The 57671-nt window shown below is 71.3% G+C and carries 51 protein-coding genes (1 of these 51 running past the window's edge); 21 read left to right on the plus strand and 30 right to left on the minus strand.

What is annotated here, in order from left to right; genetic code table 11:
- Positions 1-226: 226 nt before the first annotated feature.
- The 3 genes from ABT147_RS36625 to ABT147_RS36635 all read left to right on the plus strand — a co-directional run bounded on the left by ABT147_RS36625 (position 227) and on the right by ABT147_RS36635 (position 6041).
- Positions 227-3976, plus strand: a complete 3750-nt coding sequence (locus ABT147_RS36625) for an ABC transporter ATP-binding protein (RefSeq protein WP_351414468.1) — start codon at positions 227-229, stop codon at positions 3974-3976.
- Positions 3977-4097: 121 nt separating this feature from the next.
- Positions 4098-4448 carry a hypothetical protein gene (locus tag ABT147_RS36630; RefSeq protein WP_351414470.1) on the plus strand — a complete coding sequence of 117 codons (351 nt, stop codon included), beginning with the start codon at positions 4098-4100 and terminating at the stop codon, positions 4446-4448.
- 162 nt (positions 4449-4610) lie between these two features.
- Positions 4611-6041, plus strand: a complete 1431-nt coding sequence (locus ABT147_RS36635; protein ID WP_351414472.1) for a S28 family serine protease — start codon at positions 4611-4613, stop codon at positions 6039-6041.
- Between the two features lie 115 nt (positions 6042-6156).
- Here ABT147_RS36635 and ABT147_RS36640 read toward each other — a convergent pair whose 3' ends face one another.
- Together ABT147_RS36640 and ABT147_RS36645 are read right to left on the minus strand one after the other, a co-directional pair.
- Complete coding sequence (locus ABT147_RS36640) at positions 6157-6825, minus strand: hypothetical protein (protein WP_351414474.1); 669 nt, start codon at positions 6823-6825, stop codon at positions 6157-6159.
- Positions 6826-6983: 158 nt separating this feature from the next.
- Positions 6984-8801: a glycoside hydrolase family 3 protein gene (locus tag ABT147_RS36645; RefSeq protein WP_351414476.1), complete on the minus strand. Its 1818-nt coding sequence runs from the start codon at positions 8799-8801 to the stop codon at positions 6984-6986.
- Between the two features lie 729 nt (positions 8802-9530).
- On the opposite strand from ABT147_RS36645, the gene aroA reads away from it, so the two are divergent.
- Both aroA and ABT147_RS36655 read left to right on the plus strand, forming a co-directional pair.
- On the plus strand, positions 9531-10769 hold the full coding sequence (aroA, locus tag ABT147_RS36650; RefSeq protein WP_351414478.1) for a 3-phosphoshikimate 1-carboxyvinyltransferase: 1239 nt from the start codon (positions 9531-9533) through the stop codon (positions 10767-10769).
- Positions 10766-11506 carry a Type 1 glutamine amidotransferase-like domain-containing protein gene (locus ABT147_RS36655; RefSeq protein ID WP_351414480.1) on the plus strand — a complete coding sequence of 247 codons (741 nt, stop codon included), beginning with the start codon at positions 10766-10768 and terminating at the stop codon, positions 11504-11506. Before aroA ends, ABT147_RS36655 begins: the two co-directional genes overlap by 4 nt.
- 308 nt (positions 11507-11814) lie before the next feature.
- Here the strand turns inward: ABT147_RS36655 and ABT147_RS36660 are convergent, their stop codons facing one another.
- From ABT147_RS36660 to ABT147_RS36690, 7 genes are all read right to left on the minus strand, one after another.
- Positions 11815-12759, minus strand: coding sequence for an MHYT domain-containing protein (locus ABT147_RS36660; RefSeq protein ID WP_351414482.1), 945 nt, complete (start codon positions 12757-12759; stop codon positions 11815-11817).
- A 243-nt stretch (positions 12760-13002) separates the two neighbouring features.
- Positions 13003-13809, minus strand: coding sequence for a sugar phosphate isomerase/epimerase family protein (locus ABT147_RS36665; RefSeq protein WP_351414484.1), 807 nt, complete (start codon positions 13807-13809; stop codon positions 13003-13005).
- 241 nt (positions 13810-14050) lie between these two features.
- Positions 14051-15589, minus strand: a complete 1539-nt coding sequence (locus tag ABT147_RS36670; RefSeq protein ID WP_351414486.1) for an FAD-dependent oxidoreductase — start codon at positions 15587-15589, stop codon at positions 14051-14053.
- A gap of 15 nt (positions 15590-15604) precedes the next feature.
- Positions 15605-15838 (minus strand): CDGSH iron-sulfur domain-containing protein, encoded by a 234-nt coding sequence (locus ABT147_RS36675; protein ID WP_351414488.1) that lies wholly within the window; start codon positions 15836-15838, stop codon positions 15605-15607.
- Entirely contained in the window at positions 15819-16568 is a 750-nt protein-coding gene (locus ABT147_RS36680; RefSeq protein WP_351414490.1) for a methyltransferase, read from the minus strand. Before ABT147_RS36680 ends, ABT147_RS36675 begins: the two co-directional genes overlap by 20 nt.
- A gap of 117 nt (positions 16569-16685) precedes the next feature.
- Positions 16686-17687, minus strand: a complete 1002-nt coding sequence (locus ABT147_RS36685) for an iron-containing redox enzyme family protein (RefSeq protein ID WP_351414492.1) — start codon at positions 17685-17687, stop codon at positions 16686-16688.
- A 233-nt stretch (positions 17688-17920) separates the two neighbouring features.
- Entirely contained in the window at positions 17921-18118 is a 198-nt protein-coding gene (locus tag ABT147_RS36690) for a CsbD family protein (protein WP_351414494.1), read from the minus strand.
- A 183-nt stretch (positions 18119-18301) separates the two neighbouring features.
- Between ABT147_RS36690 and ABT147_RS36695 the strand changes: the two genes are divergently transcribed.
- Positions 18302-18784, plus strand: coding sequence for a hypothetical protein (locus ABT147_RS36695; protein WP_351414496.1), 483 nt, complete (start codon positions 18302-18304; stop codon positions 18782-18784).
- Positions 18785-18838: 54 nt separating this feature from the next.
- Here the strand turns inward: ABT147_RS36695 and ABT147_RS36700 are convergent, their stop codons facing one another.
- Complete coding sequence (locus ABT147_RS36700) at positions 18839-19882, minus strand: LacI family DNA-binding transcriptional regulator (protein WP_351414498.1); 1044 nt, start codon at positions 19880-19882, stop codon at positions 18839-18841.
- A gap of 246 nt (positions 19883-20128) precedes the next feature.
- On the opposite strand from ABT147_RS36700, the gene ABT147_RS36705 reads away from it, so the two are divergent.
- The 3 genes from ABT147_RS36705 to ABT147_RS36715 are packed head-to-tail and all read left to right on the plus strand — an operon-like array spanning position 20129 to position 23288.
- A complete protein-coding gene (locus tag ABT147_RS36705) occupies positions 20129-21286 on the plus strand; it encodes a Gfo/Idh/MocA family protein (RefSeq protein ID WP_351414500.1) in 1158 nt (385 codons plus the stop codon).
- Positions 21283-22452 carry a dihydrodipicolinate synthase family protein gene (locus tag ABT147_RS36710; RefSeq protein ID WP_351414502.1) on the plus strand — a complete coding sequence of 390 codons (1170 nt, stop codon included), beginning with the start codon at positions 21283-21285 and terminating at the stop codon, positions 22450-22452. The genes ABT147_RS36705 and ABT147_RS36710 overlap by 4 nt, the downstream gene beginning before the upstream one ends.
- Positions 22453-22490: 38 nt before the next feature.
- Positions 22491-23288 carry a sugar phosphate isomerase/epimerase family protein gene (locus tag ABT147_RS36715; protein ID WP_351414590.1) on the plus strand — a complete coding sequence of 266 codons (798 nt, stop codon included), beginning with the start codon at positions 22491-22493 and terminating at the stop codon, positions 23286-23288.
- 87 nt (positions 23289-23375) lie between these two features.
- Here the strand turns inward: ABT147_RS36715 and ABT147_RS36720 are convergent, their stop codons facing one another.
- The 5 genes from ABT147_RS36720 to ABT147_RS36740 form a co-directional block, all read right to left on the minus strand.
- Positions 23376-23771: a DNA-binding protein gene (locus ABT147_RS36720; protein WP_351414504.1), complete on the minus strand. Its 396-nt coding sequence runs from the start codon at positions 23769-23771 to the stop codon at positions 23376-23378.
- Positions 23768-24043, minus strand: coding sequence for a hypothetical protein (locus tag ABT147_RS36725; protein WP_351414506.1), 276 nt, complete (start codon positions 24041-24043; stop codon positions 23768-23770). The genes ABT147_RS36720 and ABT147_RS36725 overlap by 4 nt, the downstream gene beginning before the upstream one ends.
- Positions 24044-24105: 62 nt before the next feature.
- Positions 24106-24471 carry a hypothetical protein gene (locus tag ABT147_RS36730; protein ID WP_351414508.1) on the minus strand — a complete coding sequence of 122 codons (366 nt, stop codon included), beginning with the start codon at positions 24469-24471 and terminating at the stop codon, positions 24106-24108.
- 35 nt (positions 24472-24506) lie between these two features.
- Positions 24507-24887 (minus strand): hypothetical protein, encoded by a 381-nt coding sequence (locus tag ABT147_RS36735; protein WP_351414510.1) that lies wholly within the window; start codon positions 24885-24887, stop codon positions 24507-24509.
- 273 nt (positions 24888-25160) lie between these two features.
- Entirely contained in the window at positions 25161-25607 is a 447-nt protein-coding gene (locus tag ABT147_RS36740) for an RICIN domain-containing protein (protein ID WP_351414512.1), read from the minus strand.
- Positions 25608-26005: 398 nt separating this feature from the next.
- On the opposite strand from ABT147_RS36740, the gene ABT147_RS36745 reads away from it, so the two are divergent.
- The 4 genes from ABT147_RS36745 (at position 26006) to ABT147_RS36760 (ending at position 28540) form a co-directional block, all read left to right on the plus strand.
- Positions 26006-27130 (plus strand): S1 family peptidase, encoded by a 1125-nt coding sequence (locus ABT147_RS36745; RefSeq protein WP_351414514.1) that lies wholly within the window; start codon positions 26006-26008, stop codon positions 27128-27130.
- Between the two features lie 187 nt (positions 27131-27317).
- On the plus strand, positions 27318-27506 hold the full coding sequence (locus ABT147_RS36750) for a hypothetical protein (protein WP_351414516.1): 189 nt from the start codon (positions 27318-27320) through the stop codon (positions 27504-27506).
- The gene (locus tag ABT147_RS36755; RefSeq protein WP_351414518.1) at positions 27503-27895 is read left to right on the plus strand and encodes a PIN domain-containing protein; all 393 of its coding nucleotides are present in this window, start codon (positions 27503-27505) and stop codon (positions 27893-27895) included. Before ABT147_RS36750 ends, ABT147_RS36755 begins: the two co-directional genes overlap by 4 nt.
- A gap of 108 nt (positions 27896-28003) precedes the next feature.
- The gene (locus ABT147_RS36760; protein ID WP_351414520.1) at positions 28004-28540 is read left to right on the plus strand and encodes an RICIN domain-containing protein; all 537 of its coding nucleotides are present in this window, start codon (positions 28004-28006) and stop codon (positions 28538-28540) included.
- Between the two features lie 84 nt (positions 28541-28624).
- On the opposite strand, the gene ABT147_RS36765 is transcribed toward ABT147_RS36760, so the two are convergent.
- From ABT147_RS36765 to ABT147_RS36775, 3 genes are read right to left on the minus strand one after another with little or no spacing between them, the layout of a single operon-like run.
- Positions 28625-29638 (minus strand): helix-turn-helix domain-containing protein, encoded by a 1014-nt coding sequence (locus ABT147_RS36765; protein WP_351414522.1) that lies wholly within the window; start codon positions 29636-29638, stop codon positions 28625-28627.
- Between the two features lie 8 nt (positions 29639-29646).
- On the minus strand, positions 29647-29829 hold the full coding sequence (locus ABT147_RS36770; protein ID WP_351414524.1) for a DUF397 domain-containing protein: 183 nt from the start codon (positions 29827-29829) through the stop codon (positions 29647-29649).
- Positions 29826-30683: a helix-turn-helix domain-containing protein gene (locus ABT147_RS36775; RefSeq protein WP_351414526.1), complete on the minus strand. Its 858-nt coding sequence runs from the start codon at positions 30681-30683 to the stop codon at positions 29826-29828. Before ABT147_RS36775 ends, ABT147_RS36770 begins: the two co-directional genes overlap by 4 nt.
- Before the next feature lie 158 nt (positions 30684-30841).
- Here ABT147_RS36775 and ABT147_RS36780 point away from each other — a divergent pair, with 158 nt between their 5' ends.
- Positions 30842-31342, plus strand: a complete 501-nt coding sequence (locus ABT147_RS36780; RefSeq protein WP_351414528.1) for an ATP-binding protein — start codon at positions 30842-30844, stop codon at positions 31340-31342.
- Positions 31343-31357: 15 nt separating this feature from the next.
- Here ABT147_RS36780 and ABT147_RS36785 read toward each other — a convergent pair whose 3' ends face one another.
- Together ABT147_RS36785 and ABT147_RS36790 are read right to left on the minus strand one after the other, a co-directional pair.
- Positions 31358-31582: a hypothetical protein gene (locus tag ABT147_RS36785; RefSeq protein ID WP_351414530.1), complete on the minus strand. Its 225-nt coding sequence runs from the start codon at positions 31580-31582 to the stop codon at positions 31358-31360.
- Between the two features lie 78 nt (positions 31583-31660).
- Complete coding sequence (locus tag ABT147_RS36790; RefSeq protein ID WP_351414532.1) at positions 31661-34597, minus strand: ricin-type beta-trefoil lectin domain protein; 2937 nt, start codon at positions 34595-34597, stop codon at positions 31661-31663.
- A gap of 448 nt (positions 34598-35045) precedes the next feature.
- Here ABT147_RS36790 and ABT147_RS36795 point away from each other — a divergent pair, with 448 nt between their 5' ends.
- From ABT147_RS36795 to ABT147_RS36825, 7 genes are all read left to right on the plus strand, one after another.
- Positions 35046-35372: a sporulation delaying protein family toxin gene (locus ABT147_RS36795; protein WP_502983218.1), complete on the plus strand. Its 327-nt coding sequence runs from the start codon at positions 35046-35048 to the stop codon at positions 35370-35372.
- 451 nt (positions 35373-35823) lie between these two features.
- A complete protein-coding gene (locus ABT147_RS36800) occupies positions 35824-36315 on the plus strand; it encodes a hypothetical protein (RefSeq protein WP_351414536.1) in 492 nt (163 codons plus the stop codon).
- Positions 36316-36777: 462 nt separating this feature from the next.
- Complete coding sequence (locus tag ABT147_RS36805; protein ID WP_351414538.1) at positions 36778-37413, plus strand: sporulation delaying protein family toxin; 636 nt, start codon at positions 36778-36780, stop codon at positions 37411-37413.
- A gap of 109 nt (positions 37414-37522) precedes the next feature.
- Positions 37523-38014: an SdpA family antimicrobial peptide system protein gene (locus ABT147_RS36810; RefSeq protein ID WP_351414540.1), complete on the plus strand. Its 492-nt coding sequence runs from the start codon at positions 37523-37525 to the stop codon at positions 38012-38014.
- On the plus strand, positions 38008-39000 hold the full coding sequence (locus tag ABT147_RS36815; protein WP_351414542.1) for a sporulation-delaying protein SdpB family protein: 993 nt from the start codon (positions 38008-38010) through the stop codon (positions 38998-39000). Before ABT147_RS36810 ends, ABT147_RS36815 begins: the two co-directional genes overlap by 7 nt.
- Before the next feature lie 91 nt (positions 39001-39091).
- Entirely contained in the window at positions 39092-39733 is a 642-nt protein-coding gene (locus tag ABT147_RS36820) for a sporulation delaying protein family toxin (RefSeq protein WP_351414544.1), read from the plus strand.
- 266 nt (positions 39734-39999) lie between these two features.
- Positions 40000-43602: a BTAD domain-containing putative transcriptional regulator gene (locus tag ABT147_RS36825; protein ID WP_351414546.1), complete on the plus strand. Its 3603-nt coding sequence runs from the start codon at positions 40000-40002 to the stop codon at positions 43600-43602.
- Positions 43603-43636: 34 nt separating this feature from the next.
- Here the strand turns inward: ABT147_RS36825 and ABT147_RS36830 are convergent, their stop codons facing one another.
- The 10 genes from ABT147_RS36830 to ABT147_RS36875 all read right to left on the minus strand — a co-directional run.
- On the minus strand, positions 43637-44764 hold the full coding sequence (locus tag ABT147_RS36830; RefSeq protein WP_351414548.1) for an ABC transporter ATP-binding protein: 1128 nt from the start codon (positions 44762-44764) through the stop codon (positions 43637-43639).
- Positions 44757-46529 carry an ABC transporter permease gene (locus tag ABT147_RS36835; protein WP_351414550.1) on the minus strand — a complete coding sequence of 591 codons (1773 nt, stop codon included), beginning with the start codon at positions 46527-46529 and terminating at the stop codon, positions 44757-44759. The genes ABT147_RS36830 and ABT147_RS36835 overlap by 8 nt, the downstream gene beginning before the upstream one ends.
- A 54-nt stretch (positions 46530-46583) precedes the next feature.
- Positions 46584-47786: an ABC transporter substrate-binding protein gene (locus tag ABT147_RS36840; protein ID WP_351414552.1), complete on the minus strand. Its 1203-nt coding sequence runs from the start codon at positions 47784-47786 to the stop codon at positions 46584-46586.
- Between the two features lie 128 nt (positions 47787-47914).
- A complete protein-coding gene (locus ABT147_RS36845; protein WP_351414554.1) occupies positions 47915-49423 on the minus strand; it encodes a DUF6177 family protein in 1509 nt (502 codons plus the stop codon).
- Positions 49420-53448 (minus strand): type VII secretion protein EccCa, encoded by a 4029-nt coding sequence (eccCa, locus tag ABT147_RS36850; RefSeq protein WP_351414556.1) that lies wholly within the window; start codon positions 53446-53448, stop codon positions 49420-49422. The genes ABT147_RS36845 and eccCa overlap by 4 nt, the downstream gene beginning before the upstream one ends.
- 88 nt (positions 53449-53536) lie before the next feature.
- A complete protein-coding gene (locus tag ABT147_RS36855; RefSeq protein ID WP_351414558.1) occupies positions 53537-54442 on the minus strand; it encodes a CpaE/TadZ family protein in 906 nt (301 codons plus the stop codon).
- Between the two features lie 982 nt (positions 54443-55424).
- On the minus strand, positions 55425-56813 hold the full coding sequence (gene eccD / locus ABT147_RS36860; protein WP_351414560.1) for a type VII secretion integral membrane protein EccD: 1389 nt from the start codon (positions 56811-56813) through the stop codon (positions 55425-55427).
- A 16-nt stretch (positions 56814-56829) separates the two neighbouring features.
- Positions 56830-57171 (minus strand): hypothetical protein, encoded by a 342-nt coding sequence (locus ABT147_RS36865; protein ID WP_351414562.1) that lies wholly within the window; start codon positions 57169-57171, stop codon positions 56830-56832.
- 47 nt (positions 57172-57218) lie between these two features.
- Positions 57219-57530 (minus strand): pore-forming ESAT-6 family protein, encoded by a 312-nt coding sequence (locus tag ABT147_RS36870; RefSeq protein ID WP_005486398.1) that lies wholly within the window; start codon positions 57528-57530, stop codon positions 57219-57221.
- Positions 57531-57553: 23 nt separating this feature from the next.
- On the minus strand, positions 57554-57671 hold the final stretch of the coding sequence (locus ABT147_RS36875) for a hypothetical protein (RefSeq protein WP_351414564.1). The gene runs 215 nt beyond the window's last position; only the last 118 of its 333 coding nucleotides appear in the window; the start codon falls outside the window, past its right edge; its stop codon occupies positions 57554-57556.

Raw genomic sequence — 57671 nt, forward strand, 5'->3', positions numbered from 1 at the left:
TTTCCCTCCACCCCCCCCGCCCGTTCTGGTGGGGGCGGTGCCCCCGCGTTACCTCCTCACCCCCCGGGCCCGGGGGGAACTGCGCGAGAAGCCCCACGCACCCGCACCCGCCGACGAAACCCGCACCCCCGAGCCATCAGGCGCCCCCCGAATACTGCGGCGGGATGAAATCCCTCTGGCCCCGTGTTGGGTCTTGCGGAGACCAGGACGAACGGAGGGCACCGGCGTGGCAGCGCAACAGGGGGGCGACCGAGGGTGGGCGCGCAGGCTGGCCGGATACGCGTGGCGGTACCCCAAGGACGTGATCCTCGCCCTCGGCTCGTCCCTCGCCGGTATGGCGGTGATGGCGCTGGTCCCCCTGATCACCAAGGTGATCATCGATGACGTGATCGGGGACAACACCAGGGACATGACCCCCTGGGCGGCGGCCCTGATCGGCGCCGCCCTCCTCGTGTACGTCTTCACCTACATCCGCCGCTACTACGGCGGCCGCCTCGCCCTCGACGTCCAGCACGATCTGCGCACGGAGATGTACGGGACGATCACCCGCCTCGACGGCCGCCGCCAGGACGAGCTGTCCACCGGTCAGGTCGTCGGCCGCGCCACCAGCGACCTCCAGCTGATCCAGGGCCTGCTCTTCATGTTGCCGATGACCATCGGCAACATCCTGCTGTTCCTGATCTCCCTCGGGATCATGGCGTGGCTGTCCCTCCCGCTCACCCTGGTCGCGCTCGCCGTCGCCCCCGCCCTGGTGTGGATCGCCGCGCGCAGCCGCGCCAAGCTGCACCCCGCCACCTGGTATGCCCAGGCCCAGGCCGCCGCCGTCGCGGGCGTGGTCGACGGCGCCGTCAGCGGCGTACGCGTGGTGAAGGGGTTCGGGCAGGAGGAGCAGGAGACCGGGAAGCTGCGGGAGGTCGGGCGGCGGCTCTTCGCGGGGCGGCTGCGGACCATCCGGTTCAACTCCCGGTACACCCCCGCCCTCCAGGCCGTCCCCGCGCTCGGCCAGGTCGCGATGCTGGCGCTCGGCGGCTGGCTGGCCGTCCGGGGCCACATCACGCTCGGCACGTTCGTCGCGTTCTCCACCTACCTCGCCCAGCTGGTCGGCCCGGTCCGCATGCTCGCCCTGGTGCTCACCGTCGGCCAGCAGGCCCGCGCCGGCACCGAACGCGTCCTGGAGCTGATCGACACCGAGCCCACGCTCGACGACGGCACCAAGACCCTGCCCGCCGACGCGCCCGCGACCGTCGAGTTCGACGACGTGTCCTTCGGGTACGAGGAGGGGCGCCCGGTCCTCGACGGGCTCAGCTTCGAGATCCGCCCCGGCGAGACCCTCGCGGTCGTCGGCTCCTCCGGCTCCGGCAAGTCCACCGTCTCCCTCCTCCTGCCGCGCTTCTACGACGTGACCCGGGGTGCCGTCCTCATCGGCGGGCACGATGTGCGGGAACTGACCCTCGACTCGCTGCGGGCCGCGATCGGGCTCGTCCCCGAGGACTCCTTCCTCTTCTCCGACACCGTCCGCGCCAACATCGCCTACGGCCGCCCGGACGCCACCGACGAGCAGATCGAGACCGCCGCCCGCGCCGCCCAGGCGGACCGTTTCATCACCGCGCTGCCCGACGGCTACGCCACCAAGGTCGGCGAGCACGGCCTCACCCTCTCCGGCGGCCAGCGCCAGCGCGTCGCCCTCGCCCGCGCGATCCTCACCGACCCCCGCCTCCTCGTCCTCGACGACGCGACCTCGGCGGTGGACGCCCGCGTCGAACACGAGATCCACGAGGCCCTCCAGCACGTCATGGAGGGCCGCACCACCCTCCTCATCGCCCACCGCCGCTCCACCCTCGGCCTCGCCGACCGCATCGCCGTCGTCGACGAGGGCCGCCTCGCCGACATCGGCACCCACGAGGAACTGGAACGCCGCTCCGCCCTCTACCGCCGGCTGCTCACCGACCCCGACGAACTGGGCGGCGTCTCACCCGGCCACCTCCCCCAGGCGGCCCTGACCTCCCTGACCAAGGCCGACGACACCCCCGTACGCGACTCGATACGGGACGAGCTGGACGCCGAGTTCGACGCCGAGCGCGGCATCACGCCCCGGCTGTGGACCGGCGACCGGGAGCCCCGCGACACCGCGTTCGACGGCACCCCCGCCACCCCCGAACTCCTCGCCCAGGTCGAGGCGCTGCCCCCGGCCACCGACACCCCCGGCATCGACGAGGCCCGCGCGGTCGCGCCCGAGGAGTCGTACGGCCTGAAGCGGCTGCTGCGCGGCTTCGGGCTGCCCCTCGCCCTCAGCCTGGCCCTCGTCGCCGTCGACGCGGGCATGGGCCTGCTGCTGCCCGTGCTGATCCGGCACGGCATCGACGACGGCGTCTCGCAGGCGGCCCTCGGCGCGGTCTGGGCCGCGTCCCTGCTGGGCCTGCTCGCGGTGGGCGCGCAGTGGGCGGCCCAGATCGGCGAGATGCGGATGACCGGCCGTACCGGCGAACGCGTCCTCTACTCCCTCCGCCTGAAGATCTTCGCCCAGCTCCAGCGTCTCGGACTCGACTACTACGAGCGGGAGTTGACGGGCCGGATCATGACGAGGATGACGACGGACGTCGACGCCCTGTCGACCTTCCTCCAGACCGGTCTGGTCACCGCCTTCGTCTCCGTCGTCACCTTCTTCGGCATCATGGGCGCCCTGCTCGTGCTCGACGTCCAGCTCGCCCTCGTCGTCTTCGCCACGCTCCCGCCGCTGATCGTCGGCACGGTCTTCTTCCGCCGGGCCAGCGTGAAGGCGTACGAGCTGGCCCGTGAGCGGGTCTCCGTCGTCAACGCGGACCTCCAGGAGTCGGTCGCCGGGCTGCGGATCGTGCAGGCGTTCCGGGGGGAGCGCGACGGCGGCGAGCGGTTCGCGGCCGGCAGCGACAGCTACCGCCGGGCCCGTGTCCACGGGCAGTGGCTGATCTCGATCTACTTCCCGTTCGTGCAGTTCCTGTCCTCGGCCGCGGCGGCGGCCGTCCTGGTCGTCGGCGCCCACCGCGTCGACGCGGGCACCCTCACCACCGGCGCCCTGGTCGCCTACCTCCTCTACATCGACCTCTTCTTCGCCCCCGTCCAGCAGCTCTCCCAGGTCTTCGACGGCTACCAGCAGGCCACCGTCTCCCTGGGTCGCATCCAGGAACTCCTCCAGGAGCCGACATCGACGAAGGCGGCCTCCGAACCCCTGGAGGTGCTCTCCCTGCGCGGCGACATCACCTTCGAGGACGTGGACTTCGCGTACGGCTCCACCGACGACGGGGAGGAGGCCCTCAGCGATGTGCGGCTCTCCATCCCCGCCGGCCAGACCGTCGCCTTCGTCGGTGAGACCGGCGCCGGGAAGTCGACCCTCGTCAAGCTCGTCGCCCGCTTCTACGACCCCACCGGCGGCCGGGTCACGGTCGACGGCACCGATCTGCGGGACCTCGACATCACCTCGTACCGGCACCGCCTGGGCGTCGTCCCGCAGGAGGCGTACCTCTTCCAGGGCACGGTCCGGGACGCCATCGCCTACGGGCGCCCCGAGGCCACGGACGCCGAGGTGGAGGCCGCCGCCCGGGCCGTCGGCGCGCACGACATGATCGCCACACTCGACGGCGGCTACCTCCACGAGGTCGCCGAACGCGGCCGCAACCTCTCCGCCGGACAGCGCCAGCTGATCGCCCTGGCCCGCGCGGAGCTGGTGAACCCCGACATCCTGCTCCTCGACGAGGCGACGGCCGCCCTCGACCTGGCCACCGAGGCCCAGGTCAACCAGGCCACCGACCGTCTCGCCGGCCGCCGTACGACCCTCGTCGTCGCCCACCGCCTGACCACGGCGGCCCGCGCCGACCGTGTCGTCCTCATGGCCCACGGCCGCGTCGCCGAGGACGGCACCCACGACGAACTGCTGGCCCGCGACGGACGGTACGCGGAACTCTGGCGGACCTTCGTGGGCGAGCCGGCGCTGAAGCCGTAGGGGTCTTTCGGGGCGGATCGCGCCGCGCGTGCAACCGTTCGAGGGGGGTTGTGCGTCCGTACATCAGTACGGACGTGTGGCGGGAGGGGCAGCGGTGAGCAGGCGTGGGGCACGTCGGCCGATGGCGCTCGCACTGGCCGTGCTGGCGCTGGCCGGGCTGCTGACCCTGGCCGGGCCGGCCGGGAGCGCGGAGGCCGCCGCGTCGTGCGCCGGGCGCAAGGTGCGCACGCTGACCTTCGACACCGGGACCGTACGGGTGTACCGCAAGGGCGGCCGGTATGTGTGCGCCGTGCTGGTGCCCAGGAAGCAGGCCGGCAAGGGAAGCGTGCGCATCCGGGCCTGGGGCGGCCGGTGGGTGCGGAACACGAAGCGTCCCGCCGGGCCCGTGACCGTGCACGCGGGCCGGCGTGCCGTGTGGATCAAGGCGCGGGCCGGCGGCAAGACGTACGACTCGGGCTGGATCCTGCGCTGAACCGCGCCACCGCCCGCCGAGCTGACCGGTGCCCCGTACAGGGTTTTCCCTATCGCTCCCATCTGCGGCTGAAAGCAGTCCAGTTGGCCCCTTTCTTCCCTGGTGCCCCGGCGGTGGCTCCGATAGCTTCCGGCGCACAGCTGCTGCATAGGGGAGAAACGCATGCGCAAAGCACTCAGATGGGTGCTGTCGCTCGTGGTGCTCATAGGCACGTTGAGCACGGCGGGGGCGGCCACCGCCGCCGGATCGGACACCGGTGACATCAAGGACCGGCTGCTCGCGATACCGGGCGTGAGCCTGACCGAGGAGAAGCCGTACCCGGGTTACCGCTTCTTCGTCCTCGACTTCACCCAGCCGGTGGACCACAGGAACCCGAAGAAGGGCACGTTCCAGCAGCGGGTCACCCTGCTGCACAAGGACACCGCCCGTCCGACGGTCTTCTACACCGGCGGCTACAACGTCTCCACGAACCCCGGCCGCCGTGAGCCCACCCAGATCGTGGACGGCAACCAGGTCTCCATGGAGTACCGCTTCTTCACCCCGTCCCGCCCCGACCCGGCGGACTGGTCCAAGCTCGACATCTGGCAGGCGGCCAGCGACCAGCACCGGATCTTCAAGGCGCTGAAGAAGATCTACGGCAAGAAGTGGATCTCGACGGGCGGCTCGAAGGGCGGCATGACCGCCACCTACTACGAGCGCTTCTACCCCAAGGACATGGACGGTGTCGTCGCGTACGTCGCCCCCAACGACGTCGTCAACAAGGAGGACTCGGCGTACGACCGGTTCTTCGCGAACGTCGGCACCAAGGAGTGCCGCGACCGGCTGAACGCCGTGCAGCGCGAGGCGTTGGTGCGCCGTGAGCCGCTGAAGAAGAAGTACGCGGAGTACGCCGCCGCCGAGGGCTTCACCTTCAACACCGTCGGCAGCCTGGACCAGGCGTACGAGGCCGTCGTCCTCGACTACGTGTGGGGCTTCTGGCAGTACAGCCGGCTCGCCGACTGCGACAGCGACGTCATCCCGAAGGACGCCAAGAACGCCACGGACGACGAGATCTGGACGTCCATCGACACGATCGGCGGCTTCTCCTCGTACACCGACCAGGGCCTGACGCCGTACACGCCGTACTACTACCAGGCGGGTACCCAGCTGGGCGCGCCCGAGATCAAGTTCCCGCACATCGAGAAGAAGTACATCCGCTACGGCTACCAGCCGCCCCGGAACTTCGTCCCGCGCGACATCGAGATGCGGTTCCAGCCGTTCGCGATGCGGGACATCGACACCTGGGTCCGCAACAACGCCAAGCAGATGCTCTTCGTCTACGGGCAGAACGACCCGTGGGGCGCCGAGCCGTTCCACCTGGGCAAGAGGGCGCGCGACTCGTACGTCTTCACGGCCCCCGGCGCCAACCACGGTGCCAACGTCGCCGGTCTCGTCCCGGCGGAGAAGGACCTGGCCACGGCCCGGATCCTGCAGTGGGCGGGCGTCGCCCCGGCCACCGTCCAGGAGGACCCGAGCAAGGCGAAGCCGCTGGCGAAGTTCGACTCCAAGCTCGACAAGCGGGACGTCGAGCGGGAGATGACGCTGCGGCCGTAAAGGGCCCGCCGCACCAATGAGTCGAGCCCCGGTGCCGCCGTGATCGGCGGCACCGGGGCTCGACCGCTGCGAGATCCCTATGGACGATCCCTACGCGAGATCCCTCTGCGGATTCCTACATCGGCACCGCGCATCCCACCGGCCGGCTGCCGCCCAGCCGCACATACAGATCAGTCGTGGCGGGGCACTGTGCCTTCGTGTCGACGGCCGTCGTCACCTCGTACTCCGGATCGTGCTTGCCGTTGCCGTCGCAGGCCGTCTCGCGGACCTCGCCCTCCCCGGTGCCGTAGACACAGTCGCCGACGATGGTGCGCGGCCCGCCCCCGCCACCGGGATCGCCCGGGTGCGGCGGCTGCAGCTTGCGCATACAGGCGTAGCCCTGCGGTACGGACCCGTCGCCGTCCTCGTCCTCGCCGGACCCGCTCTCGTCCTGGCCGGGCCCGCCGGAATCACCGGAGGAGGTCCGGGACTCGCTGATGTGGAGGACGAAGTCGGTGGTCGGCGGGCAGAGCGGCCCCTGTCCGACCCGGCCGTCGTGCCGGGCCACGACCCGGGCGGCGGCGCGCTCGCCCGCGCAGGGCACCTCCGTGAAGCTGGTCGTCCCGAACGAACTGCACTCGTCGACCCCGAGGAACACGGTCCCGTACCCGGACCGCAGGGTCGGCACGGTCGTGGCCGTCCGCTCCTCGGGCTCCTCGCCCACCCCGCCCGACCAGGCCTGACACCCCGAGAGCACGGCGACGGCCAGGACGACGGCAGCCACGAGCCCCCCTGTACGCACCATTCGAACGCGACACACCCCTCGCATGGCCACCCCCCGATGCACCCCCGTCCAGCGTGACCCTGTGACGGGGGCCACGCCAGACATACCGTGCGCTTTGCGCAAGTTAGGGGTGGTGCGCGAGGAGTGCGACGTAGGTGCCGTACGTCAGGGTCCGTACGTCAGGGTCCGTACGTCAGGCCGTGCCCGATCGGGTACAGCACCTCCGTCGGTTCGTCGGCCCGCTGCACCGGCACCGGCAGCCTCCCGTGCGGCGCCACCCGCCCGGCCAGCACCCGTGCCGCCGCCCGCACCTCGACGTCCGTCCAGGAGTAGGACGCCAAGTAGCCCTTCACGCCCGGGAGTTGAGCCACGTCGTACGGGTTCCGGATCGCGACCGCCACCACCGGCACCCCGGTGGCGAGGAGGCGGGTGACGAGGGTCTTCTGCGTACTGGCGGCCGTCACGTTGTACGTCGCCACGACCACCGCGTCCTTGCCCCGCGCCGCCGCGACGGCCTGGTCGACGAGGGCCGGGGTGGGTGCCGTACCGGTCGACAGGCCGGCCGTGGTGAAGCCGAGGGAGGCGAGTTCGGCGGCGAGGACGGCCGTCGGCGGGCCCGTGGTGCCCGACGGGGACGCAGGGTCGGCGCCGACCACCAGCACGCTGCGGTGCGTACGAGGGGACAGCGGCAGCAGCGGGCCCTCGTTGACCAGGAGGGTCGTGGTCCGCTCGGCGATCCGGTCGGCGGCGTCGAGATGCCGTCGGATCCCCACCACCCGGTCGACACCGGCGTCACTCACATACGGCCGCTCGAACAGCCCGAGCTTCGCTTTGAGCCGCAGGATCCGGAGGATCGACTCGTCGAGGCGGGCCTCGGTCAGCTCGCCGGCCCGTACGGCGTTCAGCACCGCGTTCCACGCCACGTCGATCGACGGCGGGTTGAGGAGCTGGTCGACCCCGGCCTTCAGCGCCAGCACCGGCACCTGGTCGTCGCCGTACTTCTCCCGTACGCCCTGCATACCGAGCGAGTCGGTGACGACGACCCCGTCGTAGCCCAGCTCGCCGCGCAGGATGCCGGTGAGGATCGGGCGGGAGAGGGTGGCGGGGTCGCCCGAGGGGTCCAGGGCGGGGACCATGATGTGCGCCGTCATGATCGAGTCGATGCCGGCCCGGATCGCGGCGCGGAAGGGCGGGGCGTCGAGGGTCGTCCACTGCTCCCGGGTGTGCTCGATGACGGGGAAGCCGTAGTGGCTGTCGACGGCCGTGTCCCCGTGCCCCGGGAAGTGCTTGGCGGTGGCCGCGACCCCGGCCCCCTGATACCCCTTCACCTGCGCGGCGACCAGCCCCGAGACGGCCCCCGGGTCGGCGCCGAAGGAGCGTACGCCGATGACCGGGTTGGCCGGGTTGACGTTCACGTCGGCGACCGGCGCGTAGTCCTGGCGGACGCCGATCGCCCGCAGTTCGGCGCCGCCGATACGGCCGGCCTCGCGGGCGTCGGCGACCGAACCCCCCGCTCCCAGGGCCATCGCGCCCGGCATCAGCGTGGCGGGCTCGCCGACCCTCGCCACGGCGCCGTGTTCCTGGTCGGTGGAGATGAGCACGGGCAGGCCCCGGGGGAGGCCGAGGGAGGCGCGCTGGACGCCGTTGGAGAGGGCGGCGATCTGGTGCGGGTCGCGGGTGTTGTGCGCCCAGGAGAAGTAGATGATCCCGCCGACCCGGTACCTCTCCAGCAGCTCGGCGGCCGTGCGGACGCCGAGCTCCTGGAGGTTGGCGTCGATGTCGGCCTGGTCCGGTGCGGTCGCCGAGTGCCCGTAGACCCGCATCACGAAGAGCTGGCCGACCTTCTCCTCAAGGGTCATGCGCGAGATGAGGGCGCGGAGTCGTTTGTCGTGGCGGGTGGTGGGGGTGCTGTCGGTCGCCGCCTGTGCGTCGGTGCCGAGGGCCAGGGCCGCGGTGACGCCTGCGGTGGCGGCGAGAACGGTACGTCTGGAGGGCACGTGCGTCGCTCCTTCGGGGGGTGGGGGGAGAGAGGGAGCTGCTGAAACCGCTGAAACCACTGCTGCTGCAACCACTGTTGCTGAAACTGCTGAAGGAAACTTCCAAGAAGCCACGATTATCCGGGAAGTTTCTTCCGGTCAAGGGAACGCACGGGTGCCTGCGGCGGGGCCGTGGGGGTCTGCTCGGCTTCCTGAGGGGCCGTCACCGGCGCTGTCGGAGGGGGCGCGCCGGTGACGGCGTGCTGCCGGCCGCAGGCGGCGGAGAGGGTTGGTCAGCGATCGCAGCCAGCAGCGAGGCCGACACCGCACTGCGGAGACTCGTCCGACAGCATGGCGGTTGGACGGGGTGGGGTGCCTTCGGGTTCCTGGAAACGGGCGATTTCCGGAAGTTGGTGGGGGTGGGGGTGGTGAGGCGCGGGAGGGGGTGGGGGGCTGCGGTTCGTCGGCGGCTGTGGGCCCGGTGGGGCTTCTCGCGCAGTTCCCCGCGCCCCTAAAGATCCAGGCCCCTGCGGGCCTGAAAGACCAGGCTCCTGTGGGTCTGGAAGGTGGCGGGCTGCGGGCCTGAGAAGCACGGGGCGCAGCCCCTGCTTTTCAGGGGCGCGGGGAACTGCGCGAGAAGCCCCACTCAGCCGCACTCGCCGACGCACAGCCGGCCCCGAGCCATCAGGCGCCCGGTCCACAAGCCGGACGGTTCGGCGAGCGCCCCGCCCCCCGGTCCAGCATGACGCCATGCCCCTCGTCCACATCCCCGGTTCCAAGTCCCTCACCGCCCGCGCCCTCTTCCTCGCGGCGGCAGCCGACGGCGTCACCACCCTCGTCCGCCCCCTCAGGTCCGACGACACGGAGGGCTTCGCCGAGGGCCTGACCACCCTCGGCTACCGCGTGGGCCGCACCCCGGACACCTGGCAGGTCGACGGCCGCCCGCAGGGCCCCGCGGTCACGGACGCGGACGTGTACTGCAGGGACGGCGCCACCACCGCCCGCTTCCTGCCCACCCTCGCCGCCGCCGGCCACGGCACCTACCGCTTCGACGCCTCCCCCCAGATGCGCCGCCGCCCCCTCGCCCCGCTCACCCGCGCCCTGCGCGACCTGGGCGTCGACCTGCGGCACGAGGAGGCGGAGGGCCACCACCCGCTCACCGTCACGGCGAACGGCGTGGAGGGCGGCGAGGTGGTCCTGGACGCCGGCCAGTCCTCCCAGTACCTGACCGCCCTCCTCCTGCTCGGCCCCCTCACCCGCACCGGCCTGCGGGTCACCGTCACCGACCTGGTCTCGGTGCCGTACGTGGAGATCACGATCGCGATGATGCGGGCGTTCGGCGTGGAGGTCGGCCGGGAGGGCGACACCTACGTCGTCCCGCCGGGCGGCTACCGCGCCACCACCTACCCGATCGAACCCGACGCCTCCACCGCCAGTTACTTCTTCGCGGCGGCGGCACTCACCGGCGGCGAGGTCACCGTGCCGGGCCTCGGCGAGGGCGCGCTCCAGGGCGACCTGGGCTTCGTCGAGGTGCTGCGGCGGATGGGCGCGCGGGTGGACGTCGGCGCGGACCGTACGACGGTGAAGGGCACCGGCGAACTCCACGGCGTCACCGTCAACATGCGGGACATCTCCGACACCATGCCGACCCTCGCCGCGATCGCCCCCTTCGCCTCGGGCCCGGTCCGCATCGAGGACGTGGCGAACACCCGGGTGAAGGAGTGCGACCGGCTGGAGGCCTGCGCGGAGAACCTCCGCCGGCTGGGGGTACGGGTCACCACCGGCCCCGACTGGATCGAGATCGAGCCGGGCACACCGGCCGGGGGCGTGGACATCAAGACGTACGGCGACCACCGCATCGTCATGTCCTTCGCGGTGACAGGTCTGCGCACGCCCGGAATCACCTTCGACGACCCCGGCTGCGTACGGAAGACGTACCCGGGCTTCCACGAGGCGTTCGCGGAGCTTCGGCTACTCTCCCCGTCATGACCGCCTCCGAGCCCACCATCGTCGCGACCTCGGGCGGCCACCGACTCGGTGACCGCACCCGGGTGACCTTCCACTCGCTGGTGCATCACGCGGTGGAACTGTCGGGGGTGTCCGGGCGGAGCCCCAGGGTCATGTACGTCGGCACGGCGGTCGGCGACTCCGAGCACATGACCGCGCGTATGGGCGAGGCCGCGCGGGTGGCGGGCTTCGACCTGACGCCGCTCGCGCTCTTCCCGATGCCCAACATCGAGGACATCGAGGCGGCGGTCCTCGACCAGGACGTCGTCTGGGTCATGGGCGGCTCGGTCGCCAACCTGCTGGCCGTCTGGCGCGTCCACGGCCTCGACGCGATCCTCCGTCGCGCCTGGGAGGCCGGCGTGGTCCTCAGCGGTGTCAGCGCGGGCTCCATCTGCTGGTTCCGGGGCGGCACGACGGACTCGTTCGGCCCTCGACTCCGCCCGGTGACCGACGCGTTGGGCTACCTCCCGTACGGCAACGGCGTCCACTACGACAGCGACGCGGGCCGGCGGCCCCTGGTGCACCGCCTCGTCGCCGACGGCACGCTTCCGGAGACCCACTGCACGGACGACGGCGTCGGCCTCGTCTATCGCGGGACACGCCTGGTGGAGGCGGTCTCCGAACTCCCGGGCAAGGGGGCGTACGTTGTGCGCCGCGAGGGGGACACGGCCGTGGAGGAACGCCTGGAGCCCCGCCTGTTGCCGGAGCCCCGCGACTAGGGCCTGTTGCGAAAGTGGCGCCTGCCGCGCGACGCCCGGCACGCACTCTCGCCGCACCGCCCGAAAGCCCGAGTACACCCAGTACGAGGGCTTTCGGGCGGCACGCCGAGAGCACGCACCGGACGCCGCGCGGCCGCCCTTCGGGCGACGACGCCACTTCGCAACAGGCCCTAGGCGTCTGCCGGGCGGGGGTGGAAAGCAGGGGCTGCGCCCCATGCTTTTCAGGCCCGCAGGGGCCTGGTCTTTTAGGGGCGCGGGGAACTGCGCGAGAAGTCCCACCGGCCTGCACCCGACGAACTCGACCAAACTCACCACGGCTGAATGCGGCGCCCTGTGCCTTGGGGCTGAGGCTGGGGCTGGGCCTGGGCCCGCCGGGGCTGCGGGTCGAAGAGGGAGCCGGCGGAGCCGGGGGAGTCATGGTCGGGGTGCTGCAGCGGCACGTCGGGCCGGTCGGCCCGCCACGCCCGCTGCCGCTCCGACCGCTCGCGCCCCCGCACCGCGGCCCGGTCCCAGTCGCCCTCCCCCAGCACGAGCATCGGGTCGAACATCACGACCACCCCCGCGAGCAGCAGGAAGATGACCGGCCCGATGAGCATGGGCAGCAGGATCGACGTGGGCGACTCCCCGGTGAACGTACCGCCGGTCGTCCCGTGCAGATGCACCCCCACCGCGGCCATCCCCGTGTAGTGCATCCCGGACACGGCCACCCCCATCACCAGGCTGGCCCCGAGGCTGGTGAGGAACCCCCGGATCGACACGGCCGCCCACAGCGCGGCGGTCGCGGCGACGATGGCGATGCCGATGGAGAGGGCGACGACGGCGATGTCGTACTGGATGTAGCCGTTCAGCTGGATCGCGGCCATGCCCAGATAGTGCATGGCGGCCACCCCGAGCCCCGTGACGCACCCGGCCGAGCACAGGGTGGACCTGCTGACGCCGCGATAGCCCACGGCGAAGACCCCGATGCCGACGACCGTGACGGCCACGACCAGGCTGAGCACGGTCAGCCCGACGTCGTAGTGGATCCGGCTCTCCTTGACCCGGAAACCGATCATCGCGATGAAGTGCATCGTCCAGATGCCGCAGCCGATGCAGGCGGCCCCGAGCGCCAGCCAACCGGGCTTCCAGGACTGTTCGTTGTAGACCGACCTGACGACGCAGCGCAGTCCGAGCGCCGCGCCTAAGCAGGCCATGACATAGGCGGCCACGGGGGTGACCGCACCGTAGCTGAAACCGTCGACCGTGCCTTGCATATGCCAAATCCCCCCGATACATGACCAGTTGCCTGGCTGGTTGCGGGAGGTAAGTCTGCTGTAAGCGCGTACCGGAGCGCTCCGTTTTCCCGGAGTTACTGTCGGTACTTGTTCGGCGGGCGATCAGCTTTGGGTGAGTCGATACTGATTCGCGGTCAAAGTCCTTGCCAGGAAAGACCGAAAGAGGCCTGAGCTTGAACCATTCTTGATAGTTCAAGGATGGTTCAAGCTCAGGCCGCAGCATTACGCGGCGTCGTTGAGGAGCCGCCCCAGGTGCTCCCGGCCCGCCGCCAGCAGCTCCGGCAGCGGCGCGGCCCCCTCGTACCACCGCTTCTCGTACTCCCAGCAGAGCCAGCCGTCCCAGTCCTTGCGGGAGAGGAGTTCGACGCACTCGCCGAGCGGGAGGACGCCCGCGCCGAGCGCGAGCGGGGTGGTGTCGTCGGGGGAGGCGATGTCCTTGACCTGGACGTAGCCGAGGAAGGGGGAGAGGGCGGCGTAGGACTCGGCGGGCTGTTCGCCGCCGAGCCAGGTGTGCATCACGTCCCAGAGCGCGCCCACGCTGCCGTGACCGACGGGGCCGAGCACGCGGATCGCGTCGGCGCCGGTGCGGTGGGAGTCATGGGTCTCCAGCAGGATGCGTACGCCCCGGTCGGCCGCGTCCTTCGCCGCCGTACCGAGCCGCCGGGCGGCGACCGCGTCGGCCTCCTCCACGCTCTGGCCGCCGGCCGGGTCGGCGCCGGGGAAGACACGGACGAAGGGGGCGCCCAAGTCCCGTGCCAGGTCCAGCAGTCCACGGATCTCGTCGAGCACGGGGCCGTCCTCGCCCGGTGCGGCGACCCGCGCGTACCCGGCGAGTCCCAGGATCTCCACACCCCCCGCCTTGAACTCGGCGACCACCTCGGCCCGTGCCCCGGCCCCGATCCCCGGATGCACCGGCTCCTCGGGATGGGCGCGCAACTCGACGCCGTGATAGCCGTGCGCGACGGCGAGCCGTACGACGTCGGCGAGGGGGAGACCGGGGACACCGAGGGTGGAGAACGCGAGTTTCATGTCTTCGGACCGTACACGTCGGCGGCGGGTGAGTGGGCGTGTCCGGCTCGACGACAGAAGGGCAGGGGCGCAGCCCCGCCCTTCAGGGGCGCGGGGAACCGCGCGACCCGCCCGGACCCACCCGCATCCACCGTACGAACCGACCCCGACCCCCACCCCCGACACGACGCACCCGCCAACCGCACCGACACCCGCCCCCGACACGACGCCCCCACCAAACACCCCCGCACCCGCACCCGCATCAGATGTCCCGCCTCTCCAACCGTTTCGTAGCAGGCCCCTGCACGATCCGCCCCTCGACGTCGAAGCGGGACCCATGACAAGGGCACTCCCACGTCCGCTCGGCCCGGTTGAAGCCGACCAGGCAGCCCAGGTGGGTGCACCGGGCGGAGACGGCGTGCAGCGAGCCGTCCTCGTCCCGGTGGACCGCGCAGTGCTGACCGTGGAGCCGGACGACCGCGCCGTCCCCGGGGGCGATGGCCTCGACGGAGGCGTCCCCGGCGCCCGATCCGATCCGGTCGCCGACGAAGTGACGGGCGACCTGCGCCTGGTGCTTGAGGAAGCTCGGCGCCTCACGCACGGCGCTGAGCACCCGGCGCGGGTCGTACAGGTCGCTCCACGGCTCCTTGTGCCCGGTGATCTGCTCGGCCAGCAGCCGCCCGGCCATGATGCCGCCGCTCATGCCCCAGCCACCGAACCCGGTCGCCACCCAGGTGTGCCGGCTGCCCGCGTGGAAGGGGCCGACGAGCGGGACGGAGTCGGTGGAGTCGTTGTCCTGCGTCGCCCAGCGGTGGGTGAAGCCGAGCGGCCCGAAGCGCTCGACGGCCCAGTCGGCGAGGAGCCCGAACCGTTCCTCGACATCGGTGGAGCCCGGCGTGAAGTGCTCCCCGGTGACGATCAGCAGCCGCCGCCCGTCCCCGTACGGGGCGGTCCGCACCGAGCGCGTGCGCCGCTCCGGGGTGAGGTACATGCCGTGCGGGTCGGTGTCGGCCGGGGCCGGCGCCGCGAGCACGAGTTCGCGGCGCGGGGAGAGCCGGGTGAAGAGCAGCGCCCGGTCGAACACGGGGTGGTGCGTGGCGACCACGACGTCCTTGGCGGTCACCGTGAACCCCGCCTCGGTCGTCAGCCGGCACGGCGTCCCCTCCTTGAGCCGCACCACCCGCGTCCCCTCATGCACCGACGCGCCCTGCCGCACCAGATCCCCGACCAGCGCCAGCAGGTACTTACGGGGATGGAACTGGGCCTGTCCCTCGACCCGCACCGCCCCCGCGACCGGGAACGGCAGCCCCGTCTCCGTCACGAACGCGGCGGGCAGCCCGGCCTCCCGCGCCGCCTCCGCCTCGGCCCGCAGCTCCTCGACGCGCCCCTTGTCCTCGGCGTACGTGTAGGCCGTCGCGTCCTCCCAGTCGCACGCGATGCCCAGCTCGTCCACCAGCGCGGCGGCATGCCGGATCGCCTCGCTCTGCGACCGCGCGTACAGCGCGGCGGCCTCGGCGCCCCGGGTCCGCCGCAGCCGGTCGTAGATCAGCGTGTGCAGGGCCGTCACCTTGGCCGTCGTATGCCCCGTGACCCCCGCCGCGACCCGGTCGGCCTCCAGCAGCGCCACCCGCCGCCCCCGCCGGGCCAGCTCCCACGCGGTGCTGATCCCCGCGATCCCCGCCCCCACCACGGCCACGTCGACGATCAGATCCTCGTCGAGAGCCGGGTGCCCGCCCTCGGGCGGCGCGCTCTCCATCCAGTACGACCGCTGCGGCGGCTGCTCGTGCTTCCTGGGCTCCATGGTTTCGGGTTCCCTTCAGTCGGGCGGCGGCTGGGTGCGGCGGGGGTCCTCGGGAGCGGCCCGGCGCCGGTGGCTGGTGTCGCACCACGGGTAGATCCCGCTGCGGCGACAGGTGCACAGGGCCACGCAGAAGCGGTCCGACGACACGGTCGTCCCGTCCTCCAGCGTGACCTCGACCGGCCCCTCGACCAGCAGCGGGCCGGGACGTTGCAGGGTGACGCGGCGGCGTTCAGAGCGGTCGTTCGGCACGGATGACCACCAGCTCCTCCTTCTCGTCGCCGTCGAGGCGTCCGGGCGTGTCCCCCAGGAGTCCGCGACCGCGCAGCCACGCGCTCCGCGACCGCAGGACGGGCCCGAACGCGACCTGCCGCCGGTCGACGACCTCGGCCCGCAGCCCCGCCGCCCGCAGTTGCGCGAGCGACAGCTCCGCGTCGCTGAGTGCCGACTGGACCAGCAGCAGCACCCCGCCCGGCCGCAGCAGCGACGGCGAGTCCCGGCAGATGGGGTCCAGCACGAGCCGGCCGTCCCACCCGCCGTCCCAGGCCCGCGCGGCGCCCTGCGCGGTGCCGGAGCGGTCGGGCCTCGGGGCCGCGCCCGGGCCCGGCCCCGGCCCACGTCTCCGTGCCGGTTCCGGGCCCGGTACGTACGGCGGGTTGGACAGGATGAGGTCGAAGGACCGTCCGGACACCGGGGCCAGCAGATTGCCCCGGACGACCGTCATCGGCAGCCTCGCCAGGACGGCGTTGACCTTGGCGTTGAGCACGGCCCGCCAGGAGATGTCGACCGCCGTGACCCGCGCGCCCCGCCGCGCCGCGGCCAGGGCGACCGCTCCCGTCCCCGTACCGACGTCCAGCACCAGGGCCCGCGAGCCGAGGGGCTCCCGCGACAGGGCGTGGACCAGCAGCTCGGTGTCGTCCTGCGGGGCGTAGACACCGGGCAGGGACACGGGCAGCGTGAGCCGGAACGGCAGTGGGATCACGGGGAGGGGCCTCCAGGGAGGTGAGCCGGCGGACCGGTCGGGTATCCGAGCGTCTGTCTGTTGAGGTGTCCCGGCGCTTGTGCGTCGGACCGGCGTCGGACCGGCGTCAGGCCGACGTCATACCGGTGTGCGGAGGGACGACCGGCCCGTCCGCCACGCTCCGAGGAGGCGGTCGGCGAGGGCGTCCTCCAGATGGGTGGTGGCGTCGACGCCGAAGGCCACATCGGCGTCCAGCTGCGGTTCCTCCTCCAGCAGCCCGGCGACGACATCCCGCCGGACGATCTGTTCGTGTACGGCGTCGGCCTCGACGTGCTCGTCGTAGAAGTGCTCGGCGGCGGCACCGGCCCCGGTCCGCCGCATGGCGCGGGCGAGCCGCCGGGAGCCGGGGGAGGAGGTGATCTCGACCGTCGCGAAATGCCCGACCAGGGCGCCGCGCAGGGCCCGGTGCAGCCCGAAGAGGGACATCACGTTCACCAGGGCGAGCGCCTCGGCACCGGCGGCGTCCACATAGCGGCCGTACGCCGGGTCGAGCCCCAGGTCGGTCATGAGGTCGGCGAAGAGACGCGCGTGCACCCGCTCGGCCCGGCCCCCGCCGAACTCGTCGAACTCCACCGCGGCCATCCCCGCCTTCGCCCGCCCCCACAGCCGGGGCAGCACCCAGGCGTGCGGGTCGGCCTCCTTCAGGTGGTACAGCGACCGCTGCGCCGCGTACTCACGCACCTGCCACAGCTCGCCCTCGTCCTGGAGAAAGCCCCCGACGCCGCCTCCGCCCCCGTCACCACCCGCCGGTTCCACGAGCAGCTCGTCCAGCGCCTCCCGGGCGCTCACGTGCCGGGTCGCCCGGTCGCGCAGGCTTTCGAGGAACGGCCACTCCAGGGCCGCCCGGCAGCGCAGCAGCTCCGGGTCCCATTCGAGGGCGGCGTCGGCCTCGGCGAAACCCCGGTAGTGCAGTTCGTAGCAGAGGTAGAGGGCGAGCTGAAGATCCTCCCCGAAGGGGTCGGCCCCGGCGATCTCCCGGCTGCCGGGCGGTGCCCCCGTCCCCCGCAGACACTCCCTCACCGCAGCCGAAACCCGGCCCCTGCTCTCCGGCAGCGCCGGTCCTGCCACCCGGGTCTTCATGCGCGCCGGGTACCCGAACCGCGCGGGTACTCACCTGCGCCGACCCGCCCGCGGCGCCGACGGGACTGAGACGGGCGGTGCTGACAGGGCCGGCGGGGCTCACAGCGCTAGCGGCACTCACGGCGCTAGCGGCGCTCATGACGCTCGCAGCGCACACGGCGCACACGGCGCACACGGCACTCATGGCGAAGGGGGCTCCCCGCGCACGGGAGCCCCCTTCCGCGGACGCGACCTCACATACCGTCGCGCCGCGGGGAACGCTGCGGGTCCTGGATGTGCTCCTGCGCCTTGCCCTTCATCTTCTTGGCCTCGCCGCGCGCCTGCTGCATCTTGCCCTCGGCCTGCTGCGTACGGTCGCCGGTGACCTTGCCGGTCATCTCCTTGGCCTTGCCCTTGATCTTGTCCATGCTGCCCTTGTCCTTGGCGGCCATGGTTACTCCTTGGTGAGGGGTGAAGTGCCTTGCCCGCCCAACGTACGGCGGACCGGTGACCCGCGCGCGCCGAACGATCACGCTCGGTGAGGGAGTCGGGGGCGGGGGCCGGTACTGACCCGACCGTCCACGCGGATCTCCTCGCGCGGGAACCGCCGTCCCCTCGACGAAGTCCGCTCAAGCATGGCGTCCTTCATCGTCTTCGCCCTGGTCCTCGCCCCGTTCCTGGCGCCGTTGGTCTTCGCGGCCGTCACCGTGAACCGCACCGTGCGCGCACACGACCGGCGGACGGGCGGCGAGCGCCGGCACCTGCCGGACACCGGTACGTGCGCCCTGGTGGCGGTCATCGGCGGCGTGACGGCGCTGGGCGCGTACGCGGGCGGCGTGCTGTCCGGCTTCTACCTCCTGGACCCGGAGCAGTTGTGCACGGCCTCCGGCGCCCCCGGGAGGTACGTGGTGACCCAACTGACCCTGCCGCTCAGCGTGCGGTGCGTCACGGAGGAGGGCACGGGAACCGAGCTGGTCCCCGGCTGGGTGAACCCGGTCGTCTTCACCGGCGCGACACTCTGCGCACTCGCCCTGGGGACGGCGATCACCCGAGCGTTGCGCGCCTCACGGGCTCGCCCGGAAACCTCCCGGCACCCCTCGGACACATCCCCGGCCTGATCCAGCACCCCCGGCCCCGCCCAGCCGCCTCCCTCCCCCTTCAAGAGGCAGCCCTCACTCCTCCCGAGGCCCCCCACTGGACCCCCGCACCATCAACTCCCCCCGCACCGTGGCGATCCCGCCCGGCGGCGGCTCCTCGCGGCCCATGGCGATCCGCCCGGCCCGGGCCCCCGCCTCCGACAGCGGCAGCCGTACGGTCGTCAGCGCGGGTACCGCGTCGATGCTGAACGGCAGGTCGTCGAACCCGGCGACGGAGACGTCGTCCGGAATCCGCAGCCCGGAGTCGCGGAGCGCCGCGCACGCCCCCAGCGCCACCGTGTCGTTGGCGGCGACCACGGCCGTCAGCGACGGATCCCGCCGCAGCAGCTCCAGCGTCGCCTCGTATCCGGAGAGCCGGTCATAGCGCCCGTACACCGTCCAGCGGGGGTCGTCCTCGATCCCGGCCTCCGCGAGCGCCGCGCGGTGGCCCTCCAGCCGGTGCCGCGTTGTCGTCCGCTCCTGGGGCCCGGCGATGTAGCCGAGCCGCCGGTGCCCGAGCCCGATCAGATGCTCGGTGAGCCGCTGCCCGCCGCCCCGGTTGTCGAAGGTGATCGCGATGGCCTCCGGCGTGGGCGGCCGTCCGCACAGCACCACCCGCGTCCCGGCCTCCGCGAGCTTCCGCAACTTGTTGCCGACGGCGGCCAGGTGCGCCGGGTCCTCGATGGCCCCACCGGTCAGCACGACGGCGGCGGCCCGCTGCCGCTGCAGCAGCGTGAGATACGTCAGCTCGCGCTCCGGGGAGCCGCCCGTGTTGCACACCACACCCAGCCGCTCCCCGCCAGCACGCCCGCCCGGCCCGCCGATCTCGGACTGGATGGCGGCGGCCATGATCCCGAAGAAGGGGTCGGCGATGTCGTTCACCAGGATGCCGACCAGGTCGGAGGTGGCGGCGGCGAGCGCGCTGGCGGGGCCGTTGAGGACGTAGTCCAGCTCGTCCACGGCCTTCAGCACCCGCTCGCGCGTGGACGCGGCCACCGGGTAGTTGCCGTTGAGCACCCGGGAGACGGTCGCGGGCGACACCTGCGCACGGGCCGCCACGTCCGCCAGGGTCACAGTCATCGTTGCTCGTCCTCCGGTGCGCGTGATGTTCGGGCTGTCGGGGAACCTTACGGCCGCGATCGCCGTTCGCCCCCTCGAACAACTCGACCCCCTCGCGGTCTTGTCCAGACCGCTGCTCAGAGGCTAGCTTCTCATCAGATAGAAAGCGCTTGCTGGGACGCTCACCTTTCGTCGGGCGTACGCGGCGCCGGACGCGTACGCAAAAACGAACGCACCCCGAACGCATACCAACGAAAGGAAACGGCCGTGATGCGCAAAACCGTACGGATCGCCATGAACGGCGTGACCGGGCGCATGGGCTACCGCCAGCACCTGGTCCGCTCGATCCTCGCCCTCCGCGAGCAGGGCGGTCTCGACCTCGGCGACGGCACCGTGCTGTGGCCGGAGCCGATCCTCGTCGGCCGCCGCGAGCACGCGCTGAAGGCGCTCGCCGAGCAGCACGGCCTGGACCCGGCGAACGTCTCCACGGATGTGGACGCCGTCCTCGCCGACCCGACCGTCGAGATCTACTTCGACGCGCAGGTCACCTCGGCCCGCGAGGAGGCGATCAAGAAGGCGATCGCGGCCGGCAAGCACATCTACACGGAGAAGCCGACGGCGACGGGCCTCGACGGCGCCCTGGAGCTGGCCCGGCTGGCGAACGCCGCCGGCATCAAGCACGGCGTCGTCCAGGACAAACTGTTCCTCCCCGGTCTCCTCAAGCTGAAGCGCCTCATCGACGGCGGCTTCTTCGGCCGCATCCTCTCCATCCGGGGCGAGTTCGGCTACTGGGTCTTCGAGGGCGACTGGCAGGAGGCCCAGCGCCCCTCATGGAACTACCGCGCGGAGGACGGCGGCGGCATCGTCGTCGACATGTTCCCGCACTGGGAGTACGTCCTGCACGAGCTGTTCGGCCGCGTGAAGTCCGTCCAGGCCCTCACCGCCACGCACATCCCGCAGCGCTGGGACGAGCAGGACAAGCCCTACGACGCCACGGCCGACGACGCCGCGTACGGCATCTTCGAGCTGGACGGCGGCGCGATCGCCCAGATCAACTCGTCCTGGGCCGTCCGCGTCAACCGCGACGAGCTGGTCGAGTTCCAGGTCGACGGCACCGAGGGCTCGGCGGTGGCGGGCCTGCGCAACTGCCGTGTCCAGCACCGCTCCGCCACCCCGAAGCCGGTCTGGAACCCCGACATCCCCGCCACCTACTCCTTCCGCGACCAGTGGCAGGAGGTGCCGGACAACGCCGAGTTCGACAACGGCTTCAAGGCACAGTGGGAGCTGTTCTTCAAGCACGTCTACGCCGACGCGCCCTACCACTGGGACCTGCTGGCCGGCGCCCGTGGCGTCCAGCTGGCCGAGCTGGGCCTGAAGTCCTCGGCCGAGGGTGTCCGTCTCGACGTACCGGAGATCTCGCTGTGACGAACGGGATCATCCAACTCCCTGGTGCCGACGGGCAGTTGCGGGCCTACACCCCGCGCACCGCGCCCCTGGCGGTGTCCCCGGGCACCGCCCTCACCTCCCGTACGGTCTTCTCGGCGGCGCACGTCGTCGCGGACCCCTTCGCGGACGTCTCCCCTGACTCGCCCGCCGCCGTTGACTGGGACGCCACCCTCGCCTTCCGCCGCCACCTGTGGTCGCACGGCCTGGGTGTCGCCGAGGCGATGGACACCGCGCAGCGCGGTATGGGCCTCGACTGGGCGGGCGCGGCGGAGCTGATCCGCCGCAGCGCGGCCGAGGCGAAGTCGGTCGGCGGCCTGATCGCCTGCGGCGTCGGCACCGACCAGCTCACCGACCCGGCCACGGCCTCCCTGGCGGAGATCCGTAAGGCGTACGAGGAGCAGCTGGCGCTCGTCGAGGAGTCGGGCGCCCAGGCGATCCTGATGGCCTCGCGCGCGCTGGCCGCCGCCGCGACCGGCCCCGAGGACTACCTGGAGATCTACGGCCACCTGCTCCGCCAGGCCGCCGAACCGGTCGTCCTGCACTGGCTCGGCCCCATGTTCGACCCGGCGCTGGACGGCTACTGGGGCTCCTCGGACCTCGACGCGGCCACGGAGACCTTCCTCGCCGTGATCGCCGCCCACCCGGACAAGGTCGACGGCATCAAGGTCTCCCTGCTGGACGCCCAGCGCGAGATCGACATCCGCCGCCGCCTCCCGCAGGGCGTCCGCTGCTACACGGGCGACGACTTCAACTACCCCGAGCTGATCGCGGGCGACGAGAAGGGCTTCAGCCACGCGCTGCTCGGCATCTTCGACCCGCTGGGGCCCCTGGCGGCGGAGGCGGTCCGCGTCCTGGACACGGGCGATGTGAAGGGCTTCCGGGACCTCCTCGACCCCACCGTCGAACTCTCCCGCCACCTCTTCCAGACCCCCACCCGCTTCTACAAGACGGGTGTCGTCTTCCTGGCGTGGCTGGCCGGCCACCAGTCGCACTTCACGATGGTCGGCGGCCTCCAGTCGGCCCGCTCCCTCCCGCACTTCGCCCGCGCCTACGAACTGGCCGACGGCCTGGGCCTGTTCCCGGACCCGGCGCTTGCGGAGACCCGGATGAAGAACCTGCTCTCCCTGTACGGAGTGGCCCAGTGAGCGCCATCGGAGATCTGTCCCGCTTCTCCATCAACCAGATGACGGTCAAGCAGCTGTCGATGACCGAACTGGTCGCCGGTTGCGTGGAGTTGGGCATCACGGGCGTCGGCCTGTGGCGCGAGCCGGTGGCGGCGCACGGCCTGGACGCCACCGCCAAGCTGGTCCGCGACGCGGGCCTCGCGGTCACGACCCTCTGCCGGGGCGGCTTCTTCACGGCGATCGACCCGACCGAGCGGGCGGCGGCCCTGGCCGACAACCGCAAGGCGATCGACGAGGCGGCGACCCTGGGCACGGACACGCTGGTCCTGGTCTCGGGCGGCCTCCCGGCGGGCTCGAAGGACCTGCACGGCGCGCGGGAGCGCATCGCGGACGCGCTGGCCGAACTGGGCCCCTACGCGGCGGCGAACGGCGTCCGTCTGGCCATCGAACCCCTCCACCCCATGTTCGCGTCGGACCGCTGCGTGGTGTCGACGCTCTCCCAGGCGCTGGACATCGCGGAACGCTTCCCGGCGGACCAGGTGGGCGTGACGGTCGACACGTACCACATCTGGTGGGACGACACGGCCCCGGCGGCGATCGCCCGCGCGGGCGCCACCGGCCGTATCCACACCTTCCAACTCGCCGACTGGATCACCCCGTTGCCCCAGGGAGTCCTGACCGGCCGTGGCCAGATCGGCGACGGCTCGATCGACATGCGCGAGTGGAAGTCCTACGTCGAGGTGGCGGGCTACACCGGCCCCATCGAGGTCGAGCTGTTCAACGACGACCTGTGGGCGGGTGACGGACGGGAGTTGCTGGAGCAGACGGCCCGGCGGTTCGTGGAGCACGCGGCGTGACATGGTCGCCGTCCGGTTCCCGGGGGCCTGCTGGTGTCCCGGGGACCGGCGGCGTCGCACGGGCAGGGAGGGGACCCGACGCCGGGGTCAGACCTGCCGCACCTCGACCTGCTTGCCGCAGAGCGGCTTGAGGTCGTCGAGGTCGGAGGTGAGGACGGTCACCGGGGGCTGTGCCGCCCGGGCGGTGGCGGCGACGATCGCGTCCAAGGCGTACTTGTGCCCTCCGGTCCTGCCGCTGTCCTTCATCCGCGCGAGAGCCTCTTTGGCGGTGTCCTTGGTGACCGGTTCCACCACGAGCCGGGAGAGGGCCCAGGCGAGGCGGGCGGTGTGTGCGCCTTGTGGGTCGGCTTCGACGATGGTCGCCGCGCTCGTGACCACCCGGACGTCCCGCTTACGGGCGACGGCGAGCCGAGCGGTCATCGTCCGGTCGCCGCGCAAATACAGGGACAGGGCTTCGCTGTCGAGAACCCAGGTGCCGCTCACGCCACCACCCGGTCGCCCTGGCCTCCGCCGAACATCTCGCGCTCGGCCGCGTCGATCTCCTCCTGGGTGAGCGGGCCGTGCATCTCCTCGTTCGCGGCGATGAGCTCGTCGAGCTGATCCCGCTCGATCTGCCGCTGGATCGCGGCCTCCACGTAGGCGGAGATGCCGCGCTTGCCGACGCGGGAACGGAGGGCCGCGATGGTGCCCTCGTGGACGGAGACCGAGACGGACTTGGTGGGACCCTCACCGGGCCCGTAGGCGTGCTCACTCACACACCCAATCTAGCAAAACTTCTATTAGAACGTTCTGTCGCAGACGCGGGAGAGCGCGGCCGTCACCGCAGGGGGATCACGACGGCCATGCTCACCACGAAGCCGAGGATTATGACCGCGTAGTGCCTGGCCTTCAGCTTCTCCACGGGGCGGCCCAGGCGGACCAGCTCCTCCTGGCGCTTGGACCAGCCGACGAAGGCGGCGTGGTTGATCGCGAAGTTGATCGCGACGGCGATGAACACCAGCAGGGCCATGCGGGGCTCCCCGTCCTCGTCCTCGGGCAGCCCCCGCAGGGCCGCGTAGGCCGCCACGGCCAGGACGAGCAGGACCGCCTCCCACTTGCCCCTGCGCGTACTGGGGAACAGGGACGCGAACACCATCGCCATGGCGACGCCGGCCACGGCGGCGGCGATCCACAGAGCGCCCAAGGTGTGCATCTCCTATCGATCTCTGACCCGATCTCTCACAGAAAGCGGGCCATGAGTGCCACGACCGCGGTGAAGGTGAGGAAGAAGACCACTTTCTGCCTGGTGGTCAGTCTCTCCCACGGTTGGCCCGAACGCGCCCGCTCCTGCTGGCGCTTGATGTGACCGGCGAAGGCGACCCGCATGAGCGCCAGGCCCAGCGCGGTGGCGGTGAACAGCGGCAGGGCTATGGGGTCCCCGTCGGCCTCCTCGGACGGAGCGCTCAGCCCCACGAAGACGGCCGCCCCCAGGACGGGCAGGACGGCCTTCCACCAGTCCTTCCTCGCGGGGACCAGCGACGCGATCGCCACGGCCAGGGCGACCCCGGCCACGGCGGCGGCGATCCACCACTCGGTACGGGAGAAATGAGAGGTGAGCATGGGCTCCTCGCCGATGACGATCAAGGCCGTCGCAGGCCGGGACGGACGTTGCGGGGCCAAGGTACCGCCGCCGGTCCGGCTGGATCACGGCCGTTCCGCCGCCGTCATCAGCCACGCGTCCACGGGTGCGTTGCCGACGCGTCTACCTCTCCCTGCCCACCGGCTCCCTCCGCATCGAGATCACCGACACGCGAGCCGAACCCCTGCCGCCGCGCCCTGGCACCGCGCCGGCTGTCGCTGGTCAAACGGCTCTCGACGCGGGAGCGCGGCTGATCAGAGCCAACGCTGGTCGTGGTTCAAGCTGCAGGGCCACATGATCACCTCGACTCCGTTGGCGGTGCTGGAGTTGGGGACGGCGAGGCAGTTGTCCTCGGCGTTGGCGTAGCTGCGCAGCCGGTTGATGCTGTCGCGCTTCCAGAGGTGCCACGGGGATTCGGTACAGGTGTACTGAGTGGGCTGGGTGCCGGCGGCAGTGCCGATGAGGCACTCATCGGTGGCCCGGTTGGCGAGCTGGTACCACTCGTCCCGCACGTGACGCAGCTCCCACTGCTGTTCGGTGTCGCCACTGCAGGTCCATTGGATCGGATGGGCGGTGCTGCTGCCACTGCCGTGGGGAATCGCCAGACACTTCCGGGAATGGTCGTTCTTCAGCTCCTCCCACCCCGCGGCCTGAGCCGGAGACGGGGACAGGAGCAGGACGGAACCGAGTGCGAGAACCACCGCGGCGATTCTTCGCGCTGCCTTCGGAGCACGGGACATGAGCATCTCCTGGGTCACTGGATCAAGGGGCGGGCGGAGAAAGGACGAGTCCGCTCGGGGTACGAGAATGACCAGAATGCGGGGCGAGGGCCGAAGTTGTCGTTATCGCTGAGTCCTGCGGCTGCTTGTCACTGCGTCCACTCCGGTACCGGCACGGTCTGTTGAGCGGCACGCGGCCTCCCCTGCCCGCGAGGTGTCCGATCAGGGCACGGCTCATGTGAGCGGGAGTGGACGTAGAGGCAAGACGTCTGTGGACCCTCCACCAACGACATCGCCGTCGCTCACGGCGCATGCTGCTTCCGTGCGCGGTGATCCACCCAACCGTGCTCCCTGTCCACGGAACTCATGGAGACGCGCCCATGCGAAGACTGCCGACGACCCCCCGAACGTCGATGACGGTGGCGATCTGCAGCCTGTTCGCGGTGCTGGCCGCGCCGACCGCGCACGCGGCTCCGTCCCCGGACCCCGCCACGACGGCCGGACCGGCCCGGGCGAGAGCGCTGGTCGCGTCGATAGGTGGCGACCGTACCGGCGGCACCTTCTACGACGGCGACGGGCGGCTCGTCGTCGCCGTCACGGACGAGGCCGCTGCGCGGACCGTCCGTGCCCAGGGCGGTACCGCCGAGGTCGTCGAGCACAGTACCGACGAGCTGAACTCCGTCCGCACCGCCCTCGACCGGCGGATCGCCGACACCGATCCGATCCCCAACACGGCCTGGGGCGTCGACCCGAGCACGAACCAGGTGACCGTGTCGGTCTTCGACGGTGTCTCCGCCGCCGACCGGAAGCGCCTCACCGACCTCGTCGCGGACTACGGCGACAAGGTGCGTGTCGAGGAGCTGCCCGGAGGGATCAAGGAGACCGCCTACGAGTCGCTCGGTGGCATCGGCATCGTGGCGCCGTACGGCCCCACTTACTGCATCCTCGGGTTCAACGTCCGTGACTCCTCCGGCAAGAAGTACTTCGTCACCGCCGGGCACTGCGCGAGCAGAGACGAGGAGGAGTTCTGGCACCGGGAGGCCGGCGGCATCTACTTCGGTGAGCGCACGGAATGGTGGGACTTCGGCGAGGTCGAGAAGGACTACGCCGTCATCGAGTACGTCAACGACGACGTCGCCGCCTACGGGGCGGTCCGGGCGGCCGGCGCCACGTACGAGATCACCGACTCCCGCTACCCCGATGACGGTGAGTCCGTCAAGCGCGCCGGCGCCGTCAGCAGCGACCTGGTGGGCCAGGTGATCAACCCGAGTGTGACCTTCACTTTCCCCAGCGGCAAGGTCATGAAGAACATGATCGAGACCTCGCACTGCGCCAAACCCGGAGACAGCGGCGGTCCCCTGTGGGCGGGAACCGACGCGCTCGGCATAGCCTCCGCGACCAACACTCCGAAGGACGCGTCCTGCAACAGCGCGCAGAGCCAGTACCGGACGTTCTTCCAGCCGGTGCACTGGGTGCTGGCCCGCTACGGGCTGAGCGCGTTCTAGCAGGAGTTGACGGAGAGGGCACGAGGGGTGGCACTTCGGCGACCAGGGGTGTATATGTCACGCATACTCTCCGTATGCCCGATGTCATGATCCGCGTGCCCGCCGAAGTCCGTGACCAGCTTGCCGCCGTGGCCGAGGCCCGGGGGGGACGAGCCTTCGTGCCCTCATGTAGGACATAGCGGCTCAGATGCTGACACCCGAGCAGATCAGGGAACGCGCCGATCGCACGCGCGCCCTGCTCGCCGACCGCTTCGGCCACCACGTGTCGGACGAGGAGTCCGCCGAGATGCGCCGCAAGATGCGGGAGGCCACGGCCGCTCACCGAGCCGCCCTCGCGGAGTCGGGGCCGGGGGCAGGGTCGGAGGCGTCCGGATGAGCCAGATCGAGCACTACGTCCTCGACGCTCCGACTCTCCTGGTCATGGGGGGCAACAAACAGGTGTCCGGCCTCATCCATGCCGTCGCGGCGAGCGACGACGTGCGCCTGTGGGCGCCCGTCTTCTGCCTTCTGGAGGCCGAGCACCACAGCGCGGGCATCGTCGACCACGTGGGTCTGCTGGTCGACGTCCTCCATCTCGTCGAAGACGACTCCGCGATGGCCGTGACCATCGCGGAGTTGGGCCGCGGGGGCGTCCCCCACAGCGTTTCGGCCGCCGTGCACGCGGCGAGGCCGAGCCACAAGGCCCCCGTGGGCGCGCTGGTCGCCACGGTGGAGCCCGCGCACTATGCGGGGCTCGGGGTCGGGGTCATGGACCTGAACCGCTGACGGAGGGGTGGACTCAGTGCCAAACGCCTTGTGGATGCATTGCTGACGACAGCCTGGTGAGTTACCCCGCATTCTGATCGGACAGGCGATCGTGATGGAGGGGAAACAATGCGCAAGCGCAGCATGGCGTTTGTCGGGGTATTGGCGGCGGTGGCTATTCCGCTTTCTGCTACGTCGGCCAACGCGGCAGGGTACGAGGGCAGTTGGGCCATCAAGAACGAGAACAGTCAGAAATGTCTCGCGATTCCGGGTGGTGCAGATGCGCCCTCCGGGGAATCGGCGATCCAGTACACCTGCGACAAGAGAGGTCCCAACGACTACGACCTCGATCAGTGGTGGTACTGGGAGCTGGTTCCGGGAGCGACGTCGACGTACACCCTGCAGAACTACGCCAGCGGGGAGTGTCTGGCCATCTCCGGAGGGAGTAGCAGCTCCCAGGGTGACGAGGCGATCCAGTGGTGGTGCGACAGCGGCGACACCGACCAGCAGTGGATCTACGACAGCACCTACCGGCTGCGCAACAAGGCGAGCGGGTTCTGCCTCGCGATCCCCGATGGCCAAACGGCGAACTCTGTCGCCGCCATTCAGTGGGAGTGCCGCAACGTGGCCACCAATCCGGAACAGCAGTGGCGCCAGGCCTCCTGATAACCACCGACCAGCGCGTGAGGTTCACGCGTAAGGTATAGGGATAGGAGGATGCGGGCGGTGAAATCGCTACCCGCATCCTCCTTATTTGGTTGGCTGTGGCTCTTTCGGCTCGCCCGCGGGCAATGCCTGTGCGCGGTAGTCCGTCGGCGACACCCCGTACGCCCCCCGGAACGCCCGCGTGAAGTCGGAGGCGCGGACCATGCCCCAGCGGGCGGCGATGGTGTGGATGGGCGTGGCGGCGAGGGCCGGGTCCGCCAGGTCGCGGCGGGCGCCGGCCAGCCGCTGGCTCCGGATCCACGCCGAGACCGTCTCCCCGGGGCTGTCCTCCTGGAACAGCCGGTGCAGATAGCTCAGCGAGATGTGAAGGGCCGCCGCGATCACCGGCGGCGTCAGCTCCGGGTCGTGCAGGTTCTGCCGGATGAACGCCCGTACACGCGTCGTAAGCGCCCGCTGCCGTGTCTCCGGCGGCAACGCGTCCTCCGCCTCCAGCACCTGGGCGAACCAGGCGGACAACAGGTCCACCAGGACGGTGCCCAGACGCGGCGCGTCGGACGGCTGGAGGGCGTCGGCCTGCTGCTCCAGACCGCTGAGGAACCCGGTCAGCAGCGCGCCCACCCCTTCCCTCGCCGCCAGTCGTCGCCCCAGTAACTGCTGGATGCGGGCCGGCGGCAGGGGCAGCAGCGCCTTGGGGAAGTCCAGGCCCACCCCCCAGATCACCTGACGGCCCAGCCCGGCCGGCGCGTGCACCTCGTACGGCCGTGACGTGTCACTCAGCCACAGATCGCTCGGGCCGTACGCCTCGGTCCGCCCCACATGCTCGAACCCCAGCCCACCGCCGAGCACCAGCGACAGGTGGTACATCTCCGGGTCGGACTGCCGCACCAGTTTCTCGGTACGGCGGAACCCGGTCACCAGATGGGCCGTCGGCCACACCATCACCGGCCCCAGCTCCATCAGCCGCTGCCGCGCCCAGAAGTCGTCGGCGAACTCGCTGCTCATCTCGCTGGGCGCGATCGCCTGATGCATCAACTCCCGCCAGAAGTCGAACCGGTGCTCCACGGGCACGTCGTCGCTCCGGAACACCGTTCCGATCATGTTGGGGTTCAGTCCCGAGCGGCGTACGGCACGAACTCGGCCCAGGCGGTGGGGGAGAGGGTGAGTTGGGGGCCGGTGGCGTTCTTGGAGTCGCGGATGTGGATGGTGAGGGCTATGGCTACTTCGACGCAGTCGCCGGAGCCGCCGCTGCTGTAGCTCGACTTGAACCAGGCCAGGTCGTTGGTGCTCATAGGTCCCCTCGCATCCGCCGCAACAGGCCCTTGGAGTCTGTGAGAGTGAGGGCCTGTGAGCGCATCCTGGCATACCGCATCTGAAGCATGCTGACCACTTTGCGGTCAGGGATGAACTGGGCGCTTTCCTGCCCCTCACAGTAGGCGAGGTGGCGGTTCTCGGGTGTCTCCAGCAACTGCATGGGGCCATCGAGACCGGAGTGGGTTTCCTGCCTCTGGGGCATGATCTGAATCTCGACATTCCGCAACTCGCCGAGTTCCAGTACGTGGTCGATGAGTTCCCTCGTGATCTCCACCCCGCCTGTGTGGCGGAGGAACAACCCCTCCTCCAGGATGAACCCGAACGCAGTGTTCGGTCGCTCCCTCAGCAACCGTTGTCGCTCTGACCGCGCTGCCCACTGGGCCTCGATCTGGTCATCGCCCAGCGGCGGCAGCTGGTTCTTGAACAGCGTTCGCGCGTACCCCTCGGTCTGCAACAACCCAGGAATCAGGCGGCACTCGTACGTGTAAAGCACGATCGCCCCCGCCTCCAACTTGGCCCATTTCCTGAACCAAGCCGCCAACCCGGGCTGGCGCCCCAGATGCTGAGCCGCCCGAATCAGCGCACCCGTGTTCCCAAGGGCCCGATCCACGCCCTCCACGAGCGCCGCGTCCGGCATCCGGCGCCCCAACTCCACCGAGGCCACCATGTGCTTGGAGTACCCGATGACATCGGCCAGCTCCTCACGGCCCAACCCCGCGTGCTCCCGGAGCGCCTGGACCATCGCCCCGAACGTCCGCAGACTGTCGGAGGCCTCCGGCTCCCCACCGCCACCCATCCCCATCGCCACCACGCCGCCGCTGTCGGCCACCATGGGCCACCTCCCGCGCACCCGCCCACCGAACCACACCGTCCAACGCCCATCGTCACAGCCCGTTACCAGTACCGTCCAGTGAGTAACCGCGTACGCTGCCTCGGCGTACGCGGTGCGGAGCTGGTGAACAGGGCTTCCCACAGGCCACATTGGGCGTCATGACCGCACCGCCCGCCGCGCGCCACACGCTGACGGCACCGACGTTCACGCAGCGCTTCAGCTCGACCCCGCTGGGCGCCCGCCTGGCCCGGCACCTGGCCCTGAACCAGCTGCACGCCTGGGGCATCCGGTACGGCTCGGACCCCTCCGACCGGGCGGCGGCGGTCGTGGCCGAGCTGGCCGCGAACGCGGTGACCCACGGCCGCGTCCCGGGCCGCGACTTCGAGCTGCGCCTCTCCCTGCCCACGGGTTCGCTCCGCATCGAGGTCACCGACACGCGAGCCGAACGCCTGCCGCCCGGCCCCGGCGCCGTACGGCAGGCGTGCCCGCTGGCGGAGAACGGACGCGGCCTGGCCCTCGTCGACGCGCTCTGCGACCGCTGGGAGGTCGTCGACCGCGACCCGCCGGGCAAGACGGTCCTCGTGGAGATCGATCTGCCCGGCTGGGCCTCGCTGATCAGACGGCTGCCGGAGCGTCGGCCGCGCAAGAGGCGCGGCTAGCCGCCCCGACCGGACTCACGGCCGCCAGGACTCCGGCAGTTCGGGGAACTCGTCGCCGAGCTTCCGGACGGCCTTCCTGCCGAGATCCGTGTGGTGCACCTCGTCGCCCCGGACGAACGTGTACACCCAGTTCGGGCGGACGTGGACCCCGGTCAGCCCGCTCGCGAAGTGACCCGGCAGCGTGGGGAAACGGTCGGTGAGCCGCCGGGTGGCACCCTCGGCCCAGTCGGTGTGGTGCACCTCGCCGCCCTTGACGAACCCATGGGCGCCGTTGGGCAGGACGTAGGCGGCGTCGACACCCCGCGTGAAACTGGTCGGTCATTGCTGGACCTCCTGGTGGGACGGGTCGGCGGGCTGCTCGGCGGGTTCGGGGCCGGTCAGCAGCCACTGCACGTCGGGCTCGCAGGGCAGCAGGACGAAGGGCGTGCCCGGGGCGACGGCGCCGTCGGTGCCCGCGCACCTGCCGGACGCCGGGTTGAAGAGGGTGCCGTCGTCGCGGGGCTGCCACTGCTGGCTCGGGCTGTCGTCACAGGAGTTGAGGACCACCGGGGCGCCGTCGCCGGGGGCGTCCTTCCCGGTGTCCATGCACCGGCCGGTCTTCTCGGCGGTGCCCTCGCGGAGGGTGCCGTCCTTCATCGGGGTCCACTGCTGGCCGGCGGCGCCGGAGGCACAGAGCTGACGCCGTACGGGGGCGGCCTCGCCGGACTGCCCGTGATCGACGCAGGTCGGGGCGGCGGTCTGCTGGAGCACGGCCTCGTTGACGAGGTACGACCACCTCTGCAGCGGCTTCAGCGCCGGATCATCGCCGCAGACCTGGATCGTCGGCCGCGCGCCAGTGGTGAGACACGCCTTGGAGGCGAGGTTGAGGACGGTCCCGTCCTTCTGGAGCCGCCACTGCTGGCCGGGGCTCTTGTCACAGGGGTTCAGGACGACGGGGGTGCCGGGGTCCGGGGCGCCCTTCTCGGTGTCCAGGCACCGGTTGGCGTCGTGGTCGGCGGTGCCCTCGCGGAGGGTGCCGTCCTTCATCGGGGTCCACTGCTGGCGGGCGCTGCCGGGCCGGCACTCCCATGTGGCGGGGGAGGCTCCCGCGCCGGCGAGGCCGTGGTCCAGACAGCCGGGGTTGTCGCTCGGCAGGTCGAGCGTGCCCTTCATGGCGAACCAGCTACCGGTGTCCGGGGTGCAGGGCAGCAGGACGAAGGGTGCTCCCACGGAGGGGCCGCCGTCGGTGCCGGCGCACTTGTCCGTGGCCGGGTTGTGGACCGACCCGTCGGCGCGGAGCCACCACTGCTGGCTCGGGCCGCCGTCGCAGGCGTCGAGGACGATGGGATTGCCGTCGTCGGTGCCGCCCTTGAGGTTGGTCAGACACCGGCCGGTCTTCCCTGCGGTGCCCTCGCGGAGGGTGCCGTCGCCGGCACGGGTCCACTGCTGGCCGGCGTCGCCGGGGATACAGAGCGCGCGTTGCACGGGGGCGCCGTGTCCGGTCCGGCGGTGGTCGGCGCACGTCGGGATCTCGGTCTGCTCGATCACCCCGTCGTCGGCGTCATGGCCCCAGCTCTGGAGCACACCGCCGTCGCAGGTCCGGATCACCGGCTGGGCGGCGTTGGCGAGGCACTTGTCGGAGGCGGGGTTGTGGACACTGCCGTCGTCGCGGAACTGCCACTGCTGGCTCGTGCCGCCGTCGCAGGTGTCGAGGACGATGGGGTTGCCGTCGTCGGTGCCGCCCTTGAGGTTGGTCAGACACCGGCCGTTCTTGTCGTCGGTCCCTTCCCGGACGGTGTCGTCCGTCACCGTCCACCGCTGGTCGGCGCTGCCGGGCGCACAGGCCCACGCCCGGACGTCGGCGCCCTCACCGGAGCGGCCGTGGTCGAGGCAGGCGGCGCCGTCGTCGGGCAGTTCGAGCGCGCCGGTGACGGGCGGGGAGGGGGAGGGGCCGTGCACCCCGGCGACGGTGAACGACTGGGTGTCCTTGCCGGCGCAGGTGCGCAGGGTCAGCCCGCCGCCCGGGGCGCTCGACGGCCTGTCGTCCAGGCACTTGCCGGTGGCCGGGTTGTACATCTCACCGTTCGCGCGGTCCACCCAGATCTGGTCGTCACCGCCGTCGCAGGTGTCGAGGACGACCGGGTTGCCGTCGTCGGTGCCGCCCTTGAGGTTGGTCAGACACGTGCCGTCGAGGGACACGGAACCGTCCGCCCCCATCGACCAGTACTGGGTGTCGGTGAGCGGATCGCACTCGGCGGGCCGCACCGGGGTGCCGGGGACGATGTCCCCGCCCTCCTTCACAGCCGCCTGAAGACAGGTGCCGGGGGCGTCGCGCCGGGAGATCTGCCCGATGGCGGAGTCCGCGGCACCGGGCGCCGGGGTGGGATCCTTCCCGACCGGGGCGCGATCCTCCCCGGCCAGGGCGCGATCCTCCCCGACCAGGCTGGTTCCGAACTGGACCGCGAGATGGTCGGAGAAGTGGCCGACCGTCCGGGCCCGCAGCCCCCCGTTCAGGACGTTGGTGGCCATGTAGTCGAGCATCTTCCCGCTCGCCGGGCGCGTGATCTGCTCGTTGCCCCGGTCGTCCTCCGGGAGGATCAGGCCGACGTCGTCGGGAAGGGTCCAGTCGCCCGAGCGTGTCAGGAACCCGCTGCTGGGGTCGAGCATGTCCCGGTTGAAGTCGGCGAGGATCGCCCACGAGTCGATACGCCTCATCCTGAGGCTGATCTGCCAGATCATGTTCCGGGCGTCGTTGTGCTGGCTCGACGAAGCCCCGGCTCCGGCATGCCAGGTCCACCAGGCGGAGCCGTCGGGCAGTTGGATCCCGAAGGCCGGTCGCGCACTGGGGTTCGGGTTTCTCCGGCCGCTCCACGGCTGCGGCGCCATCCCGTAGAAGGCGGTCGCCTTCTGCGCCGACACGATCGCCAGGCTGTTGCGGACGGTGCGCATTTTCAGGTGGTAGAGGTAGAGCGGTCTGGGGTCCCACGACGCCCTGGGCCACGTGTACTCCAGGACCTGCCACCGCCCGAACTCGAAAGGGACCCGAACGGTCCGCCTCGCCGTCGGAGGGCGGGCACCGCTCTCCTGTACGGCGATCACGTCGAAATTGCGGGACATGCGGCGGACCGTGTCCCAGTTGGCGCCGTTCGAGTTCCAGGTCAGCGCGTGATGATCGCCCACGGCGGCACTCGCCGGCCGCGCGGGCAGCACGAGCACCGTGACCGTCGCGGTGATCAGCACCGCCAGGGCGGTGACGCTCCTCAGCCATCTCGCCACCCAACTCGTGGGTGGCGCATGACCTGTCGGCGATTTCGGCACAGAGACCTCCCGCTGATGGGAAACACGTACGTGGAGTGCGGATACGGGGCATCCAGGACGGTCGGCGGTGCGACGGCGTGGCGGTCCGGCTCCGACGGCTCGACCCTAGGGAAGGCGCCCAGCCGGAACCTGGATCGCTTCTGGACCGTCAGAACCGTCTCGTCCGGTTCGAGACGACAGCCGCCGACCTGCGAGAACGCACTGTTCCGGATCGCGGTGCCGGCTCCCCGGGCGGCAACCCGTTGCCGGTTGTGCGGCAGCCGGTGGAAGCCGGGCGCTGGGAACGGCAGTCGGCCGGCGGCACCTGGCTAGAAAGGTCCAAGGGCCGCTGCGACACGCTGCCTGACCGGGCATCATTTGGCGTTTCAAGGTTGTCGGGGCGACCCCAAGGGAGGTCGAGGTCTTTCTGGCGCTGGCCTCGCTGCGGGAGCCGGGGTTCACCGAGAAGTTCCGCGCGGATGTCACCTCGGGTGACCCGTACCGGGTCCGGGGCGGGCTGGAGCGGCTGGACACCATGTCCGAGGCCCTCCGGAAGGACGTCTCCAAGGGGCCCCAGGACCCGGGCACGGGCTCCGGCACGCTCTCCATGGCGGCCGACGGCGCCATTGTGGCCACCCTGACGACCGGCATCGCCATTTACATCGTCATGCAGGCGGAGTTCGAGGAAGGCAAGAGTGATCTGACGACCGAAAAGGCCGTAGTGATCGTGACCAAGCTGCTGGCCGGTAAGTAGGTCTTCGAAAGGGCGCTCCGCCAGGTGAGGCGGAGCCGCCCCTTCGTATGGGTGAAAGACATGGCCCTGCCGAGTTCGGCCGTCACGTCGCCGGGAGGGGCCGCATCGCCTCAGTACGTCAGCCAGGTGTGGCCCCGGGGCTGGTCGAACGGTGCTTACCAGGTCTCCGGGCCAGCCGCCCGCATCGTGCCCCTGCCGTGCGTTGCCGGTCGATTGCCGGTTTCCTCACTCCGCCCTGCCGGTCGCGATGCGCCGCCGCATGCAATGAGCGGAGTTTCCGCAGGTGAGGAGCTATGGGCGGACAGGCCGACCGGATACAGATCGACTCCAGCCCTTTCTGCGGGGCCGCTTCCTAGGCTCGGAGTCAGAAAGCGGCCGACCGACGGGGCTTCGCGTGAAGCCCGGAAGAGATCGGCCCGACTCCCACTCCACTCACATTCACAGGAGAGCCATGCGTATCCGCACTGTCCTGCCCACCGCCCTTCTGGCCGTCTCCGGTCTCCTCGCCGGGGCGGGAACCACCTTCGCCGCCGGCACCGGTGAGGAGCCCTCGGAGGGCGGCGGTTACCCGGCCTACCAGTGCTTCGAGACCGTGGGCGGCGAGTATTGCAGTGACATGGAGGTCAACAACGATGCGGAAGGGGCCGAGTGGATCTGGTCCTGTCCGTCGGACGTCCTGAAGGGCGTCACCAGCAAGCCATACCTTCGCGACCCCCGTCCGGAGGATGCCCTCAGCTGCTCCGGTGAAGCGTCTCCGGAGATTGATTACCCGGCGTTCCAGTGCCTCAAGACCCTGGACCGCGTCGAGTACTGCAGTGACAAGAAGGTCAAGAACCATGACCTAGGGAACGCGTGGATCAAGACCTGTCCGCCCGACGTCCTGAAGGACAAGGACAAGGTGTACCTCCTCAACAACCGCCCGGGGGACGCCCGCCACTGCTGATACACAAGATCACGAAGGGGCCGCATCCTGATGCGGCCCCTTCGTCATGCCCGGATCACGACCGGGTCGGCACCGACGACGGTTCCGCGGGCGGCAATCTTTTGCCGGTTGTACGGCGATCGGCGGAATTCGCCTGCCAACAGGCACCCAAGTACCGCTCGTTCTGCGCTGACGCACGCAACGGAATTTCGCTTACATCGAGTCGCCCGGTCCGCTGGTCAACTGCCGCAGTGCGGTATGCGTGTTCCGGTTACCGGCAAGGAATTGCCGGTGCGGTTGCCTGTGTGCGGGCCGGTGGGTGTGTTTTTGCAGGTCAGGAGGGTGGTGGATGGGTCAAGAATCAGTCCAGCTTTCTGTTGCCCCGCTTTTTCTAGAGTCGAGGAGCGGAGACGCCGCAGCCGATGGATGCGGGCTCCGTGTCGTGTGGAAGTCGATTCGAGAAGAGACGAGGAAATCATGCGCATGAATCAGGGACGTCTGGTTGTGGGGGCGCGTGCGGTGGCGCTCGCGGTGGCTGTGGGCGTGGCGGCGTCGACGGGTACGGCGGGGATGTCGTGGGCGTCGACGCAGTCGCAGCAGGCGGATCAGTCGAAGCAGGCGGACAAGCGGTCGTCGGAGTACTCGACGGCGGACATCCTCCTGGGGTTCATGGGTCGGGGGGTGGTGGCCAAGGAGCATCCGGAGCTGGCCCTCGTACGGGGGAAGGTCGTCGGGGCGACCCCCGAAGAGGTGGACCTCTTCCTGAAGTTGGCCGCAGAGCTGGAGCCGGAGTTCACCGACAAGCTCCGCGCGGATCTCACCTCGGGTAACCCTTACCGGGTCCGTTACGGGCTGGAGCGGGTGGACACCATGTCCGTGGTCACTCACCAGGCAGTCGCCGACGGGGCCATGGACCCGGGCTCCGGCTCCGGCTGGTTCATCGTCGGCAACAATGCCGGCGACCCGGGCGACGGTGAAGGTGTCCTGGTCGTCCTGGAAAAGGTCCTCATCGCGCAAGAGGTGAAGTTCGTGTTCTCGGAGGGCTTCGAGAAGGGCAAGAGCGGTCTGACTACCGAGAAGGCCGTCGCGATCGTGACCAAGGCGCTGGCCGGCAAGTAGATCTTCGAATGGGTGGCTCCGCCGTACGCGGCGGAGCCACCCATGGGGGTGGAGAAACATGTCTCGTATAGGTTTCTTCGGCGGAGCCGCTCTCTGGGCAACGGTCGGTGTGACGTCGCTGCTGGTGGCCCTGCCGAGTTCGGCGGTGACCACGCCGGAAGTCGTCGCATCGCGTCAGTACGTCAGACAGGTGTGGCCCCAGGGCTGGTCGTTCTTCACCAAGAGCCCCCGGAGCCCTACGAACGGTGCTTACCGGATTTCTTCCGACGGGCCGCCACGGAGCCTGCTCATCGGGCCCAACGCCACTCCGTCCAACGTGTTCGGGGCCAGCAGGAGAGTGCGGGCCCAGGGCCCCGAACTGGCAACCCTGATGAGTACCACGCCGGAGCGGGCCTGGAAGAAATGTGACGGGTACACGGTCTCCGACTGCGGCGTCGGCGAATTCCGCAAGGCTCCGAAAGTCCGCAACGACTCTCCGATCCCGACGCTGTGCGGAAAGACCGTGCTCACCCTTGAGGAACCGGTTCCCTGGGCCTGGCGAGAACTGACGGAAAGCCAGTTCCGGATCACGAAGGCGGCGGAGGTGGACATCCAGTGCTGAGACTCAGGATCCCGGCGGTGCCCGAAGCCGCCGAACGGTTCGACCCGCGCACCAATGTGTACGGGCTGATGCGCACGCTGATCGCCGTGGGCATGTTCGCCACCCTGTTCCTCACCCCGGCCGCGGCCCTGTTCCATCCCGTCATCGGCATGAAGGACGCCCCGTACTGCGACGGGCTGTCCGCGATCTCGGGATTCTGTGTCGGCGGGGACGCGCTGAGTCCGGAGGTGCGCCGCTATCTGCTGGCGGCCGTTCTGATCCCGGTGATGATCGGCTGGCGGCCGAGGTGGTGGGTGATACCGCACTGGTGGGTCGCGTTCAGCATCGCCTCCTCGCTCAGTCTGCCCGACGGCGGGGACACGGTGGCCCTGATCCTCACGCTGTCCATTGTTCCGTTCGGGATGGTGGACGACAGAAAGTGGCACTGGAGCACCGAGGGTGGCGCGAAGCAGCTCGGCGGTTCCGCCGCGGCCTTCTGCTACGTCACTCACTGGGCCATTCGGATCCAGGTCGCCGGAATCTATTTCCAGTCGTCCGTGGCGAAGTTCGGTGTGGCGGAGTGGGCGGACGGTACCGCGCTCGCCTATTGGCTCAACGATCCTTTCTTCGGTTTCCTGCCGTTCTGGGAGCCCGTCATGCAGCCCTTGTTGGAGAACGCCTACACGGTCACCGCGCTCACTTGGGGAGTCCTCGTCATGGAACTCGCCCTGGCGTTCTCCCTCTTCTGGAAGGCCGAGGTACGCCGGAAGACGCTCTGGCTGGGGATCGCCCTGCACGCGGGGATAGCGCTCTTCATGGGCCTGTTCAGTTTCGCTTTCATCATGTTCGGCGCCCTGGTCATCGCCTACCAGGTTCCGACCACGAACCTCGCCCTTCCCCGGTTCGCGGCGCGCCGAGTGCGACGAGTACGCCGAGCGCGGCGCGCGGCCGGTGAAGACGACGCGTGCGACGCGTCGGTGCGGGACACGGCCCTCGTTCCCGGCTGAGCGAGGCGAGGAGCGGAGTCGCCGCGGCAGCCGATGGCCGCGAACTCCGTGTCGTTCGGAAGTCCTATGAGAGAAGAAGAGATGAGGAATCATGCGTAAGAGCCGAGGTCGTCTGGTTGTGGGGGCGCGTGCGGTGGCGCTCGCGATGGCTGTGGGCGTGGCGGCGTCGACGGGTACGGCGGGGATGTCGTGGGCGTCGACGCAGTCGCAGCAGGCGGATCAGTCGAAGCAGGCGGACAAGCGGTCGTCGGAGTACTCGACGGCGGACATCCTCCTGGGGTTCATGGGTCGGGGGGTGGTGGCCAAGGAGCATCCGGAGCTGGCCCTCGTGCGGGGAAAGGTCGTCGGGGCGACCCCCGAAGAGGTGGACCTCTTCCTGAAGTTGGCCTCGGAGCTGGAGCCGGAGCTCACCGACAAGCTCCGCGCGGATCTCACCTCGGGTAACCCTTACCGGGTCCGTTACGCGCTGGAGCGGTTGGACACCATGTCCGTGGTCACCCACCAGGCAGTCGCCGACGGGGCCGTGGACCCGGGCTCCGGCTCCGGCTGGTTCATCGTCGGCAACAATGCCGGCGACCCGGGCGACGGCGAAGGTCTCCTGGTCGTCCTGGACAAGGTCCTCGCCGCGCAAGAGGTGAAGTTCGTGTTCTCGGCGGACTTCGAGCGGGGCAGGAGCGGTCTGACGACCGATAAGGCCGTCGCGATCGTGACCCTGGTGCTGGCCGGCTGGTAGATCTTCGAATGGGTGGCTCCGTCGCGTGCGGCGGAGCCACCCTGCGTGCTGACGCGGTTCGGCTGTACAAGTCGCCTGCATAGGAAATGAGTTGACATGGCATCAGATTATTTTTGCATGAGGATTTTCGGCCGGTTGTTGGCGGAGAACGATCTCCCCAGGCGACGGCTCGCACACGTACTGTCATCCATCCGTGGCGGGAGGTCCCGCCTGGTGAGGCCGCCGCCGGTGCCGGGCGGCGGGGATGCAGGGAGAAGCAGGGGCGCATGCCTGAGCAGTTGGGGGCCTGGCTCCGTGGCCGTCGGGCGCAGTTGGGTCTGAGTCAGCCGCAGCTCGCCGAACTCGCCGGGGTCAGCACCCGCACCATCCGCGAGATCGAGCGCGGCCGGGCACGGTCACCGCGCAGTCCCTCGCTGCTCAGACTCATGGAGGTACTGGGGCCGGACGTCGAGCCGGAGCCCGGCGACGAACGGCGGCTCCGGCTCGACGTCCTCGGCCCCCTCCTGCTCCAGGTGGCGGGCCGGCCCGCCGAACCCGGCGCGGCGAAACAGAGCACTCTGCTGGCCCTGCTCGGTCTGCATCCGGGCAGCGTCGTGTCGCAGGACGAGATCGTCGACACCCTGTGGGACGGCAGCCCTCCGGCCAGCTCCCCGAACATGGTCCACACCTATGTGGCCCGGCTGCGCCGGCTGCTCACCCCGGCGACACGCCCCGAGGACCCGCCCGGCGGCCTACTGCGCCGGACCGGGACGGGCTACGTACTGGACCTGGGCGAGGAGGAGTCGGACGCGGCGCGGTTCACCGTCCTGGCCTCGCGCGCCATGCCCGCCCTCGCCGACGGCGGGGGCGAGCCCGCTGACCGGGCCGAGGCATACGCACAGGCCGAGGCCGCCCTGCGGCTGTGGCGCGGCCCCGTCCTGCAGGGCATGGCGCCGGGGTTGCGCGAGCACCCCTCCGCCGTGGGCCTGACCCGGCTGCGTCTGTCCCTGGTCCAGGCGTACGCGGACAGCGCCCTGGCCGCCGGTACGACGGAGAACGCCGTCCACGAACTCCGGCGGACGGCCGACCTGGAGCCCCTGCACGAAGGGGTCCACGCCCGGCTGATGCTCGCGCTCGCCGCCTCCGGCGAGCAGGCCGCGGCGCTCGGCGTCTACACGGCCCTGCGCGACCACCTCGACGAGCAGCTCGGTGTCAGCCCCGGCCCGGAGCTGACCGACGCCCATCTGCGTGTCCTGCGCATGGAGATACCGCAGGCCTCCGCCGCCGAGGCGACCGTGTCACCGGCACCGGCACCGGCACCGGCACCGGCACCGGCACCCGCCGAGGCGACCGTGTCACCGGCACCCGCCGAGGCGACCGTGGCGCCAGCACCAGCACCCGCCGTCCCGTCGATCGCGCCCGCCCTGCTGCCGTACGACGCCGCCTTCTTCACCGGGCGTGCCGATCAACTGACCCGTCTGGACGAGCTGTTGACCGCCCACGGCAAGGGGCCCGTTGGAGGCAGCGGGATCTGTGCCCTGACCGGTCCCGCCGGAGCGGGCAAGACCGCCCTGGCCGTGCACTGGGCGCACCGGGTCCGTGACCGCTTCCCCGACGGCCAGCTCTTCGTGGACCTGCGCGGCCACTCGCCGGAGGGCCCGGTGCGCCCCGTCGAGGCGCTGACCCGGTTCCTGCTGGCGCTCGGGGTGGCCGCGGAAGCCCTTCCGGGGACGCCGGAGACCGCGGCGGACCTGTACCGGACGCTGGCCGCCGAGCGGCGGCTGCTGGTCGTGCTGGACAACGCCGTGGACGCGGAGCAGGTGCGCCCGCTGCTGCCCGGCGGGCCCGGCTCTCTGGTGCTGGTCACCAGCCGCGACCGGCTGGCCGGCCTCGCCGCCCGCGACGGCGCCCGGCGGATCGGGGTGGACCTGCTCAGCCCCGACGAGTCCCGGACACTGCTGCTGCGCACCCTCGGTGCGACACGTGTCGACGCCGATCCGCAGGCGGCGGCCGAACTCGCCCATGCCTGCGGGCACCTCCCCCTGGCCCTGCGGATCATCGCCGCCAACCTCGACCACACCCCGTGGCGCAGCCTCAGGGAACAGGCGGCCGAACTGCGCGAGGGCGACCGGCTGACCGCCCTGTCCGTCACCGGCGACGCCACCACCGCCGTACGCAGCGCCTTCGACCTGTCGTACCACGCCCTCGACGCCCCGACCCGGCGGATGTTCCGGCTACTGGCCCTGGTGCCAGGCCCGGAAGCCGGTCTGGACGCCGCCGCGGCCGTCGCGGGCGTCACCCCCGCTCAGGCCGCCGGGCTGCTGGAACGGCTCACCGCCGCCCACCTGTTGCGGGAGCACCGGACCGGCCGGTACCGCCGCCACGACCTGGTGGCCCTGTACGCCGCCGAGCGGCTGCGCCTGGAGGAGACCGACGCCGACCGCCGTGCCGCCTCGGACGCCCTGTACACCTGGCTGCTGGCCGCCACCGACCGCTGCGCACAACTGCTCTACCCCGGCCAGGCACGCCTGCCCCCCACAGGCCCCGACGGCGATGGCGACGGTGGCTCCGGCCGCAGTGATGCCGTGCCCCCGCTTCGCATCCCCGACGCCGCCGCGGCGATCCGCTGGCTGGACGACGAACTGCCCAACCTCGCCGCGGCCGTGCACCAGGCCGCCGCCGAGGCCCACCCCGCCTCCTGGCGGCTCTCCCACACCCTCGTCGGCCACGCCTGGACCCGTAAGACCGCCGTGGACTGGGCGGCCCTCGGCCGGGCCGCCCTGGACGCCGCCCGTGCCGCCGACGAGCCCGTGGCCCAGGCCGCCATGCACAACCTGCTCGGCTTCGCGGAACTCCACCAGAGCCTCCCCTATGCGGCCATCCCTCACTTCGAGCAGAAGCTCGCCCTCGCCGAGTCAGGCGGCTGGCTGGAGGGTACGGCTGTGGCGCTCACCAACCTCGCCAGTGTGAACTGGCTCGTCGGCCGGCTGACACGCGGTGCCGAGTACCTGGAACGGGCCACGGAGATCGACCGGCGCAACGGCATGCCGGACGGCCACCCGGTCGTCCTGCTCACGCTCGGGATCACGTTGCGCGACCTGGGCCGGCTGACCGAGTCACTGGACCGTCTGCGGGGGGCCGAGCGCGCTCCGCGCGACCTCGGCTCCCAGCACAACGGGATCCTGACCCACGCCAACCTGGGACGCACCCTGTACCTTCTCGGGGATCCCGCGCGGGCGACGCACCACCTGGCGACCGCCCTGACGATGGTCCGGGAGAGCGGCGAACAGGGCAGCGAGGCGTACGTGCTGCGGTTCCAGTCCTCCGTCCACCGCGACGCCGGAGACCTCACCACCGCCCTGGACATGGCGACGACCGCCACGCGTCTCTTCGACCAGGACGGCGAGGAGTACTACCGCGCGGACGCCCGCATCGCCCTCGGCAGCGTCCTGCTCGCCCTCGGCCGCCCCGGCGAGGCGGATGTCGCCTACCGGGAAGCGCTCAAGCTGGCCGAGGAACGCGGCGCGGACGAACTGCGGGCCCGCGCCCTGATCGGACTGGCCGCCGTCACCGACCCGCCCGACCGGGAGCAGGTCTCCCGCGCGCTGGAGATCGCCCGCGGCACGGAACACCTGCTGGTGGAGGGCGAAGCCCTCACCGCCCTGGCCCGCGCCGAACTGCTGCACGGCGAAGCCTCGGTCGCCGCCGCCCACGCCCGCGAGGCCCTGGCGATGCACCGCGGCACCGACCACCGCAAGGCCCAGGCCGAGGCCCTCGACATCCTCGGCCGTGCCGTCGCCGCGACCGGGGAGGAGGACCCGGCCCCGTACCGGACGGAGGCCGCGGAGATCTTCCGGTCCCTCGGCATCCCGCACGGGGACCTCCGGTGACCCGGGCGGCGGCGGTCCCCGGCCACCGCCACCGTCACGTGGCGACCGTCAGCAAATCCCGCTGGTCCTCCGGCAGTTCGACCTTGTCCGCGTAAAGCAGCGCGTGCCCCGGGTCGAAGACCAGTGCCACCTCGCCCGCGAGGCCGCCGTTGGCGCTCAGCACCTGGACCACCTGGTCGCCGAGGCGGACGTCGTACTCGTAGCGGGAGCCGACGTAGGAGCTGGTGATGACCTGGGTGCTGAGCCGGTTCACGCCGGCCGGTATGTCGGCCGAGGCCACGACCTCCAGGCGCTCGGGGCGGACCGCCACGGTGACGGAGTCGTCGGCCACGACCGGCCGGTCGCTGTCGACGCGGACGACGTCCCCGGTGGCGTCGAGGCGGACGCTGTGCCGGGTGCCGTCCTGGCCGACGACCTTGCCGGTGAGGAAGTTGCAGCGGCCGACGAAGGCCGCCACCGCCGGCGCGGCGGGCTTCTCGTAGATCTCGTGCGGCGTGCCGATCTGGATCATGTTGCCGCCCTCCATGACCGCGATCCGGTCGCTGAGTGCCAGCGCCTCGTCCTGGTCGTGGGTGACGTAGACGGTGGTGATGCCCAGCTCCTCCTGGAGCCGCTTGAGCCAGGCGCGGGCCTGCTCACGGAGCTTGGCGTCCAGGTTCGACAGCGGCTCGTCCAGCAGCAGGACCGTCGGCGAGTACACCAACGCCCGTGCCAGGGCGACGCGTTGCTGCTGGCCGCCGGAGAGCTGGTGCGGGTAGCGGCCGCTGAGCGCGGCCAGCCCCACCTTGTCCAGGGCCTCGTGGATCAGCGTCTTCTGCTTCTCCTTGGGCACCTTGCGGATGTTGAGGGGGAGGGCCAGGTTCTTCGCGATGGTCATGTGCGGCCACAGCGCGTACGACTGGAAGACCATGCCGAGGTTGCGCTCCTCGGGGGGAAGGAAGACCCCCGCGCCCGCGTCCACGAACGAACGGCCGCCGACCGCGATCGAGCCCTGCGTCGGCTGCTCCAGGCCCGCGATGCAGTTCAGGGTCGTCGACTTGCCGCAGCCGCTCGCGCCGAGCAGTGTGAAGAACTCGCCGTCCTTGATGGTGAAGGTGACGTCCCGCAGGACGGAGTTGTCGCCGAACGTCTTGGCGAGGTTCTTGACGGTCACCTCAGGCATGGTGCTTTCCCTTCATGAGCAGTCCCGCGAGTGCGACGAAGACCGCGGTGATGCCGATCTGGAGGGTGGCCAGCGCGGCGACGGATCCGGCCCTGCCCTGCGTCCAGAGACTGAGCATGGTGGTGCCGAGGATGTTGTTGTCGGCCGAGGAGAGGAAGACGGCCGGGGAGTACTCCTTGAGCATGATCACGAAGGTGAGGACGAGCGCTCCCGCGAACGCCGGTGTGATCAGGGCCCGCAGGACGCGGAAGAAGGTCATCAGCCAGTCGGCGCCGGAGACCCGGGCCGCGTTGTCCAGCTCACCGCCGATCTGCATGATCGCCGGGGCGACCGAGCCGAACGCGCTGGGCAGGGCCCGCATACCGAAGGCGATGATGACGGCGTAGATCGTGCCCTGGAGCACCGAGCCCATCCCGAACGGGGCGAGCGCGAAGGCCCAGAAGAAGCCGATACCGATGATGATGCCGGGCAGGGACTGCGGGATCAGGGCCAGATACTCCACCGCCCGGCCCCACCTGAAGGTCGACCGCCGGGCCACCATCACCGCGAACACCGCCAGGACACTGACCACCACCGAGCCGACACCGGCCACGATCAGGCTGTTCCACAGCGACTGCACGTAGTTGTCGGAGTCGAAGACCAGCTCGTAGTTCTTCGTCGTCACCGTCCTGAACGGCGACTGCAGCGGTGTGAAGACGAGTGTGAAGGACCGCATCACCAGGCCCGCGATGGGGATCAGGGCGCCGACGATCACGTAGAACCAGATGCAGGCGATGCTGACCCACTTCAGCCAGCCCAGGTCCAGCTTGCGCGGCCGGGTCACCTTGCCGCGTACGGACACGAACCGGGCCGCGTCCTTCAGCAGCTTCGCCTGTACGGCGACCAGGCTCAGCGTGACCACCAGGATGACGGTGGAGGCCGCGCCCAGCATCGTGTAGTCGGGGTCCACCGACTGAAGTCCGTTGTGGTAGAGGAAAGTTGAGAACACGTCGATGCTGACCGGCTGGCCGTAGAGCAGCGGCACGCTCAGCGTCTCGATGGAGACGGAGAAGACGAGGATCGCCGAGTAGACGATCGGGGGCCGCAGCAGCGGCACGATCACCTGCGCCAGGATCCGGAAGGGACCCGCCCCGCAGACCTGGGCGGCCGATTCCAGGGAGGCGTCGGACTGCCTGAGCGCGTTGGCGCAGAAGACGTACGCGATCGGGGCGAGCGCCACGGCCTCCGTGAGCGCCATGCCGGGGATCGAGTACAGGTTCCACGGCACCCCGCCGAAGACCTGCTGCACCTTGACGCTGACGAACCCGGCCGGGCCGTACATGATGATCCAGCCGAAGCCCAGGATCAGCGACGAGATGAAGAACGGCCACTGCATCGCCAGCGCCACCAGCCGCCCGCCGGGCAGCTTCGTGCGGACCACCACGATCGCCATGGGGATGGCGATGGCCAGGCTCAGGACCGTGGTCAGCGACGCGAACAGCAGGGTGTTCAGGGCGACTTCGCCGAAGCCCGCCTTGGTGAACAGGTCGGTGTAGCCGCTGAGGGTGAACGCCCCGCCCGCCTCGTAGAGCGGGCGGTTGCGGATGCTCTGGTAGAGGGTCGGGACGATCGGGGCCAGCACCAGCACGGCGAGGAACGCCAGGACCGCGTACTGGACGACCGTGTCCCGTCCGATGCCGAAGGGGCGGCGGTAGCGCGGGGGTGGGAAACTCTCCGCCGGTGACTCGTCCGCCGGCGTGCGCGGCGGCTGGGTGAGGGTGGACATCTGCTCATCGACTCCGATCGTCCCTGAAAGCTGTCTGCGGCTTCTGCTGCCGGACTACTTACGGAGTCCGTCGAAGCGCTCCAGCCAGGCGGCGGCGTCGTCCTTCGCGACCTGCTCGTACTTGACGTGGATGATGTTGTCCTCGCCGACCGCGTCCACGACCTCCTGGTACGTGTGCAGGCCCTCGCCCTTCACACCGTCGCGGTACGAGGCGAGCCCGCCCTCGGCGACCGCGCGCTGGCCCTCGTCGGAGAGGGCGAAGTCCAGGAAGAGCTTCGAGGTCGCCGGGTGCGGCGCCTCGGCGGCGATCCCGAGACCACGCGGCAGGACGACCGTGCCGTCCTTCGGGAAGACGATCTTCACAAGACCGGCGCTGTCTTCCACCACGGGGTACGCGGGGGAGGCGCTGATCAGGAAGCCGGCCGTGTACTCACCGGCGACGATCTTCTCCAGCTGGGTGCCGGAGGAGGTCTCCGGACGGGTCAGCGGGAGGATCTTCCCCAGGTCGTCCCAGGCCTCAGGGTTGCCCTCGGTGAGCGCCCGCGTCACCGTGAAGCCGAACGAGCCCTCCGGGTCACGGACCGTCACCTTGTTCTTGAACTTGCCCTCGTCCGACGTCACGATCTTCGCGAAGTCCGTCAGCGTGGTCGGCGGGGTCTCCATCAGCGAAGTGTTGTACGCGATCGTCATCGGGTCCTGCGACACCGAATACACGCTCGGCAACAGCTCCGCGCTCTCGCCCAGCTCCTCCAGCTCCGGCGACTTGTACTCCAGGACCGTGTTCTTGCGGGCCGAGAAGTCCGCCCACGCGGTCGCCGCGCTGGAGATCAGCACATCCGCCGGGGAGGAACCGGCCGCGTTCTCGGACAGGGTCTTCTGGAACAGCTCGTCGCTGTCCAACTCGTTCACGGAGACGGTCTTGATGAAGTCGTACTTCTTCTTGAAGTCCCGGACGATCGGCGCCATGTTCTCGTCGCCGAGGTTCGAGTAGACGGTGAGCTTGCCGCCCTCCTTCTCCGCCGCCGCGATCAGGTCCGCGTAGTCCGCCGGGTAGTAGTCCGGCACCTGACCCGTCGAGATCTTGTTCTCCGCGACCTTCGGCGCGTCGCTGTCCCCACCGCCGCAGGCGGCCAGCGTCCCGAGCGCGAGCGTCGCGGCGAACGCCGCCGCGAGGGGGCGCCGGACGGAACGCCTGTACGCGACGCCCGTGCCGCCGACGACGATGTGCCCGGTGCCGATGTGGCTGGATCTGGCCATGGTTCTCCTCCTGGCGCGTGCCTTCTGGCAGCTGTTGCCGGGAGGTTAGGGACCCAGGTCAGGCCGGTAAATCCCTCATCTGTCAGAGCTCGTACTGCTCGTATTGGTCGTTGTGTACGTGACGCGAGTCACCCGCTCCGAGCAGGAGCGGATGGCTGGGAATGATCTCCCTTGAGATGGGCCGTGAGCTGCTGGAGCCGCCCCCAGGCCTCGGTGTCCGTGCCGTCCCCGAGGGGGTAGTGCAGCGCCGGGCGGGCCGCCGGGCCGAGGTGCTTCGGGCGGACCTCGACCGGGGGTCGGCGGGCGTGGTCCAGGCCGATGGCGAGCACGTCGTCCGGGCCGAGGGTGAAGGCGTACGGGATCGGCGGCCCCTCCAGCCGGGGCGCGGTCGTCAGATCGGCGCGCGCCACACGCACCGAGGTCAGCATGGTCTTCAGCCCATGCTCCCGGACCAGGGTGTCGGCCAGCGCCTCGATCCGGTCCAGCGGCGGTTCCTCACCGGCCGCGTACCCGACCGTCAGGACCACGTCCTCCTCCACGCCCTTCGTCGTCCGCGTCACCCGGACCGTCGCCGTCGCCGGCCGGCCCGGGGTGCCGACCACGACCAGCTGCGAGGGCTCGGGCATCCGCTCCCGGACCAGATCGGTCAACTGCCGTGGCGACCAAGGGAGGTTGACCGGCTCGGCGGTGCCCCAGCCCACCGGTGCCGCCCCCGTCAGCGCCCGCCAGGCCGCCTCCAGGGCGCCGCCCAGCAGCAGGTTCTCGTCGGCCCGGTGCACGGTACGGAGGGCGACGATCAGCTGCCGCCCGGGGGCCTCCTCGTCAGCCGGAGCGCCTGCTGAGCCGTCTGCCGGGCCGCTCACCGGACTGTTCGCCGGGCCGCTCGCGGGACTGTTCGCCGGGCCGCTCGCGGGGCGGGTGAACGCGGCGGCCACCGCCGCCGTCCCGTCCTGCGTGAACGCGGGCGAGAACGCCCCGTCCCGCCAGCGCAGCACCGCCCCCGACAGCCCGTCGTAGTACCCGCACTCCGGGTCCTGGACGACCCAGCGGTTGGGGACGCGCGCCAGCGTCGCACGGGCCGCCGTGGTCAGCCGTACGCCGGGCGGGGTGACGATCTGGAGGGAGCGCCGGGAGGCCACGGCCGTACGCATGATCTCCGCGAGCCAGGTCGTCAGCGCCACCACCGGCCGGTCGATCAGGACGACGGCCGCGTGCTCGGTCACCACGTCCACGGCCGGCTGCCCCGACCCCGCCGACGGTACGGCGGACACGTCGACCACCTCGGTGCTCGCCGCCTCGGGGGGCCAGGTGGAGCCGCCCAGCAGGGCGTTGAGCCGCCCGCACACCACCCCGGCGAGCCGCTCCGCCTCGGGCACGGCGGTGGACGCCCGCGCCTCCGTCCACCAGAACGGGGCCTCCATCCGCAGCCCGAGCAGCCGCTCCGCCTCACCGGGCACCTGCACCAGCACCGGCGACTCCACGGACACCAGCGGACGCCCACCGGGCCCGTGCAGCTGGACGACCGCGCCGTCGGCCGCCGCCGACAGGTCCAGGTCGGAGCCGCCCGCGTACAGGCTCGCCATGAGGGCCCACACGTTGGGCATCTTCGGGGTGAGGGCGATGACGTCCTTGGTCACGGGCGGTGGCCCTCCTGGGTTTCCTGTGCGGACAGCGCGGTCTGGACCAGCTGGTGGGCCCGCCCCCGCCGGACCAGCGTGCCCCGCCCGGTCGGCTGCGCGGAGGCGTACAGGCCCGGGAAGAGCTGGCCCTCGCTCCGCTCGCCGGTCATCAGCAGCGCGGCCGTGCCGGTCTCGCGGAGGGTCTGGAGCAGCGGCTCGTACATCGCCCGCGAGGAGCCCGCCACCCGCCGGGTGATCACGAAGTGCAGCCCGATGTCCTGCGCCGACGACACATACGGCAGGAACGGCGACAGCGGCTGCTGCCCGGCGGTGGTGAGGATGTCGTAGTCGTCGACCAGGATCACGATCCGGGGCCCCTTGAACGCGGGCTCGTCGGTCAGCGCGTCCGGGTCGGCGCTCTCCGGCATCCGCTTCTCCAGCTCGCTCGCGATACCCGTGGCCAGCCCCGCCGCGAGCTTCGCGTTGTGCGCGTACCCGCCCCGGTACGGCTCCGGGATCACACCCCGCAGCCCGCGCCGGGGATCGAAGACACCGAAGACCAGCTCCTCGTCCGAGTACCGCTCCACGAGTTGCGCGGCGACCAGCTTCAGCAGGTTCGTCTTGCCGCACTCGTTGTCGCCCAGGATCAGCAGATGCTGGTCCGAGCCGAAGAGGTCGAGGAGGGCGGGTGCCAGGGCGTCCTGGTCCACGCCTATCGGTACCCGGTGCGGCTCGGCGACCATCGACGGCAGCCGGTCGGACGGCAGCCGGGTCGGCAACACCCTTACGGGCGCGGCAAGTTCACCGTGCCAGGTGGAGCGGATCGTCCGGGCCGCGTCCTCCAGCGCCGGACCGAGGTCACCCGTCGACGGCCGCCCGTCGAGACGGGGGAGCGCGGCCTGCGCGAACAGCTTGCCGTCGGTCAGGACCCGCCCCGGGGTGTCGGGCGACAGCGTCTCGGAGAGCTTGCGGTCCACGCTCGAATCGCTCGGGTCGTTGAGCCGCAGCTCCACCCGCGTCCCGAACATCGACTGCGTCGCGATCCGTACGTCGTTCCAGCGGAGCATGGCGCCGACGACATGGATGCCGTAGCCGCCGCCGCGCTTGAGCAGGTCCACGATCGTGTCGTCCAGCTCGGCGAACTCGTCGCGCAGCGCGCCGAATCCGTCGATGAGGAGGACGATGTCCGTCGACCCCAGCTCCCGCAGCCCGCCCTGCGCGCGCAGCCGCCGCAGCTGGTCGACGGAGTCGATGCCGTGCTCCCGGAACAGCTCCTCCCGCTCGACCAGCATCGTCCGCGCCTCGGCGACCGTCCGCGCGGCCCGCTCCCGGTCGGCCCGCCCGGCGATCCCGCCGACATGCGGCAGCCCGGAGAGCGCAGACAGCCCGCCACCGACCAAGTCGAGGCCGTAGATGGCGACTTCGGCGGGCGTGTGGGTGGTGGCGAGCGACAGCGCGAGGGTCCGCAGCAGCGTCGTCTTGCCGGACTGCGGCCCGCCGATCACCGCCGCGTGCCCGCCCGCGACCGTCAGATCCAGCACCCAGTGCCCCTGCCACTGCTTCGCCGGATCGTCCAGCACCCCGAGGGGCACCCGCAAAGGGCCTTCCCCGGCCGCCAGTCGAAGCCCTCGCTCATCCACCTGCACGGGCCCGGCCGCCGCGTCCAGCGTGATCGCGTCCGGCAGCGGCGGCAGCCAGATCCGCCGCACCGGCCGTGCGGCGGAGGCGAGTTGGTCCACCATCACCGACATCACGGTCGGCCCGGTCTCCCGCTTGGTCGCCTTGGGCTCGTCGACGGCCTCGCTCGCGGCGGACCCGCTGTCGAGCGTGTTGTACGTCGGATACGCCCAGGCCAGCGGCGTGTCGTCCTCCTGCGAGACGAGCGCCGGACCCCGGTACGCGCCCGACACGTACCCCGCCTTGAACCGCTCGTACGTCGAGGTGTCCACCTTCAGATAGCCGAAGCCCGGCAGCGGCGGCAGATGGAAGGCGTCCGTGGTGTCGAGCACGGTCCGCGACTCGTCGGCGGAGAAGGTGCGCAGCCCCAGCCGGTACGAGAGATAGGTGTCCAGCCCCTTGAGCTTGCCGCCCTCGATGCGCTGGCTGGAGAGGAGGAGGTGGACGCCGATGGAACGGCCGATCCGCCCGATGGACAGGAACAGATCGATGAAGTCCGGCTTGGCGGTGAGGAGTTCACCGAACTCGTCGATCACGACGAAGAGGTGGGGGAGCGGTTCGAGATCGGGCCGCCTGGTCGCGCGCAGGGCCGCGTAGTGCCCGATGTCGGCCACGTTCCCCGCGTCCTTCAACACCTGCTGCCGCCGCTTGACCTCGCCCGCGAGGCTGGAGTGCACACGCTCGACCAGCCCCGCCTGGTTCTCCAGGTTGGTGATCACACCGGCCACGTGCGGGAGTTCGGTGAACGGGGCGAAGGTCGCGCCGCCCTTGTAGTCGACCAGGACGAGCGCCAGATCCTCGGGGGAGTGGGTGGCGGCGAGCGCCAGCACGAGGGTGCGCAGCAGCTCGCTCTTGCCGGAGCCGGTCGCGCCGACGCACAGCCCGTGCGGGCCCATGCCCAGCTCGGAGGACTCCTTGAGGTCGAGGAGGACCGGCTCATGACGGTCCGTCAAGCCGATGGGTACGCGCAGGAACTCCCGCTCACGGCGCGGCGCCCAGAGGTCGGTCAGGTTCAGTACGGCCGGGTCGTCGATGCCGAGGAGGCCCGGGAAGTCGACGGGCCCGGTGACCGGGGTGCCCTCGGCGGCCGACTCGGCGGACAGCCGCAGCGGCGCGAGCAGCCGGGCGAGGCCCTCGGCGCCGGCGGCGGTGACCTGGTCCGAGGTGCCGTGCGCGGCCGGGACGGTGCCCGGCTCCGCGACCGAGAGGGGGTCCGGCGCACGAAGGTCCTCCACCACCACCTGATCGCCCCGCACGGTGATCCGCACGGACACCTGATCGGGCTCGTGCACCTGCTCCTCCAGCAGATGCAGCACGGTGACGCCCATGTCCGCGAGCCCCACCGCCGTGTCCGGACGCGGCAGTTCGGCGGCCGTCTCCCCGTACTCGTCGCTCACGACGAGCATCCGGGACGCCAGCCGCAGCGCCTTGCGGTCGGCGAGCCCCCGGCGCACCTCCGCCGCGTACGAGGCACGTCGGCCCAGCTCGTGCCGGAAGTGCCGGGCCAGCTGCGGCAGGCTCGGCGCGATCCGGCGGGCCGCCACCGGACCGTCGTGCTCCTGCGCGTCCAGCACATGCGGCAGCCACTTGGCCCACTCCCAGTCCGCCAGCCGCTCACCCGGCACCCCGAGCGCCACGGCCACGTCGTCCGGGGCGTGCGAGACGGCGACCTGGACGAGGAGCGCGCGGGCCACCCGCAGGACACCCTCCCGGTCGCCGACCACGCTGACATTGCCCGCGCGGTCCAACGGCACGGTGATCGGGCAGTCGTTGGCGACCGAGTACCGGGCCAGCAGTGCCCGCGCCTCGTTCAGCATGAACGGGTCCGGCGGGGTCAGCACCCCGCCCTGGTTCTGCCCGATGGCCAGATGCGCCACGGGTACGTCACCGGTGCCGACCCGCACCCTCAGGAAGTCCGGGTCCTGCCGCCGCCGCTCCCAGAGCCGGGCGGGGTCGCGCACCAGGTCGTACAGCGCCTCCGGGGGCGGATTCAGCACCCGGGCGAGCTGCCGCCGGTCCCGCTCGTCGGCGCCGAACTCCTCGCGCAGCTCCTCCAGATACTCCAGATAGCGTTCCCGCTGCGTCCGCCGGGTGCGCTGGGCCTTGCCGCGCTGGGAGAGGAAGAGGGCGACCGCGCCGAGCAGCGCGAACACCAGCACCATCGCGCCGATCGCCGCGAACTGGCTGTTCCGGATCACGGTCATCATCACGACCGAGCCCATGACCCCCGCCATCGGCAGCAGAGCCGTCGCCGCCGTCCCCGCCTTGCCCTCCGGGAGGTTGGGCGGCGGCTCGATCGTCCGGGCCCCGGCGGGTCCGAGCGGCCGGGTGCTCCGCGCGGGCCGATGGATCAGCTGCTGGGTCACGACCGGACCCCTTCTCGACGTTCCTCGTCGCGGTCTTCGCCGCGGTCTTGGTTGCGGTCTTCGTCGCGTGCTTCATCTCGGTGGTCGCTCATCGCATCCGCACCGCCCGGGTCATCGCCTCCGCCGCCAGCGTGATCGCCGCCGCCCGGGTCTCCCGGCCCAGCAGGGCGGTGCGGATGGGGCCGCCCTGGGCGAGGTGGCGGTCGTAGGGCACGGGGACGACATGGACACCGGCCTCCTTGAGGTGCGCGACCGCCGTCTTCAGGTCCAGCGTGAGGTCGGGGGAGTTGGCGGTCAGCGCGACGACGGTCGAGGCGAGCGCGGAGTGCGGCAACTGGCCGAGCCAGTCCAGGACCTGACGGGTGCCGTTGACGCCCTCGGCGGTCATCGGCGCCACGACCACGCGCGCGTGGGCCGTGTCCATCGCCGTACGGGCCACCTCGCCCGGCAGGGTCTCGCAGTCCACCACGGTCACCGCGAAGTAGCGCCGCAGCGCCAGGGTCACCGTGCGGTACGTACGGATGTCCAGCGGGGCCCCGACCCGGCCCTGGCTTCCGGGCAGCAGCCAGCCGCCGTCGGACACCGGCACCAGGTACCCGGTGACATCGGTGAGCCGCATCGCGGGGTTCAGGATCCGCGCGAGATCGGCCGCCGCCCAGCGCACCGAGTCGGCCCCCATCCGCACCGGCAGCGTGCCCAGCGCGGCGTCCGCCTCCATCGTCAGCACCGGGTCGTGCCGGTAGTGGTTGAACGTCCGCCCCAGCAGCGCGGCCGTCGTCGACTTCCCGACCCCGCCCCGGATCGACGTCACCGCGATGACCCGCCCGGTGGTCACCGGCTGCTGCAACTCCCGCGCGATCCGCGTCTCCTCGGCCACGTCCTGCGCGGCGGAGGAGGCGAGCCTCCGGATCGACCGCCCCGTCCGCCGAGCCACCGACTCCCCGTGCTGCGGCCGCCCGAGCGCGTGCGCGAGCCGGGGATCGATGGTGGGCACGGAGTCGGGGGCGCGCAGGGGGGTCTGGGGGGTACGGGGGCCACGCGGAGCCGGGGCGGCGGGGGACGCCCCGGACCGGGTCGGGGCCGCAGCCCCGGGTGAGGCCTCGGACCCGGGTGAGGCCGCCGCTCCAGGGGAAGCCCCCGGCCCGGGTGCCGGGTGACCGCCGGATTCCCCCGGCCGATCCGCGTCACCGGGTACATACGGCTGCCGTGCGTCACCGCCTGCCCCCGAAGACTGCGCAGCCGCCAGGGGAAGCCCTGAGCGGGGGTCCACAGCGGGCGCGTACGGTACGGGCGGCTCAACGACCGGCGGTCCTACGACGGCCGGTCCGACGACGGGCGGTCCTACGACGGCCGGTCCGACGACGGCCGGTCCGACGACGGGCGGCGCGACGACGGGCGGCGCGACGACGGCGGGCCCGACCGGCGCATGCGTGCCGGGCTGTACCGGCGGCTGCGCAACGTGCCCCGGCGGTACCGCCGGTACCGCCGGTGGTGTGCCCGGTGCCTGCCGAAGCGGCGGCTGCGCGCCCGGCGTGTGGTGACCCGGCTGTCGCACGCCGGGCATCGCCCGCGCCGACGGGTCCGCGACCACCCGCCCCGGCGGCTGTGCGAGACCCTCCGGCCCCGGCGGCTGCGCGACGCCATCCGGCCCCGGTGGCTGCCCGGCAGGCATGCCGTGGACCGGTGTCGATCGCGTGCCCCGGTCGCCTGCGGCCTCCGGAGTGGGCCTTGACGGCTCAGCCCTCTCCGACCGGCCCGTCGGCTCAGGCACCCCGGATCCCTCGGGCCCGTCCGTCGGCTCGGACGCCTCCGCCGGAACCGACCGCACCAGCCTCAGCGTCGGCTCGGCCCGGCGGGCGGGGGCCTCCGGTGGCGCGGGGGCGGCGTCGCCACCGCTCGCCGCATCCTGTCGGCCCAGCTCGCGCAGCACGTCCCGCTGCCAGTCCCCTGCCTGCGCCATGTGCGGCCCCCAGCTCCTAAGCGAACGTGTCGAGCAGTCGTCCGTACACGCCGAACACCCCGATGAGCAGCGGGAACAGGGCGATGACGCCGATGGATTCGAGGGTGTCGCCGAAGCGCCGGAGCCGTACGCGTACATGCTCGGCGGGCTGCACGGCGAGCACCAGCAGCGGAAGGACGGCGAGGAGGACGAGGACGGCGAGCGGGCCGACGGCCGCGCCGGAGTGGGTCAGCCAGGCCGAGATCAGCCGCACGGCGAGCACGGCCGCCGCCCCGAGGAGCACCACGACCTCCGCGACCAGCGGGAACGCCCGCGCGCGCAGCGCGAGCACGACCATGGTGATGACGGTCAGCGGCACGGTCCACTCGGTGGGCGCGCGCAGCGCGAACACCCCGGCGGCGGTCGCCGAGACGGCCAGCGTGACCGTCGCGAGGGCCAGCCCCCGGTGCGTGGCGGTGAGCGCCGCCGACACCTGGAAGCGGCTCACGGAGGCACCCCCGGAGCGCCGGTCGTCGAGCCCGGAGAGCCCCGACGCCATCAGCGCCAGCCGGGGCAGCAGCCCCAGCACGACCACGGAGACGACCGCGAGAACGGCCCCCACCTCGGCCTGCTCCGTCACCGACAGGGACACCGCGCCCGACACGGCCCCGGCGACCCCCAGCCAGCACACCGAGGCCCCGGCCAGCGCCCCCGCCCCGACCAGTCCGCCCCGTCCGAGCGGGGTGAACAGCCCGAGCAGGGCGAGCGTGACGACCCCGGCGGCAGCCATCGCCGCGACCCGAGGCGTCCCCGACCACTGCTGTGCGTCCGCCAACGTCGACGCGCCGAGCAGCCCCAGCGCACCCGCCGTCGCGATCAGTGTCGTCGCGAGGCCCCGCTTCCCGGCCCGCCCCAGCAGGGCACCCGCGAGCGCGGCCACCGACGCGACACCGAGCAGCGCGCCGGCGACGACGCCGGGCTCGTACGCGGCCCGCGCGAACATTCCGGCGGCCAGGGCCCAGCCGACCGTGGCGAACCCGGCGGTGACCCGGCGCGCGGCCGGCCGCCAGCGCAGACCGCGCGCGTCGAGATCCTCGGCCGCCTCGTCCGTGACGTCGTGCACGACGGGCGCCGACGGCGCGTCCTCGGCCCGGACGAGGCGCAGTACGGCGCCGTCGGGAATCCCGGCCGACTCCAGCGTGCTGTCGTGCGCCAGCGCGGAACCGTCCGCGGTGACGAGATGCCGCAACTCGGGCCGCCCGCCGACCTGGTCGTCGAGCAGCCGCATGATCTCCGGCAGCAGGAGTCCGACCGGTTCCCGTGACGGCAGCACGAGATCCACCCGCCGCCGCTCACCGACCAGCGTGACCCGGCTGAGCGCCGTCCGCGCACCACCCGTGGCCTGCCCCAACGTCCCCGTAGCCATCACGCGATCGAACCTATCACCGGGCGGAATCGCCGGTCGGGGCTGTGGAAAACCCTGTGGAAAACGTGGAGGAGGGGGTGTCGGACGGCGTGCTGGACGGCGTGCCGGACGGGGTGACCGAGGGCTGCACGGAACCCCCGTACGGGCTCTTGCCGATGATGCGGTTCGACACGAACGACCACCCCACACACCCCGCGCACAACACCGCCGCGATGACGATCCCGGCGAAGACCTTCCCGACCCGTTCGTCCACCGAGCGCCGCTGCCGCTGCGCCCCGAACAGCAGGGCGTCCCGCAGCCGTCGGCGCCGCACCGACACCGACTCCAGCAACTGGCTGTCGTAATCCTGCGCTGCCACGGCTACGGGACCCCGATCACTTCTCTCTCAGCTCCGCCCTGTCGGCCTCAGCCGATCTGGTCGACCGCCGCGCGGGCCTTGGCCAGCGTGGACTGGGCGGTGCCGTCGTTCTGTTCGAGCGTGGTGCGCACCAGGCGGATGATCTCGCGGACCTCGCCCGCGGCCTTCTTCCAGCGCTCTTCCTTGCCGTGGTAGTCGTCCGAGACGCCGTCGGCCTGGAACTCGGTCATCGCGGCCTTGACGGCGGCGTCACGGTCGCCGAGCACCCGCTCCAGCTGCCCCACGATCGTGCCGAGCGCGGTCTGCACCTCGCCCGAGGCGCCGGTGTCGTACGAACGGCGGTCCTGGTTCTGAGCCATGGAGACTTCCCCCTCGTTCCTGCTTATCGGGCGCCGAAGCGGGCCGCGTCGAAGTTGGCCAGGCCCATGTTCTGGTTGGCGTTGTCCTGGGACTCCACGTCACCGGTGCCGAACGCGTTGTCCATGCCCGACTGACCGCCG

The sequence above is a fragment of the Streptomyces sp. NPDC001868 genome, from assembly GCF_040297125.1.
In the GTDB taxonomy this organism is placed as follows: domain Bacteria; phylum Actinomycetota; class Actinomycetes; order Streptomycetales; family Streptomycetaceae; genus Streptomyces.

Excerpts from the sequence above, each read along its gene's own strand:
- ABT147_RS36630 (WP_351414470.1), top strand. The coding sequence starts at position 4,098 with ATGGCGCTCGCACTGGCCGTGCTGGCGCTGGCCGGGCTGCTGACCCTG.
- ABT147_RS36635 (WP_351414472.1), top strand. The coding sequence starts at position 4,611 with ATGCGCAAAGCACTCAGATGGGTGCTGTCGCTCGTGGTGCTCATAGGC.
- ABT147_RS36640 (WP_351414474.1), bottom strand. The coding sequence starts at position 6,825 with ATGGTGCGTACAGGGGGGCTCGTGGCTGCCGTCGTCCTGGCCGTCGCC.
- aroA (WP_351414478.1), top strand. The coding sequence starts at position 9,531 with ATGCCCCTCGTCCACATCCCCGGTTCCAAGTCCCTCACCGCCCGCGCC.
- ABT147_RS36655 (WP_351414480.1), top strand. The coding sequence starts at position 10,766 with ATGACCGCCTCCGAGCCCACCATCGTCGCGACCTCGGGCGGCCACCGA.
- ABT147_RS36660 (WP_351414482.1), bottom strand. The coding sequence starts at position 12,759 with ATGCAAGGCACGGTCGACGGTTTCAGCTACGGTGCGGTCACCCCCGTG.
- ABT147_RS36665 (WP_351414484.1), bottom strand. The coding sequence starts at position 13,809 with ATGAAACTCGCGTTCTCCACCCTCGGTGTCCCCGGTCTCCCCCTCGCC.
- ABT147_RS36670 (WP_351414486.1), bottom strand. The coding sequence starts at position 15,589 with ATGGAGCCCAGGAAGCACGAGCAGCCGCCGCAGCGGTCGTACTGGATG.
- ABT147_RS36685 (WP_351414492.1), bottom strand. The coding sequence starts at position 17,687 with ATGAAGACCCGGGTGGCAGGACCGGCGCTGCCGGAGAGCAGGGGCCGG.
- ABT147_RS36690 (WP_351414494.1), bottom strand. The coding sequence starts at position 18,118 with ATGGCCGCCAAGGACAAGGGCAGCATGGACAAGATCAAGGGCAAGGCC.
- ABT147_RS36695 (WP_351414496.1), top strand. The coding sequence starts at position 18,302 with ATGGCGTCCTTCATCGTCTTCGCCCTGGTCCTCGCCCCGTTCCTGGCG.
- ABT147_RS36700 (WP_351414498.1), bottom strand. The coding sequence starts at position 19,882 with ATGACTGTGACCCTGGCGGACGTGGCGGCCCGTGCGCAGGTGTCGCCC.
- ABT147_RS36715 (WP_351414590.1), top strand. The coding sequence starts at position 22,491 with ATGACGGTCAAGCAGCTGTCGATGACCGAACTGGTCGCCGGTTGCGTG.
- ABT147_RS36735 (WP_351414510.1), bottom strand. The coding sequence starts at position 24,887 with ATGCTCACCTCTCATTTCTCCCGTACCGAGTGGTGGATCGCCGCCGCC.
- ABT147_RS36745 (WP_351414514.1), top strand. The coding sequence starts at position 26,006 with ATGCGAAGACTGCCGACGACCCCCCGAACGTCGATGACGGTGGCGATC.
- ABT147_RS36750 (WP_351414516.1), top strand. The coding sequence starts at position 27,318 with ATGCTGACACCCGAGCAGATCAGGGAACGCGCCGATCGCACGCGCGCC.
- ABT147_RS36755 (WP_351414518.1), top strand. The coding sequence starts at position 27,503 with ATGAGCCAGATCGAGCACTACGTCCTCGACGCTCCGACTCTCCTGGTC.
- ABT147_RS36760 (WP_351414520.1), top strand. The coding sequence starts at position 28,004 with ATGCGCAAGCGCAGCATGGCGTTTGTCGGGGTATTGGCGGCGGTGGCT.
- ABT147_RS36765 (WP_351414522.1), bottom strand. The coding sequence starts at position 29,638 with ATGATCGGAACGGTGTTCCGGAGCGACGACGTGCCCGTGGAGCACCGG.
- ABT147_RS36770 (WP_351414524.1), bottom strand. The coding sequence starts at position 29,829 with ATGAGCACCAACGACCTGGCCTGGTTCAAGTCGAGCTACAGCAGCGGC.
- ABT147_RS36775 (WP_351414526.1), bottom strand. The coding sequence starts at position 30,683 with ATGGTGGCCGACAGCGGCGGCGTGGTGGCGATGGGGATGGGTGGCGGT.
- ABT147_RS36780 (WP_351414528.1), top strand. The coding sequence starts at position 30,842 with ATGACCGCACCGCCCGCCGCGCGCCACACGCTGACGGCACCGACGTTC.
- ABT147_RS36800 (WP_351414536.1), top strand. The coding sequence starts at position 35,824 with ATGCGTATCCGCACTGTCCTGCCCACCGCCCTTCTGGCCGTCTCCGGT.
- ABT147_RS36805 (WP_351414538.1), top strand. The coding sequence starts at position 36,778 with ATGAATCAGGGACGTCTGGTTGTGGGGGCGCGTGCGGTGGCGCTCGCG.
- ABT147_RS36820 (WP_351414544.1), top strand. The coding sequence starts at position 39,092 with ATGCGTAAGAGCCGAGGTCGTCTGGTTGTGGGGGCGCGTGCGGTGGCG.
- ABT147_RS36825 (WP_351414546.1), top strand. The coding sequence starts at position 40,000 with ATGCCTGAGCAGTTGGGGGCCTGGCTCCGTGGCCGTCGGGCGCAGTTG.
- ABT147_RS36830 (WP_351414548.1), bottom strand. The coding sequence starts at position 44,764 with ATGCCTGAGGTGACCGTCAAGAACCTCGCCAAGACGTTCGGCGACAAC.
- ABT147_RS36835 (WP_351414550.1), bottom strand. The coding sequence starts at position 46,529 with ATGTCCACCCTCACCCAGCCGCCGCGCACGCCGGCGGACGAGTCACCG.
- ABT147_RS36840 (WP_351414552.1), bottom strand. The coding sequence starts at position 47,786 with ATGGCCAGATCCAGCCACATCGGCACCGGGCACATCGTCGTCGGCGGC.
- eccD (WP_351414560.1), bottom strand. The coding sequence starts at position 56,813 with ATGGCTACGGGGACGTTGGGGCAGGCCACGGGTGGTGCGCGGACGGCG.
- ABT147_RS36870 (WP_005486398.1), bottom strand. The coding sequence starts at position 57,530 with ATGGCTCAGAACCAGGACCGCCGTTCGTACGACACCGGCGCCTCGGGC.